The organism is Microcoleus sp. CAWBG640, assembly GCF_020883015.1.
GTDB classification, from domain to species: domain Bacteria; phylum Cyanobacteriota; class Cyanobacteriia; order Cyanobacteriales; family Microcoleaceae; genus Microcoleus; species Microcoleus anatoxicus.
Window position 1 is genome coordinate 42,636 of record NZ_JAHRFC010000022.1, and the last position, 50,367, is coordinate 93,002.

Annotated in this window: 30 protein-coding genes and 1 pseudogene; 6 read left to right on the forward strand and 25 right to left on the reverse strand. The window is 44.1% G+C overall.

What is annotated here, in order from left to right; all coding sequences use genetic code 11:
- Positions 1-214: 214 nt before the first annotated feature.
- Positions 215-805: a phycobiliprotein lyase gene (locus tag AAFP11_RS13735; RefSeq protein WP_341737566.1), complete on the reverse strand. Its 591-nt coding sequence runs from the start codon at positions 803-805 to the stop codon at positions 215-217.
- A 462-nt stretch (positions 806-1,267) separates the two neighbouring features.
- Between AAFP11_RS13735 and AAFP11_RS13740 the strand changes: the two genes are divergently transcribed.
- Positions 1,268-2,089: a pentapeptide repeat-containing protein gene (locus AAFP11_RS13740; protein ID WP_341737567.1), complete on the forward strand. Its 822-nt coding sequence runs from the start codon at positions 1,268-1,270 to the stop codon at positions 2,087-2,089.
- A 164-nt stretch (positions 2,090-2,253) separates the two neighbouring features.
- On the opposite strand, the gene AAFP11_RS13745 is transcribed toward AAFP11_RS13740, so the two are convergent.
- Positions 2,254-2,991 (reverse strand): phycoerythrobilin:ferredoxin oxidoreductase, encoded by a 738-nt coding sequence (locus tag AAFP11_RS13745; RefSeq protein WP_341737568.1) that lies wholly within the window; start codon positions 2,989-2,991, stop codon positions 2,254-2,256.
- Between the two features lie 7 nt (positions 2,992-2,998).
- Entirely contained in the window at positions 2,999-3,733 is a 735-nt protein-coding gene (locus AAFP11_RS13750) for a 15,16-dihydrobiliverdin:ferredoxin oxidoreductase (RefSeq protein WP_341737569.1), read from the reverse strand.
- 326 nt (positions 3,734-4,059) lie between these two features.
- Between AAFP11_RS13750 and AAFP11_RS13755 the strand changes: the two genes are divergently transcribed.
- Positions 4,060-4,638 carry a phycobilisome protein gene (locus AAFP11_RS13755; RefSeq protein ID WP_341737570.1) on the forward strand — a complete coding sequence of 193 codons (579 nt, stop codon included), beginning with the start codon at positions 4,060-4,062 and terminating at the stop codon, positions 4,636-4,638.
- Positions 4,639-4,794: 156 nt separating this feature from the next.
- Here the strand turns inward: AAFP11_RS13755 and AAFP11_RS13760 are convergent, their stop codons facing one another.
- The 18 genes from AAFP11_RS13760 to AAFP11_RS13845 form a co-directional block, all read right to left on the reverse strand.
- Positions 4,795-5,460: a HEAT repeat domain-containing protein gene (locus AAFP11_RS13760; RefSeq protein ID WP_341737571.1), complete on the reverse strand. Its 666-nt coding sequence runs from the start codon at positions 5,458-5,460 to the stop codon at positions 4,795-4,797.
- Between the two features lie 169 nt (positions 5,461-5,629).
- Positions 5,630-5,938 (reverse strand): CpeR family transcriptional regulator, encoded by a 309-nt coding sequence (locus tag AAFP11_RS13765; RefSeq protein ID WP_341737572.1) that lies wholly within the window; start codon positions 5,936-5,938, stop codon positions 5,630-5,632.
- A gap of 513 nt (positions 5,939-6,451) precedes the next feature.
- Positions 6,452-7,219 (reverse strand): phycobilisome rod-core linker polypeptide, encoded by a 768-nt coding sequence (locus AAFP11_RS13770; protein WP_341737573.1) that lies wholly within the window; start codon positions 7,217-7,219, stop codon positions 6,452-6,454.
- A gap of 110 nt (positions 7,220-7,329) precedes the next feature.
- On the reverse strand, positions 7,330-8,214 hold the full coding sequence (locus AAFP11_RS13775; protein ID WP_341737574.1) for a phycobilisome linker polypeptide: 885 nt from the start codon (positions 8,212-8,214) through the stop codon (positions 7,330-7,332).
- A gap of 206 nt (positions 8,215-8,420) precedes the next feature.
- Positions 8,421-9,020, reverse strand: coding sequence for a chromophore lyase CpcT/CpeT (locus tag AAFP11_RS13780; RefSeq protein WP_341737575.1), 600 nt, complete (start codon positions 9,018-9,020; stop codon positions 8,421-8,423).
- Positions 9,021-9,038: 18 nt separating this feature from the next.
- A complete protein-coding gene (locus tag AAFP11_RS13785; RefSeq protein ID WP_341737576.1) occupies positions 9,039-9,572 on the reverse strand; it encodes a phycobiliprotein lyase in 534 nt (177 codons plus the stop codon).
- Between the two features lie 453 nt (positions 9,573-10,025).
- Positions 10,026-10,511 carry a glutathione peroxidase gene (locus tag AAFP11_RS13790; protein ID WP_341737577.1) on the reverse strand — a complete coding sequence of 162 codons (486 nt, stop codon included), beginning with the start codon at positions 10,509-10,511 and terminating at the stop codon, positions 10,026-10,028.
- A gap of 182 nt (positions 10,512-10,693) precedes the next feature.
- A complete protein-coding gene (locus AAFP11_RS13795; protein ID WP_341737578.1) occupies positions 10,694-11,602 on the reverse strand; it encodes a DUF2382 domain-containing protein in 909 nt (302 codons plus the stop codon).
- A gap of 336 nt (positions 11,603-11,938) precedes the next feature.
- A complete protein-coding gene (locus AAFP11_RS13800; protein WP_341737579.1) occupies positions 11,939-12,793 on the reverse strand; it encodes a DUF2382 domain-containing protein in 855 nt (284 codons plus the stop codon).
- 432 nt (positions 12,794-13,225) lie between these two features.
- Positions 13,226-13,741, reverse strand: a complete 516-nt coding sequence (locus AAFP11_RS13805; RefSeq protein ID WP_341737594.1) for a DUF1499 domain-containing protein — start codon at positions 13,739-13,741, stop codon at positions 13,226-13,228.
- 82 nt (positions 13,742-13,823) lie between these two features.
- Positions 13,824-15,473 (reverse strand): adenylate/guanylate cyclase domain-containing protein, encoded by a 1,650-nt coding sequence (locus AAFP11_RS13810; RefSeq protein WP_341737580.1) that lies wholly within the window; start codon positions 15,471-15,473, stop codon positions 13,824-13,826.
- A 1-nt stretch (position 15,474) separates the two neighbouring features.
- Positions 15,475-18,066 (reverse strand): response regulator, encoded by a 2,592-nt coding sequence (locus AAFP11_RS13815; protein WP_341737581.1) that lies wholly within the window; start codon positions 18,064-18,066, stop codon positions 15,475-15,477.
- A complete protein-coding gene (locus AAFP11_RS13820; RefSeq protein WP_341737582.1) occupies positions 18,063-18,455 on the reverse strand; it encodes a response regulator in 393 nt (130 codons plus the stop codon). The genes AAFP11_RS13815 and AAFP11_RS13820 overlap by 4 nt, the downstream gene beginning before the upstream one ends.
- 107 nt (positions 18,456-18,562) lie before the next feature.
- Positions 18,563-19,990, reverse strand: coding sequence for a response regulator (locus AAFP11_RS13825; RefSeq protein WP_341737583.1), 1,428 nt, complete (start codon positions 19,988-19,990; stop codon positions 18,563-18,565).
- A 7-nt stretch (positions 19,991-19,997) separates the two neighbouring features.
- Complete coding sequence (locus tag AAFP11_RS13830; RefSeq protein ID WP_341737584.1) at positions 19,998-23,945, reverse strand: PAS domain S-box protein; 3,948 nt, start codon at positions 23,943-23,945, stop codon at positions 19,998-20,000.
- A gap of 522 nt (positions 23,946-24,467) precedes the next feature.
- Positions 24,468-27,263, reverse strand: coding sequence for a family 10 glycosylhydrolase (locus AAFP11_RS13835; protein ID WP_341737585.1), 2,796 nt, complete (start codon positions 27,261-27,263; stop codon positions 24,468-24,470).
- A 251-nt stretch (positions 27,264-27,514) separates the two neighbouring features.
- Positions 27,515-30,253: a DEAD/DEAH box helicase gene (locus tag AAFP11_RS13840; protein WP_341737586.1), complete on the reverse strand. Its 2,739-nt coding sequence runs from the start codon at positions 30,251-30,253 to the stop codon at positions 27,515-27,517.
- An 81-nt stretch (positions 30,254-30,334) separates the two neighbouring features.
- Positions 30,335-31,546, reverse strand: a complete 1,212-nt coding sequence (locus AAFP11_RS13845) for an RNA-guided endonuclease TnpB family protein (RefSeq protein ID WP_341737587.1) — start codon at positions 31,544-31,546, stop codon at positions 30,335-30,337.
- Between the two features lie 468 nt (positions 31,547-32,014).
- Between AAFP11_RS13845 and AAFP11_RS13850 the strand changes: the two genes are divergently transcribed.
- On the forward strand, positions 32,015-33,148 hold the full coding sequence (locus tag AAFP11_RS13850) for a succinylglutamate desuccinylase/aspartoacylase family protein (RefSeq protein ID WP_341737588.1): 1,134 nt from the start codon (positions 32,015-32,017) through the stop codon (positions 33,146-33,148).
- Positions 33,149-33,191: 43 nt separating this feature from the next.
- On the opposite strand, the pseudogene AAFP11_RS13855 reads toward AAFP11_RS13850, so the two are convergent.
- The 3 genes and pseudogenes from AAFP11_RS13855 to AAFP11_RS13865 form a co-directional block, all read right to left on the reverse strand.
- A pseudogene (locus tag AAFP11_RS13855) lies at positions 33,192-34,385 on the reverse strand (transposase).
- A gap of 305 nt (positions 34,386-34,690) precedes the next feature.
- Entirely contained in the window at positions 34,691-35,263 is a 573-nt protein-coding gene (locus AAFP11_RS13860; protein WP_341737589.1) for a GUN4 domain-containing protein, read from the reverse strand.
- Between the two features lie 601 nt (positions 35,264-35,864).
- Complete coding sequence (locus AAFP11_RS13865; protein ID WP_341737590.1) at positions 35,865-38,144, reverse strand: phosphodiester glycosidase family protein; 2,280 nt, start codon at positions 38,142-38,144, stop codon at positions 35,865-35,867.
- Positions 38,145-38,644: 500 nt separating this feature from the next.
- Between AAFP11_RS13865 and AAFP11_RS13870 the strand changes: the two genes are divergently transcribed.
- Entirely contained in the window at positions 38,645-43,411 is a 4,767-nt protein-coding gene (locus tag AAFP11_RS13870; protein WP_341737591.1) for a glutamate synthase-related protein, read from the forward strand.
- Between the two features lie 246 nt (positions 43,412-43,657).
- Here AAFP11_RS13870 and AAFP11_RS13875 read toward each other — a convergent pair whose 3' ends face one another.
- The gene (locus tag AAFP11_RS13875; RefSeq protein ID WP_340523271.1) at positions 43,658-44,860 is read right to left on the reverse strand and encodes an argininosuccinate synthase; all 1,203 of its coding nucleotides are present in this window, start codon (positions 44,858-44,860) and stop codon (positions 43,658-43,660) included.
- A gap of 307 nt (positions 44,861-45,167) precedes the next feature.
- On the opposite strand from AAFP11_RS13875, the gene AAFP11_RS13880 reads away from it, so the two are divergent.
- The gene (locus AAFP11_RS13880) at positions 45,168-46,106 is read left to right on the forward strand and encodes a glycosyltransferase family 2 protein (protein ID WP_341737592.1); all 939 of its coding nucleotides are present in this window, start codon (positions 45,168-45,170) and stop codon (positions 46,104-46,106) included.
- A gap of 750 nt (positions 46,107-46,856) precedes the next feature.
- The gene (locus AAFP11_RS13885; RefSeq protein WP_341737593.1) at positions 46,857-49,994 is read left to right on the forward strand and encodes a PAS domain-containing protein; all 3,138 of its coding nucleotides are present in this window, start codon (positions 46,857-46,859) and stop codon (positions 49,992-49,994) included.
- The last annotated feature ends 373 nt before the right edge of the window (positions 49,995-50,367 follow it).

A 50,367-nucleotide genomic window follows, 5' to 3' on the forward strand; every position in this document is an offset into this window, starting at 1 on the left:
GGTTTTACAAACAATAATTGCCCAAGACCAATAATCTCATAAACCCGCCCCCGCCAAATTGCCGTAGGGGCGGGTTTTACAAACAATAATTGCCCAAGACCAATAATCTCATAAACCCGCCCCCGCCAAATTGCCGTAGGGGCGGGTTTTACAAACAATAATTGCCCAAGACCAATAATCTCATAAACCCGCCCCCGCCCAACCCTAAATCCCTTTAACATGACACCGCAGCCGCCCCAGAAACCCTCAAGCGATTGTGTTCCAGCATCTCTTCTAAAACAGACTGAGAAATACAACGACGCTCAGAACAGTATGCCATTTGTTTGACGCCATTGCTCATTTGAACAGTCATCACCCGTACCCGAAAATGATCGTTAATAAACCAACAACGTTCCTGTCCTTGATTTGTCTCATATTCCGTCTCAATAGTCAACACCCCATCATCAGCAAAATTATAAATACCAATTACCGGAATCCCTTCCACGTAGCCACGATTTCGCAGAAACTTGCCCATCTTCGGGTTATTAGGATTGGGCACATCGATCAGAATTGCAGCATAATTTTGGTTTGGGGTAGCATCATCCAAATTATCTTGCCACATGAAACTGCATCCTCCACTAACTAAAGCAGGATCCACATTTTGCTGTTGACAAACTTCTAAAACTCTGGGATCATCTATTGACAAGACATCAATCATGACATTAGATTCTCCCGACTCATCAGCAGCAGCAGTATCAAAATTATGCACTGTTCGCTGAGTGAACCAAACGCCCTCACTCTTGCGAAAGAAATCCATCATAGTCATAGGTGGTGTTAGCAGCATTTCTGTGTCAACTTAGCGAGAGGAATCAAGTAATTAGGAGACGGCTCTTGGAGTGTCCCTACAATATTATTTTGGGTAGGGAAACGGCACTGCCCATAGGTGTCAACTTAAGCCGAAAGCCCGCCAGGGACTGAAGTCCCTGTCTAATAGCGAAAGTCCTCTGAAGAGGACTAATGAGTTCTTCAGTCCTCTTTAGAGGACTTTAGCTTTGAGACAGGGGTTTCAACCCCTGTCGGACTATCGGTTTTACCTTAAGTTGACACCAATGGGCACTGCCGTCTCCTCTATATCATTCCTTCCCCTTGTGAAGGGGATGGGAGGAGAATCGGATCGGATTTTGGTTAAGAACAATTAACAAAAGGCGATCGCACAACAGTCAAATCCTAGGATAAATTACACTGGCCAACTTTGAGCAATTCCATCAATAAATCTTCAAAAAATATAATGGCAATTCATCAACACTCATTTTTCCTCTCAGAACCCCTGACTCTCGCAGAAGTCTTACAAGCTCTTGAGCAAAATAAAAGTCTAGCTCAAACAAACCTCCAGGGAATCAACCTCAGCCAGATGGATTTATCCGGGATTGACTTGAGCGGAACCAACTTAATCGGCGCGAACCTCAGCAAAACCAATTTCCAAGGTGCAAATCTCCAGGGAGTTGATTTACGGCGGGCCAGTCTCAGAGATGCTAATTTGAGTGGCGCAAACTTACAAGAAAGCTATTTTTTTCGGGCAGATTTACAAGGTTGTAATCTACTAAATGCTAACCTAGAACTAGCTAAATTCAAATTAGCTTTATATGATAGCAATACCATTTGGCCAGAAGGATTCAATTACCAAAAATCAGAAGCTATTGGACCAAAAGCTAGTCTCAGTGGGGCTTTCTTGAATACAGCAAACCTCCGAGGAGCCGATTTGAGTTACTGTAATCTGCGAGGAGCTTATCTCAGTGGAGCGGATTTAACCGGCGCAAATTTAGAGGGAGCAGCCTTAAGTGGTGCAACTCTTCAAAATGCTTTACTCACTGGTGCTTATTTACGGAATGCGATATTAATTGGTGCTGAATTACAGGGAGCAGATTTACGGGCGGCTGATTTGACAGGCGCGAATTTAGAACAATTAAAAAGTATTGCTGGTGCTGACTTTAGTTTAGTACAAGGATTGACCGAGGAAGCGAGAGCAATGCTTCGCAGTCGTAGTTCAAAGGAGTTAGGTACTTGGAACTCTTTTACTCGTAATAATACGGCTCAAAGTCTGGCTTGTTAGTCGGAATGATTAAACCGCGAAGGCGCAAAGAGCGCGAAGGAAGAACTGCATTTTCTTCTTTCTCTTCCTTCGCGTCCTACCCTTCGGGAACCCCTGCGGGGAACGCGCCTTCGCGGTTCATTACGCCTATTGGTAATTCGGATAAACACGCCTCCAACTAACTATCAATGTTCGAGATGGCGTTCCAAATCGAACAGGAAACCGTGTATGTACTCCTCAGTCCACTCCTCACCATAGAACCGCAAAAACATCCCCCTCGCAGGATCTTTAGCAGCACGATAATTGATATAATTCCGTTGAGCCTGAAGAATCTCTGCCAATCTCTGGCTATCTGTGACTGGTTGGGCCCGATCGACCAAATCGAGATAAGCTTGTAGATAATCCTGAAAAGCTGCAAAAACCGTAGTTTGTACAGCCTCCGTTTCCTTGGGACGAGTCCAGAGAAACGCTGGAGAAAAGAACTGTTTTGCCTCTTCAGGAAAATCCCCACCCCAAGGTAAGTCTTTTTGATACTTGTTGAAAATCGGTAAAATCGGATCGGAGTATTGCTTTTGATAAGCCAGATTATGGAATAGTGGCTGCATATCTAAAGCAATCAAATGTCCCCCCGGCAAAGTTACTAAATCCGCCCCGAAGAAAGGCAAATCATAATTTATTTGGGGGAAAATTACAAAGTTTAGTACCTGGAGAGCGTCACCACCCTGAACATGAGCGGCCCGAATCTGCCGCAGTTTTGAGGATTTGAAAGCATGGCTGGTTGTTACCACCAACTGCTCTTTTTTTCCTTTCCCAGTGATACATTCTTTGCTTTCAAAACCTGCTGGAATCGGATAAGGAGCTAGGTCAAGTCGTTCCGTTAGGAGTGGGATGGCGTAATCTAAAAATGGCTGGTATAAAGTCATGTTTAATTTATTTTGCCCCGGCGGGAATCGCTAAGGGAACAGCATCTTCAAACAAAAACTCGTACAAAAATTTCTCTGACCATTCATGGCCAAAATAGCTGCTGAATAGTCCTGATGCGGGGTCTCTTTCTGCACTATACTGGTCGTAATCTTTTTGTGCTTTCACAATTCGCTGAACTTCTTCGGGACTATTGAGTGGAGAAGCTTGCTCTAGCATTTTCCAATACAACTGGACGTATTCTTGATAGGCGGGAAACAATTGATTGACTACTGTTTCTGCGTCGGTTTTGGCAAACAGCAAATTTTTGGAAAAATACTGGTTGGCATCATAGAACTTCATTTCTAAGTCTTGTACCAAGGCGCTGTATTTACTGCGAATTTCCGTCAATGGTTCGATATACTTGTCTATGTAGGGGCGATCGCGGAATAAGGGCTGAAAATCAATCACTACCAAGATTTTCTTTTTCCCAAACGCTAAAAAATCTATCCCCAGCAAGGGTACATCGTAATTATAGTTAGGATAAATAACGCTGTTGAAAATTTGCGCCGTTTCCCCAGCATCGATGTAGGTGTAACGAATTTTTCGCAATTGAGGGCATTGATAGCACCAACTTTGAATGGTGGCTGGATTTTTGCCTCTTTCACTCACCACCGATTCCAAACCAGAGGGAATGGGACGACTCTCTAGTGCAAAATTCTCAGACAGTTCTTTTTCTAAAAATTGTTGAAATGGCTTAAACATAGATGATAATTTAGCCCCTTAGAGGTTTTCCCTAAATACAGGATGATAGGCGATCGCCCGAAGTCTCGTCTCTCTTTTAGCTAACAAAGTAATATTTCGTTATGAAACCAAACTTTCGCTCGAACTTTTGTAATAGATATTTCCCATAATTCCTGTGGAGTAGCCATGGGGCTTGCCCTTCACAGTTGGGGATAAGTCTAATTAAGACTTTCTACCACATTCCCCGGTGTGAATCTCATATTTTTAATAAAACTTAATAAATATCTTCATAATTCTAGTCTATAACTTGGATTGTCTCCAACTACCTGAATGCAATTTTAATAACTATGCAGTTAAGTGAAAGAGCCAAAGAATTAATTCCCAAAGCCCGAATCGTCAGTTTTGCCGCTTGGAACAATCTCTATTCCGATGAAGTAATCGCCATTTTTCAAACAGCAGACAATCGAGGTCAATATCTCACCGACGAAGATTTAGAACGCATTCAAAATCTGGTTCCAGATAACTCTTTAATGGTAGCCCAAGCTAAATTGCTGCGAGAACAAGCTCCTAATTTGGTTGCCAAGGCCAGAGCAAAGGTATTAGCAGAATTTCCGAATATCGCCGAACCAGGAAATGACCTCTATCCTCCGGCTCGTGCTGAAGCCTGTTGGCGAGATTTTTGGCATTTCTTGCGCTCCGTCACCTATGGAGTTGCTGGGAAAAATCCTGAATTCTTCAGCCAGGAAGGACTCAAAAATATGGAGCTACTTTATCAAGAATTGGGAGTTCCGGTGCCAGCGATGCTCTGTGGATTAGAACAGTTAAAAACAGTCTGTTTACAGCAATTTAGTTCAGAAGAACAGGATTTATTGGGTCTCAATTTTGACCATTTAATCAGTGCCTTAAAACAGTTTAGTCAAGCTTGAGTACCCAGGGGATTCAAGAAACCGGGTTTTTCACCCATATTTTCGCACTCCAGCCTATATTTTCATAAAAACCCGGTTTCTGGCTTAGTATTATTGGAGAAGTCTAGTAGAGATTCAAGAAATTCTTCCTTCTTCCTTCTTCCTTCTTCCTTCTTCTTAACTGTTCTCAAGCAAATTTTCTAAAGCAGCGCCAACTACTTGATGATGGGAGTCTTGGCGAAGTTGACTCAAAACTTCCTTCGCCTGGGGAGTATCAAAATGCTTCAAAGCAGATGCAGTGTGCTGACGAATTCCTTCATACTCAGAATTAGCCAGCGTCAATAATTGAGAAAGTGCGGCCGGTTCCTGAATTGTTCCAGCTAAGGCACCGAGTGCATCCACAGCAGCTTCCTGGGTGGTCATATCTTCGCCAGCTAATGCTTCGAGACAAACTTCAAAAAGTTCGTTGTAGCACTCCATGTCTACCAGGGCTGCTATAATGCTGCGACGCACCAGCCAGTGGTCATCCTGAATAAAAGTCAGCAGTAAATGAGACGCAGCGCATCTCCCGAATAGAGATAGCGAATTCGCGGCTTCGGCCCTGACATTGGGGGTGTTGTCAAGTTTGATGATTTGCAGGAGTGCGGCGAAGGATTCGGCGCTTTGTTGTTGCCCAAATCCCCGACTGACAAAGGAACGTACTAAAAATTCAGGGTCGTTGAGTTTCGATTTTAGTAAGGGAACGGCTATTTCTGGTGTATAGTCTTTGAGAGCTGCGATCGCCTTGAGTCGATACTGAAAGTCAGAATTTTCTAGAGACGCTTCGATTTCGTGAATATCCATAACCACAAAGCACAAGTTTCTTATACTGTAACAGAAATATTCTACCTTCCACCTTCTTTGTACCCTGAGCGTAGTCGAAGGGCTTTCTTCGTACCCTGAGCGTAGTCGAAGGGCTTTCTTCCTTCTTCCTTCTTCCTTCTTCCTTCTTCCTTCTTCCTTCTTCCTTCTACTAAACTCTCTCATCAAATCTAGTCTGAAAACTGCCATATTTAAACCAATATTGTCGCAGTTCATGGTGAGGTGTATGCAAACTACCTTTGGCTTGATAAAGGATAACTTGTCGATGATTTCCCATCCAAACTCGTTTGCTGGGTTCAACAGAAATTAAGCATCCTCCTAGACTGGTGATACATTCCTCAAATCGCTCAACTGTTGGATAGTCTAAAGTTTCAAAAATTAGAAACTGACCGGTGAAAATTAAGTGACGACTTCTAATCCAAGCCTGCATTTTTTTGTCAGCTATGGGAGGTAATACCATTTTAGATTTTAGATTTTAGATTTTAGATTTTAGAAATAATCCTGGAGTATATAAATCAAGTTTGTGGCTTTTTTCACTAGAAAAAGAGCGAATAATTAACTCGCTCTAGATAAACTAAAAAATACCAAACTTAAACGAAAACTAAGGTTGTTTTAAACTGTCAAAAAATGTTACTGTTCCTTGAAAAATATCCACAAATGCGATCGTATTTGTTGCGGAATAACAGTCTCTTAGCACTGGCAAGATGCCAGTGCCACAAAAAGTCAATTTAGTTGCACTGGCAAGATGCCAGTGCCACAAAAAGTCAATTTAGTTGCACTGGCAAGATGCCAGTGCCACAAAAAAGTCAATTTAGTTGCACTGGCAAGATGCCAGTGCCACAAAAAGTCAATTTAGTTGCACTGGCAAGATGCCAGTGCCACAAAAAGTCAATTTAGTTGCACTGGCAAGATGCCAGTGCCACAAAAAAGTCAATTTACTGACTCCGGGATACTTCCCTCATCACTGAATATTTTAAGCAACTTCGGTGATGCTGACAATTTTTCCGCCTGCACGATGAATCCGCTGGATTTGCGGAGTCATTTTTCCGCCGGAAACTAGATATTCAGTGTTACTTAGTCGGCGAGGGCTATCAAATTTAGCGCCTTTAACTAAAATTTTGAACATCTTTTCGGTGGCATCTTTGTAAGCGCTGATCCGACCGCCGGTGCTTGGTAAAGTAATTTTGTTGCCGCTATTACCAGCTACAAAATCCACTAAGCGAGAAGCGGTGAAAGCACTGTCAACACCTGCAAAACCTTGATACAGGGAAAGGGTGCGATTGTAGCCGACTTGCTTTTGTCCGACTTGACTTTTTGCGCCTACATAATAAGGGACTGTATTCTCGCCAAATTTGTCCTGATATTCTTGACTGTCGAGGTAGGAATCTATTTCTGCCTCGTAGCCTTTTTCGATACAGGTGCAGATATGCTCAGATAGTTCTGCTTGGTCTAAGGGAGCGCGACCTAACAAATGTTTAAAGTTGAGTTCGACAAAGCGGTAGGGAGCGCAAGATTCAAAATACCGACTACGATAGAAGTCGGATTTTGCTACAGCACGGACAAATTCCCGTACAGTCATGCCGCCATCGCATAATTGGGATTCGGCGACGGTTAGGCGCTCGCTTTCCATGACGTGAGGATTGCCCAACACTTGCTTGTAAACGGCACGAATTACGGCCTGTTGATCGTCGGAACTGCTAGTAGGCCAAAGTTCTACGGACGCATCTAAAACAACACTCATCGAGTTTCTCCTGGAAATAAATAATGCTTCAAAACTGGGAATTAAGGATTGCCTAAAAACGCTCAGGGAGGTATTTCCCCAAGTCGTTGAGGCATAAGTTTAAACCGTTTTTAGTTGACAGCAGTGATGCTGGCAATTACGCCACCTTGTTTGTGGATGCGTTGATATTCTTGCGAAAGGCGATCGAATGGTACAAGATATACTTGATTGCTACGACGGAATTTAGAGACTTTGTTCATCACAGTCGTTCCTGAAGAGCGATATCCAGTTACTGTAATGCGATAAACTTTGCCTTCTGCTTGTGCACCTAATCCAGCACGGCTACGTGCATTCATAGCGTACTCTTGGAATGCCCAACCGTCTCCAACTGTGCCACCGGAAGGGGGAACGATTGGTAAAGGGGTTTCTTGAATGACGAATTTATTGAGAACAGGGGCTTTTCCAGAAATACTGCCCTTGAAATCGCTGCTGGAAGCGCCACGCAAGAGGGCAAACATATGAGTAAACCCAACCATGTTTTTTCCTGGTTGGGTTTTGTAGCCTCGGTAAAAGGGAACGATATTTTCCCCGTAGGCGTTTTGATATTCATCGCTGTCGAGGTAGGAATCAATTTCTGCCTCGAAGCCTTCAGTATCTAAAATGGTGCTATGTGTTCTCATTTCTTCTAGGCCATCGGGAGCGCGACCGAGAAGATGTTTGAAGTTGAGTTCAATGAACCGATAGCGAGGACAAGTGTCGAAAAAGCGAGAACGATAGGCGTCTGACTTTGCCAGAGCGCGGACGAATTCGCGTACACTGAGTTCACCACGTTTGAATTGCGATTCGGGAATTATGGCTCGTTCACTTTCCATGACGTAGGCATTACCCAAAACGTGGCGATAGACAGCACGAATTACGGTTTCTACTTCTTCTTGTGAATGTCCTGGCATCAGTTCTAAAGATGGTGTTTCTTCAAATAAACTGACTCCAAGTCGAGATGCAGGTCCAAAAACCATTTAAAAAATCTCCACTATTGTGTTATGTGAAAATTTACCATAATTAGATGTTAGATTAGAAAAATTTACATATTGTAATATTACAGTTTATGTTACTGTTTTTTTGTACTACAAAATTGGTGTCTTTTTGCCTGTAAATTTTTGATGGCAAGATGTGTGACTGTAGTATGCTTGGGGTTTTCTGACCGATCGCCCAACCGCGTAAATTAGACCAACGGTACTTCTGCTGCAAAGCTTTGGCGCTTTTCAAACCATAAGGAGCCGGAGTCTGAACCCCAGATCTGTTGATGAGTATTTATATCCATACCGCGATCGAGACTGCTCCAGGTTGTTTCGGTAATTTCCACATCACTGATTAGGTAGGTTGAACAACCTCTTTTTTCGATGAGACATTGGTTTCCTGGCTCTACACTACCTCGAAACATTTCTCCGTCTCGTTTGAACACCATAGAACAATTGTACCGCCTTTGAATGCAATCTGGTTTAATTGTTTTGAGAATGCTTAATTCTCGTGCTGCGCCGGCGTATTGTACTGGATCGTTGAGACTATAATTTTCAATATAAATTTGTTCTCCTTGGTCAATTAATTTGTGAACTCCTTGACGATAGGGAGTCCAAAGGTCATGGTCATATACTTGTTCGGAATAAAAGCCGATCGCATTGAAGAACTCAAAGGGTAAAGGGCGAAATAAGATGTGAATATGGGCAAATTGTTGTGGTTTTTCAAAGGATTGTTTGTAGTTACTAAAATCCCCTGCCATCCACTGAGCTAGGGTGATTAAATCGTTGCTTTTAACTGAATTCATAAGCTGTTTTCTAGTTGCTTATTTCGCTGGGAGTGAACGAATTTCTGAGGAAAATGATGCTGTGACAACTCCACTTCCTTGGCTGGTTTTGATCAGGGAAACACGAAACCGGAGGTTAGGATTGGCAAACCAGATTTTTTCTTCGGCGGCGGCGTTGTCGTAGCTGGTGAGTAGGACAAAGGTGCCATCGTCGGTGAAGTGATAGTCAGCGGCGGCTGGGATGGTTTCGGCATATCCTTGATCTCGCAGTAGTTTTCCGCGATTGGGGATTGTGCGATCGGGGATTGGTACGAGGATGCAACTCCCCTTCATTTCGGCGTTTTCGTCCCAATCTGTGTGTCCTTCCCAGGTCATTTGGAAGGGGCTTACTGCTTGGGTTGGGTCTATGTTGTAGGACTTGCAGAGGTCGATGACGGCTGCATCATCGGGTGAGACTGCCACGATATCAATCACTGATTCTATAGCTTCAAAGTGTCTGAAAGTCAAGTGATGGGCGCTACGTTGCGATCGCCATTGTCCTAGTGAATTTTCAACAAACTGCTCGATGTTCATAAGTAGAAGCAAGAAGGAAGTATAACCCTGTTAAAAACAGGCACGATGCCCGTTCCACAATCTTGATGAGAAAAGTCTATTGCAGCCCATAGATTATCACATTTTCCTAGGATTGCCTAGACTGGCGATCGCAACTCTTAACCTTTGACTAGGTGCAGGCTATTTTCACATCCCCTTAACCTCGAATTATCACCCATTTCCTAAATAACTCAATCCTTTTGACTGCGGTTATATTTTATTTCTCTTTAGGAAATGAGGAGATACCGGAAAACAGCATTAGCAGTCCGCCAGCCAAAATGGCGATCGCCAATAAACCTACAAATAAATCTAACCCAGATGTATTTTCCACTAAATAATTCTCCCATTGTATTTAATCAACCGCGGGAAAAAAGAAGCCAGAAAATGAGAAACCTAAAAAAAGTAACTTCTTTCCTCTTCTTTATTCCCTCTTCTTTATTTAGCCAATTCCTGTTCAATTGCAGCAATCAACTCAGGAGATTCCGGGCCTACACTGCTGCGAAATCTAGCAACCACTTCACATTGTTTGCTGACTAAAAATTTCTCAAAATTCCAAGAAACCTCGCCCTTGGGAGCCACAGAACTGGTAAGCTGAGCATAAAGCGGGTGTTGTTGACTACCTTTAGCGTGTACCTTGTCGAAAAGCTCAAAGCTGACACCGTATTTTGTAGTGCAGAATTCGACAATTTCTGAGTTAGTACCAGGCTCCTGAGCACCGAAGTCGTTGCAGGGAAACCCTAAAACCCGGAGACCCGCATCGCTGTACTTTTGATTCAACTCTTCGAGTCCTTTGTATTGAGGCGTATAGCCACAGTAGGAAGCTAAATTCACGATCAAGAGTACCTTACCAGCATACTCTCCTAGCTGTTTGTCTGCGCCTGCGATCGTTTTTACTGTAATGTCGGAAATGGTGCTGGTCATTTTCTAATACTTTTAGACTTTTCCAACACAATCATACCGCAATTTGGAAAAATTTTTCCAAAAATGCAATTAGTCCATCCGGTTAAACTTTCGGTAAAACCAGATGGGAAGTTGGGTTCTCTCGCTCAACCCAACCTGTAAGCGTTATTTATCAAATTAGCCCCCAGCTCAGATTTCCTAGTTCAATTATCTGAATAGCTGTCCATCAATTTTTGATAAGTTTCCTCCAGATCCTGATTTTCTAGAACTATTTCTATACGGACTTTGACGCAGCCGTGACGCGGCTGGGATTCGATCAAATTTAAAACTTTGCTGGCTTTTTGCACAGAAGTAAATTCAGCGCTGACTGTTGGTACTGACGGTTGGTGATGATTAATTTCGCTCAAATCTATCCCGGTGATTTGTCCCTCGCCCAAATCTATTTCCGCCAGCACCTTCGGATCGTCACCGACTTGTTCCACAATCAACTTTTCTCTTTGGATTGGTACTTGTACCATCCGAGTTTCTATTTCTTTGCGGACGATAACTTCCCCAACTTTGCGCTTGCTGCGATTGATTACCAATCGTTCTTCTAGCAGCCGAATTATTTCTCGATCGACAATATCTAAGTCTTCGCTATCTAAGTCTTGGTGAATTTCCGGGCTTTTCAGATTTTCTATGGGGCGCTCATCGGCATCGGTTTCATTAGACATAATTGCTACGGGAGGAGTTGGGTTGCTGTGACTGAGAACCTTTGGGGATGCTGGGAGTTCTAAATGCTCATGGCTGTCATTAGCTGATTTTAGTGGCAGCATCTCTATTTGCTCTAAGCTAAGTTTAAATAACAGGATTTTTTCCTGATAATCAACTGTGTTGAGTTGCTTAATATTTAATAAAACAAGCCGTGGGTTTTCCCCCTGCTTTCCGGCGACTAAAAAATTGAGTTTTCCACTATTATCGAAATAGACATCTTTGATTTTACCTACTAACTCACCGTCCCGATCTTTGACTATAAAAGTTTTAAGTTTTGTTCTCACTTTTTCGGGAACTCGGTTGAAATGGGTAGTTCCCTTGGCACGTTGGGTTTTTTCAACTGAGGGTTGGTTGTTCATTTTTAAAAGTTTCCTAATTTACTGTTTCATTCTCTTGTAGGGGCCGCCCCCCGTGGCTGCCCCAATCTCTGAAACACTTACAAAATTGTGGATGGGGAGGGTAGGCACGGGGGCACTACCCCTACAAAAGCATCGTTTTCTTGAGAATGAAACAGCCCTGGGGGCAGGGGGGGTTCCCCATTACCTTCTCCTATCCCCCCTTGGGGGGGGCTGGGGGGGGTTCCCCATTACACCCTTTAGGGGTTTTTAGAGGATGACAAATTGGTCTGAAAAAAACCAACTTGGCACTAAATCTATCCCCCTAAAATAGGCAGTGGGCGGTTTAGATTTTGTTATCTACAATTTGTTATCTACAACAGGAGTTCCATCTGTCTGAACATCGAGTTCTTCACGGCGCAAGGTTTCTTCACCATCCACGGTGCTGCGAACTACTTCTTTTCTAACGCTGACTTCTTCGCGCACGTAAGCTTCTTTGTGAATGTCGGCGGTTTCTTCGTAAACTTCCATGCGTGCAACTTCACCGGATTGGAAGTCAACTTCACCGACTGAAACTACTCTACCTGCTTCTACGGGTGTTACTCGCTCGATGACAACTCGTTCTTTTTCGATGGGGACTGAGGCTCGTGCAACTTCGCTTTCTACACGCTTACCGACTGCTACTTCCCCTGTTTTGGCACGGTTTTTGTTGGCAATTAACCGTTCTTCATAAAGTTTGAGGGTTTGATGATTCTGTTCGTTTGTCTCGTACAGAGGACGGTCTAAATCGTAGTTGTAGTTGCTGCGATCGTAGTTAGTAGTAGAAAGGGCTGATGCGGTTTCGGGCGCAGTGGTGCCACGGTATACGTCTCTTACCTGTTCTTCGCGATCGTAATCTACAGGCTCTAATTCATTATAAGCAGGTAATTGTTCTGCTTGCTCTTTGCTGAAAAGACCGGTTGCATAAACACGACGGGCTCCGTAGTCGAAACGAGCAGAGCCGATCGGCAGCAAGACTTTTTTGCCAAAAATCCAGATCCCGGTGTCAATTACTAAATAACGAAAACGACCAGTTTCATCAACTAAAGCGTCGTAAATGCTCCCTATTTTTTCATCGGAGTCACCTGCATAAACATCAAAGCCTTTGATGTCGTCTCCTGCAAAAATTTCTTCCCTATAGTTAGGATAAAATTCTTCTATTCTTTGAAGAGCCATGTCTTTTTCTCCTATGCTTTTAATTACCTTCATCCTAAGAATTTATTAGTAATTTTCCCTCTCTCTAAAGTCGGAAGTGTTGAATCTAAGCTACTTAATACTATAGGAATACAGTGGGGTATGGGAAATACCGCACTCAACTTTATCCAAAACCCCTCATTGGTGAGGTGAGGGGCTGGGGAAAAGTTATATCAAATCCGGTAGCATCTGAATGATTCAGATCTCTATTCTCTCCCTCTGTGTCCTCTGTGTTCTCTGCGGTTAAATCATTCCGATGCAGCCGGAAACGATATTAAAACTTGGGGTGCAGCTCAGTTTTGCAAATATATTCGTAGGGGCGAAGCATGACGGCTGTAAATCTCTGGTTATCACTAATAAATTGTCTGCGGTCATGCTTGGCCTATGCAAAATCTCCCATTAAAACTTGGAATTTCAGAGTTGATTTAGTTGATTTCTGATGGTTTCTATCCGTTTGCGATTGACTCCCAAGTCGGATTGTCCTAGACGTGAAGCCGATCGCACATGAATGACTTTTGCTGATTCATCTAGCAAGAATTCTACATCATCCACGAACCCCATCAAGGAACTGGTAAATTCTGCATAGAGGTAATTATCTGTTTGTTCGATAATTTTAGTTTTGTCCAAGGAGGCGATCGCGCCTTTGAGATTTGCCATGGCGACTGCGGGTGTCGAATTGTATGTCAAAGGGTCAATTTTGTGTTCGGGATCTTGACTAAAGCTGCTGACACAGTTGGGGGAAGTGGGACAAGGTGCGAGTTTTCCTGACTGAATACCGATATTGGTAGGTCTTTTTCCAGCAAACATGGTTTTTTCTCCGGGAATGGCTATAAAAAGGGCGATCGACAGTATTGCTACTCCTAGCAATGACATTAAAATAACTAGCACTTTTTTTAATGCTGTCGGTGATTTTGTGTCAACACTTTGCAAATTATTAGGCCTCATCAAGCGGAAGTTCAATCTAATCTTAATATTAATAGATATTTACTTAAAAAAATTAACCACTTATATTTTAACACTTGTCTAGCAGCCAGTAAGTCAACATTTTCCCTTTGCCTTTAAAGTCAGTCATCCCCCTTTCTTCTAAAACAAATTTATCTTTCAAAAGCTCACGAGTTGTCGCCGTCACTTGAATTTTTCCCGACATTCCATTGGACTCCATCCGCGAAGCAACATTAACAGTGTCACCCCACAAATCATAGCTAAACTTGCTAATTCCAATAATTCCTGCTACCACCGAACCGCTGTGTATGCCGATGCGTAACTCAAAATTTTCTCCGGTTTTGAGATTAAACTGAGTCAAAGCCGCTTGCATCTCTAGGGCTAAAAGGGCGATCGCCTCCCCATGATCCTCTCGCGGTGTTGGTAAACCGCCCACCACCATGTAAGCATCCCCAATAGTCTTAATCTTTTCCAATCCGCGTGACTCAGACAACCTATCAAACTCACAAAAAATTCCATTCAAAATTTCTACCAACTGCGTCGGACTTTTGTGGGCAGAAAACTCCGTAAAACCCACTAAATCCGCAAACAAAACGCTCACTTCATCAAAATGATCGGCAATCAGTTTTTGTTCCTTTTGCAAACGGAGGGCGATGGGTTTTGGCAAAATATTCAGCAGCAATCTCTCTGTTTGTTTTTGCTCCAATCTCAGCGCTTCCTCAGCTTGCTTGCGCTTAATCAACGCACCTAGCTGAGTCGCAACCGCACTAAATAATTCCCACAATCGCGGCTGACATTCAAGACTCTTGTCACAATAAAAAATTATCACCGCTAACACTTGATCGTCAGCCAAAATGGGGAAACCGAAGGCAGCTTTTAAACCAACATTTGCTGCAATTTGAAAACGCAGAAAAACTTCTGATTCAACTTGAGAAACATCCTCAATCCATTCCGGCTGCTGGGATAGGAAAATCCGACCAGGCATTCCCACACCAGGGGCAAAAGTTAAAGGAAAACTCGTTTTTCGGAATTCCGCAAAACTCAAATCACTAGCATACATACCTCTAGCACATTTTAAAATTTGACCATCATTGTCTGGAATCCACGCTTCCGCCAAATTCCAGTTGATTGTTTCGCAAATTAACCTTAAAATTACATCAATCGCCGATTCAAAATCCTCGGCTTTGCTAATAGCTTGAGTAGCTTTCAATAACAAAAAAGTTTCTGTCTCAACCCGTTTTCGTTCGATAATTTCCTCTTGCAATTGGTCGTTTTGTTCGGTCAATTTATGATTTTTTGCTTGCAACTGCATCTGCAAGGAACGGACAATCAGTTGATTGTTAACTCGCGCCAATACTTCTTTGACCTGGAAAGGTTTGGTAATATAGTCAGAACCACCAATTTCAAAAGCTTTTGCTTTATTTAATCCATCTTCCAATGCACTGAGAAAAATGATAGGAATTTCCTTGAAATCCGGGCTAGATTTCAATTTTTGACATATTTCATAACCGCTAATATCCGGCATCATAATATCTAACAAAATCAAATCTGGCTGGCTAGATTCAATAGCCTCTAAAGCAGAAAAACCGTTAGTTACAGGTCTAACTTTGTACCCCTGTTTTTGCAAAATTCTAATCAACAAACGCAGGTTATCTGGCGTATCGTCAACTACTAAAATATCTGCTTGATCCTGGTCAGTTTTGTCCTGCTTCATCTGCATTTTATGATTCCTCTACCTCAGTAATTAAATTAAAAATTTTCTGGTAATCAAAATTATCTAGATGATGTTGAAGAAGATCGGCAAATTCAGGACGAGTTATCCTAATTTCCTCGATGGTGGTAGCAATTAAATCAAAGTCGGCACTGCGGATGACCTGCTTCATATTATCTATCCATTCAGCAGGCAGTTTCGGTGCAGAAGCAGGGGCAAAACGACCTGCTGAATCAGAGAGAATATTTCCCTCGCCGATTTCATCATTTCCACTTACACTCGAACCAGTTGAGCGATAAATATACTCTATCCCCAAATGTTGGTTGAGGCTATCCAATATATCTACTTTACGGAAAGGTTTGTTGATAAAGTCATCACAGCCAACCAATAAAGCAAAGGAGCGTCTTTCTTCTATTGTACTAGCTGTTAAGGCAATAATCTTCGGAATGGGTAATTCTGGAGTCAAAATATTGCTCTCCACATTTATCTCCACCGTCCCTGGTAGTCCTTCTCTTCTTTGCTGGATTCTGGCTCTAATTTCTCTCGTAGCTTCATAACCGTCCATCACCGGCATTCGCAAATCGATGAAAATCAAATGTGGTTGCCAAGTTTCCCAGATTTCTAATGCTTCCATGCCATGACTGGCTTCTTGCAGTGCAAAACCCAAGGGAGAAAGCATTTTGATTAATAGTTGACGATTGTCCTCCCCATCGTCCACAATTAAAATCCGATATTGAGGTTGATTGGGCTGCAAGCCAATAATTTCATAGTTGATTTTCGCAGCCGGCATCGCTGAGGCTTCAACTTGATGGACTGGAATCTCGAATTTAAAAAGAGAACCTCGTTCCAGTTCACTTTCTACGGTAATGTCGCCACCCATAAGTCGTACAAATTGGCGGCTAATAGTTAATCCTAAGCCGGTGCCTTTTTGGGTTTTCTGACCTGATGCGGTTTGTACAAAAGCTGTAAAAATATTGCCTAAGTCTTCGGGAGAAATTCCCACTCCTGTATCTTCTACCTCAAACAGAAGAAAACAAATAGAATTATTTCTAGTCTCACTAGCTGCTAGAGTCTGCTTTGGATTTTTATCCGGGGCATTCTGAGGAAATATACTATCATTATTTATTGAATTTAATTCAGGAATAATTTCATTTTCTCCAACCCTGTCACTTGCATATTTTATTTGACTTGGTTGTCCTTCTTCCAGTCGCTTAACTCTGACTACAACGCGACCAATTTGGGTGAATTTAATTGCATTACTCAGAAGATTAATCAGGACCTGCCTCAATTTTATTTGATCGGTTTGTATGTACTGTGGCACCGGGGAAGAGCGTTCAAAAATTAAGTTCACTTCTTGATTTTCGGCTCGGAGTTGGAACATATCTTCCAACTCTTCTAGGAGTCTGTAGATGTCAAAACTTGTAGCTTCGAGCGACATCCTCCCGGCTTCAATTTTTGATAAGTCTAAGGCTTGGTTGATCAGAGTCAGTAAATGTTCGCCACTGCGATGAATAATTCTGAGATTGTCTCGGTTTTCGCGGGTGAGATTGGGACTTGGTTCCATGATTTGGGCGAATCCAAGTATAGCATTTAGCGGAGTTCGTAACTCGTGGCTCATGTTGGCTAAAAAGGTACTTTTAGCTCTGTTTGCTGCTTCGGCTGCTTCTTTTGCTTGTTGTAGTTCTTCTGTCCGTTCCTGAATTTGTGATTCTAAGGTGCGCTGGTAATCTACTACGACTTTTTCTGCTTGTTTGCGATCGCTAATATCTTGAAAAGTCGCGATCGCATAGGAAACATTGCCGTTGATGTCAAAAATTGGCGTAGTGCTGATTTCCAGCGCCACACTCTTGCCATTTTGGCGGAGTTCTACGTCATCAACCCTGACAAATTCTCCTCCCAGAGCCCGCAAAATTGGGAGATTATCAGGGGGATATAGCTCATCACTATTGGCCACATACAGTTGATAAGTTGCTGCTAATTGTTCCGCCCTACTTTCCGGGATAGCCTCTGCACCCAGCAATTCCCTCGCCGTGCGATTAAAATAGGCACTCGATCCATCGGAATTGTAAACCGATACCCCCACTGGCAAAGCTTCTAAAAATTGATTGAGTTGGCTTTCACTAGCAGATAAAGCCTCATTTACTCTCTTTAACTCGATGTTTGCTTCTTGCCGCTTGATAATTTCATCAGTTAATTTTTGGTCTTGCAAGTAACTGTGAACTGCTTCTACCACTGTCAACTTCAAATCTTCATTTAGCCAAGGCTTAGGGATATAGCGATACAATTTAGCATACTTAATCGCATTGCTAAGAGCTTCCAAATCAGCTTGACCAGTCAGCATAATTGTCAGGGTATCAGGGGAGCGTTCGTGAATTCGCTTCAGCAGTTCATCTCCCTTAATATCCGGCATGATATAATCAGAAAGCACTAAAGCTATTTCATACTCATCTGCTTGCAAATCTGCCAGCAATTCTAAAGCATCTTCACCCCCTTCCGCCGTTTCAATAATACATCGATCGCCGATCGCCTTTCTCAGTTCTATTTTTAAACTGTTCAAAACATCAGGTTCGTCATCAATACAAACAATCACAGGTTTTTTCATAACTTAGCCAGCCCTGATTTGATAGTTTTTATCAAATCTTCCCCCTTCCAAGGTTTGTATAAACAGCAATATAAATCAGCGTGTTCAACAGCGCGTTGAACTGCTGCTGGGTCTGCTTGTCCAGTCAACATCACCTTCACAATTTTAGGATGTTTTTCGTGAATTTTAATTAAAAGTTCGTCCCCTTTAATTCCCGGCATCAACCAATCAGAAACCACCACGATCACGAGATCCTCTCCCTGACAAGCCTCAATTACCTCTAAAGCTTCATCACCACTTTCAGCGAGTTCATAAAAATAATTATCTTTAAATTCATTTTTAAGCTGCATCTTCAGAGTATTCAAGATATCAGCCTCATCGTCAACACAAACAATTACAGGTTTACTCATCTTTTTCTCTCCTCTGTGCTTTCATTTTAGTCGATATATTCCTGCTTAATTTCAATGTACCTGATTCATTCCCCATCGGCAGCAGCCTAGGCCTCGTCCCTCTTATTTTAATATATTGGTAACGATACTGTAAATATAGTCTCCCCCGGTACGGACTCTACACTAACCTCTCCCTGATGTTTTTGAATAATTTTTATGACAATATCTAATCCCAAACCGCTACCTTCCCCCGCCGCTTTAGTTGTAAAAAAAGGCTGAAAAATTTTGGGAATAATTTCCGGTGGAATACCTTTGCCATTATCAATAAATTTTATCAAAATGCAATCATCTCGACACATAGTTTCAATAGTCAAAGTCCCTTTATAATTCATGGCTTGGAGAGCATTGTGAACTAGATTTGTCCAGACTTGATTTAACTCATCTGGATAGCCAACGATTTTGGGTAAATCGCCATATTTTCTCACAACTTCTATCCCCTGTTTGAGTTGATTTTGATAAAGAGTTAAAACCGTTTCAATTCCCTCATGTAAATTGGCTTCAATTTTTTCTTGCTTAATATCAAAATGAGCATAACTTTTCAAAGCAAATACTACTTTTCCCGACTTCGCTGTCGCTCTTTGGATTAAACTAATACTTTTTTTAAAAGTGGTAAATTGATAGGCAGTGTTTAAAACTCTTTCCCAATCGGGCAGTTGAAAAAGTGGTAATAACTGTTCGATATCATCGTAGATTTCCATATCTACTAAGGTGTCAGCAATTTCCTCTGGCTTTTTTACTTCTTTTTCCATCAAATAAACTACTAAATTGTGCTTAAATTTTCTTTTTTCTTTGCTAGTAAATATAGTTTCTCTATCTATGGAAGACCTGTAGAGCAGGTTTAAAAAATAAACTTGGCTTTGGGAAGAAATTTCTTGGAAAAATTTTGGTAAATGTTCTAAATTTGCTTCCCAAAAATTAGCAATGTTATCAATAGAAGAACCGATAATTCCAAGGGGTGTATTGATTTCGTGGGCAATGCCAGCAATCAGTTGTCCGAGGGCGGCCATCTTTTCCGATTGAATCAAATGCTCTTGGGTTGCTTGCAATTGTTGAATGGCAGTTGCTAAATCTTCATTTCTTTCTTGCAAACTGTTTTGTAGAGAACAAATTTTTAAATGAGTTTCAATGCGGGCTAAAACTTCTTCCAGTTGAAAGGGTTTAGTGATAAAGTCTACTCCCCCCACGGCAAAAGCTTTAACTTTATCCATCACGTCGTTAATCGCACTGATGAAAATAACCGGAATGTCTTTTGTTGCCTCCTCAGCTTTCAGTTGCTGACACACTTCATAGCCGTCCATCTCTGGCATCATAATATCCAGCAACACCAAATCTGGGGGGATTCTCTGAGCGGCCGAAAGTGCGAGTTTTCCGCTGGGAACGGGGCGAACTTGATAGCCTTTTTTGGTTAAGATTCCTGACAAAAGATGTAAGTTTTCTGGGGTGTCGTCAACTACTAAAATATTACCTTGATGGTTTTTTTTGGGATTTGCAATCATGTCCACTTTAGTTTTCCTCGCTGTTAGCAATTGCGTTTAAAATGCTTTCGTATTCAAAATTATTAATGCTATCTTGCAGCCTGTCAGCTAGAGAGGAGTTGACAGTGCGGATTTGTTCTATGGAAAAGGCGATCGCCTCCATATCCACACTCAAAATATTTTGCTTGAATGCAGCTACCCATTCGGCGGGTAGAGAGGCGATCGCCCCTGATGTCATCACTTCCTGACGGTCGTCCCCGGAACCCACCACACTTGCTGCTGCTGGATCTTCATAAATATAGCGTACTCCTAGGTGTTTGCTAATTGCCATAAATATATCTTCCTCTCGGAACGGTTTCCGCATAAAATCATCACAACCCGCCGAAAGAATCACAGCCCGTTCTTCCTCCAAAACACTAGCAGTCAGAGCGATAATCGCCGCTGCTTGCCCTTGAGTAGTAGTTTTTATCTGTTTTGTAGCCTCGTACCCATCCATCACGGGCATTCTCATATCCATCCAAATCAAGTGCGGCTCCCACAGCGCGCAAATATCCACCGCTTCTTGACCATTATTTGCTTCTCTCAATTCAAACCCCAGAGGGCTGAGAAGTTTGATCAACAATTGACGATTCAGGGGTTTATCGTCCACAATCAGCAAGCGGTAGCGGGGCTGATTTGGTTCGAGAGCCACAACACGAAGTTGGTTTTTTTTGCTTTCAATATCAGCAGATTCCACCAGATGAACTTGGATATCAAACTGAAATACTGCCCCCTTTCCGACTTCACTACTAACGGTAATGTCACCTCCCATCAATTGTACAAACTGACGACTGATAGCTAAACCCAAACCAGTTCCTTCTTGAGAATCTTTACCAGTTTTTGTCTGTATAAATGCTTCAAACAACTGATTGATTTCGTCAGGCTCGATCCCAGCACCAGTATCTTGAACTTCAAAATGTATTGAGTACCGACCAGGCTGTTTTTCACTATTATTATAGGCTTTTTGACCGCCTTTGACTTGCAGCGACACTCCCCCTTGAGAAGTGAATTTAATTGCATTGTTGAGTAAGTTAATTAAAACTTGTCGCAACTTAACTTCATCGGTACAGATATAGTGGGGAACTTTCGAGTCGCGATCGAATAATAACTGCAAGCTTTTTTCTTCGGCTTTGAGGGCAAACATATCTTCCAAATCGTCTAACAAGCGGAACAAGTCAAAGTTTTTTTCATTGATGGTAGTGCGTCCCGCTTCAATTTTTGACAAGTCTAAAACTTGGTTAATTAAACTCAGTAAATGTTCGCCACTCCGCAGGATAATCCCCACATCTTCTTGATTTTCTGGAGACAGGGTTTTGCTGCGAATCATGACTTGAGCAAAGCCGATCACAGCATTGAGGGGAGAGCGCAATTCGTGGCTCATATTTGCGAGGAAAATACTTTTAGCTTTGTTAGCTGCTTCCGCTGCTTCTTTTGCCCGCTGCATTTCGATTTCCGATTGCTTACTAGCAGTAATATCTTTGATAAAACCTTCATAGTAGAGTAAATTATTTTGGTCATCGTAAACAGCGCGGGAATTTTCTGATATCCAAATAATACTGCCATCTTTTTTGTGAATTTGCGATTCAAAGTTTGATATTATGCCATACTTATTTATCAATTCTACAAATTCATCGTGACGCTTAGGATTGACGTAAAGCTGATTATGCAAATTAGGCTGGCCTGCTATGAGTTCGGCGGTGGATTCGTAGCCGTAGATATGGGCTAAAGCTGGATTGGCGCTAATGTATTTTCCATCCCTAGTGGTCTGAAAAATACCACTTAAGGCATTTTCATAAATGTTGCGGTATTTTTCTTCGGCTTCCCGCAGGGCTGCTTCTGCTTGTTGGCGATCGGTAATGTCGCTAGAAATCGATAAAAAACAAGCTTCTCCCTCAATATCGATGGTTTCTATGGAGAGCAATGCAGCTCTTTCCGTACCGCTTTTATTACGAAATTTCAACTCATAATTATGTATAGCTGTTTTATTTTTTAACATTTGAATCATGCGATCGCGTTCTGCCAAAGTCGCCCAAAAGTTTAGTTCTACCGCTGTTTTGCCAATAATTTCTGCGTGACTGTAGCCCATCATCCGACAAAAACTTTCATTAACTTCTATGTGGCGACCATCGCTGATTCTGGTGAGGGTAATCGCATTAGGACTTAAACGAAAAGCTTTAGAAAACTTTTCTTCGGCTTTAGCAAGTTCTGCCGTGCGTTCGGCAACTTTTGTTTCTAAGTTTTGATTGTATTTGATTAAAATTTTCTCGGCTTGTTTGCGTTCCGTAATATCTTGAAAAGCGCAAATTCCGTAGATGATATTCCCTTGACTTCCGTAAATAGGAGTTCCCCACATTTGTAAAGGAACTGTTTTGTCACCTAGGGAAACTTCTATGTCATCCACCGTGACTGTTTTGCCCTGCAAAGCATTTAATATCGGATCGCGTTCGGCTGGATAAAGTTGCTCAGTTCCAGCTAAATAAATGCGGTAAGATTGACGTAAATTTTCGGCATTGGATGCGATAATTCCTTGACCTATTAGTTTTTTACCTATCGGGTTAATATAATAAGGATTTCCCAGGTCGTCTACAATGAAAACCCCCAAAGGTATGGCATCTAAAAATTGTTTGACTCTATTTTCACTTTCGCCTAGGGATGTAAATGACTGTTGCAATTGCTCCGCCATACTGTTAAAAGAATCGGCAAGTTCACCCAATTCATCTTGTCTATTGTTAATTAATTTTGTATCATCCCATTCATTCTTAGCCAAAGCTTTTGCAGCCTCATTCAACCTAAAAATCGGCCGTACCACCCATTTAGCAGTCAGAATTCCCAGAATGGCAGCCAAGAGCAAAGCTGCTAACGACAATAACACAGTGATGTGAGTATTGGCATCTATTTGCTCCATAAAGTCGGACTCTGGAACTACCACGACAATCAGCCAATCCAAACCTCGATTGTCTTTAAACGGAGTTACTTGAATAAAATTTCGATGGTGATCGACATCAAAACTAAGCTGTTGAGAATTTTGAATTTTAGCTAAATTACCATAGAATTTTTCTAAATGCTGTGCCGTTTGGCGAATTACTAAATTTTCGCTTTCCGCAGCTTTGATCCGCTTGGTTTTTTTATTTTCTATGACAAATTCAGGAGTATCTGTGGAAGTTGCGATTAACATTCCCGATCGTTCCATCACAAAAGTTTGACCCGACTTGCCAATTTTCAGGCTGACCAGAAATTCTTTAATTCTCGAAAATAATAAATCGCTGCCAGCTACTCCTAATAACTTGTCATTTTTATCGTAGATTGGTAAAGCCGCGGTAATTGCTAATTCTTTAGTTAAAAAATCGGTATAAATCGTACTCCAAATTGGTTTTTTAGCAGCGGCTGCGGCTATGTACCAAGGCCGAATTCGGGGGTCATAAACCTGGGATGAAATTTCCACTAACTTGACACGGTTGCCTTTAGAGTCAGCAGTGTATCGAGACAATTTATTGCCTGTCGAACTATCAGCGGCGGAGATGAGAGTCCGATCTTGTGTACGGATGGCTCCTGAGTGTTCGCCATTTTCTTTGCCTACATAAATGATGCTAATCGAATCAAAATATTGAATTTGTTCTAGAAAATGAAGTTCGAGTTTTTGTTTGTCTTCTAGATTCAACTGGCCTAATTTTATGCCTTGAACGTTGAGGTGATTCACAATATGAGGAATTGACATATAATTTTCAATGCGGTCTTTAATGCGATCGGTAATTTCTCGTCGCAACTGAGTAGCCACATCATTAACGGCGCGCTGTCCGTTTTGAAATGACAGCCAACCGACAACTCCGACAGTGCCGACAATTTGCACTAAAAAAGGAACCACCAGGACTGTTTGTAAGGGAGCTTTGCCGATTATTTTAGTAACTAACCGATTGAGTTGTTTAGGAAACATATTCATCCTAAATTTTATTGGTATTTAGTAAGTGAAAATAAACTAGGTGATTAAACATGAAGCATTCAGGAAAAAAACTGAAGGAAGATGGAAGATGGAAAAGTAGCTATAGTCATAGTTTCCGCGATCGAAAATCTCCTAAGCATCTTGGCTGTTACTATATTTGCTGTGGGTGGTTGGTAAAAATTGCACCTTACTGGTTATTGTAAATGGTATCAACTTTAAGGGCAATAGCGTATTTATACGGATAATCTTTTCGCAACTACTGAGATAGATGGTTACGTAAAATCTGCCTGAGTCCGGTAAAAACTTGTGAGTGACAGTAAGCCCACCTACAACAAACCCAATAACCATATCCCTCCAGCACTTTAAGTAAGAAGCTGGGGTTCTAACAGAAGAGTCAAGTCAGCAAGGCTAAGCTGTACTTGAGCGTCTACAACCTATGCTAGCGCCTCAAGTATGTGTATAGGGCATTTTTTGAATAAATTAAGATCGATCGCCCACACCCTTTCGCCAAACCACTGAGATTTACCCGCGATTCAACTCTACCCTTTCGCCATAACGCAATAACATATCCAAACTATCCAAACGATTTTGCCAAGTTTGAACTTGATAGTTATTTTCGGCAGAATGCAGGCGCATGGAAGATTGAAATTGAGAGGAAAAACTCGCCAGCAATCTTTTAGCAATCGTTAAATTTTCGGGAGTGGGAGTGGCGGCTAGTTTGTTCAAAGCTTCGGCTAATTCTGTCGATCGACTTTGCAACACTTTCAATTCCGATTCCGACACCCGCAACTGATTGTTAGCCAACAAAAAACTCCATTCTTGTTTGAGCGCAGTATACCGCGAAACCGCTGCGGCAAAAGGCTGGCGATAAGGAATCGGTTCCGCAGCCGAAGTCGTTAGCGCCGCCCTAGTAGACGATCGCCCTCCCCGCCCTTGAGTACGATTAAAAAACGCCTGCATCCCGCTGCTAATACTTTCGGCAGCAAAAATAGCATAACCCCCAGTGGGCAAATCCCGCAAAGCCTGAATTTGGTCGATCGCCACCACTTCCGGGAGAGTCAACAACTTAACCGACGGAGAAATCAAAGCCGAACCGAGCATTTGTTCCTTAGCCAAAGGTTCAGTAATGCGTTGAAGTCGATTAGTATCCAAAGCATAAGTCATGGGCACAATCAAATCCACAATCCCCTGACGAGCCCAAACTTCCCAATTCTGCTGAATTTTGTAAATCCGTTGACTAGGAGGGTGCGGAAACACAGCCACCGACAAAATTGTCCGCGGATAATTGCGTCGCAACAACTGAGAAACTTCGCCAACAAAACTATTAATTTGATTAGTTTTAAACTCAACCCACTGCCGCCATAAATTACCATCATTGGGCGAAATTCTCATCGGATCTACCCCTGTTAATTGCTGAAACTGCTGCCTCGCCGCCGCACCATAACCATAGGTAAAACCGGCATTATCATCTTGAAAAGGATAGCGAATGTAGTCAAGTTGCAGTCCATCAACTTTGTAGCGGCTGGCAATTTCGTTAATTATTCGCAGCAAATAACTACGGGCTTCTGGATTAGCAGGATCGAGATAAAATTTACCATCATTAATATGTTGTATGCGTCCTTTGTTGTCAATATTTGCCCAATTTGGATAAGCAGAAAGCACCGGGCCCGGATAGGAACTTGGCTTACCAATCAGAGTATTGTGGCGTTTATTGCCCGTGGCAAAAGTCCAAATCCAAGCGTGCAATTCCATACCTCGCTCGTGGGCTAACTTCACCCCAGATTCCAGGGGGTCCCAGCCCACGGTGAGGGGGTTTTGTTGGGGTGCAACTTGACTGGGATAAATCGGATATCCGGCATTTAAAGTTTCAAAGAAAACGGTATTGATACCAGCGGCGGCGAGGCGATCGAACACTGCTGCTAAACCTTGTTCGGATCGAGCAGCCACAATCGTACCGCGATCGAGCCAAACAGCCCGAATTTCCGAACCCACCCGCTGTCCTTCCTGGGGATAATTTTGCCACAGCAACTGTCGGGCTTCCACCCACTGCTTTCTAGCCTCCGCGTACTTTTGCTCAGCCAGGAGTCCATCGAAACTTTGCAACACCTGTCGTGCACTGGCGATCGCCCTGGCTGTTCCCGCTAGCATCATCGGCGGGCGACTAGCAGCCTGGACTCCACCACTATTGCTTCCGGCCACCAGTTGAGCAGTATTGGCTGCATTCAGATTCACAGCAGTATTCGCTGAATTAGCTGCTGTCAAGGCACTTTCAAACCTACCGAGGAGGTTAGTCAATTCTTGGCGCATTAAGTAGGCTTCAATGCTGACGATCGGCGCTGAGGAATTTATCTGCACATCCAAGCCCGCCGGTGCCGACTGATCCGAAGGGTCAGTAAAAGTTGTAGGTACGGGTTCGGGAAGGGGGAGAGAGGGAGAAAGTCTACTCAGTGGGGTATTGCGCGGACTTGGAGGGGTGTTTCTAGGAGTTCTGGAGGGGGGATTTGGGGATGTGGGTCTGGGGGGTGCGATCGCCGTTTGCGGTGGTATGGGGGAACCGACAGTGCCTCCCCAGCGGGCGATGGAGGCCCGCAGCCAAGCCGTGTCTACCTTTGCCGAACCGTCGCTACCCCAGCGCCAGCCGAGATAGGTAGCGCGATCGGTAGCGATCGCGGCCGAAGAACCAGAACTATCCTTCCAGGTAGCAATAGTTTGACTGTTAGCATCAGCCGGAATCAAGACACCGCCTTGAACCAAGATATTTTTCTGTTCCACCGGCACCCAATTGCTAGAAGTAGTGCAAGCGAGATCTCGACAGCGGTTGCGGGGTTGAGGAGTCGCCGGCTGGGTTAACGGAAAAGCCCAATAGGCCCCAAGGAGCGATCGTAAAGATTGGCGCACCAACGCCTGGGAACTGCGTCCCACAGGCCCGGAAGCAATCAATCTACCACCTTGTTTCGCCCAAGATTCTAAAACTTTAAGTTGGGCTGGACTCACCGTTTCAATATTGGGTAAAAACAGGACATTAACCCCGGCCAAATCTCCGACACTTTTGATTTCTTCGAGATTAATTGGTTTGTAAGCAATACCACTGTCCCAGAGTCGCGTGGTAATCTTGAGCCAGTCCGGGGAATTTTCGGAACTGCGAACTACACCCAACAGCACTTGGGCAAAACTGGGAGAGGGAAACCAGAGCGAGAGATTGAATAAACTAATCGCGAGAGTCCCAATTAATACCCTTTGCAAGAAAGTGAAAAAGCGAATTGTTTGAGCCTGAGAGCAGGCTACAGGAATTAGATCGGGCTTTTTGATTTGTTGCATTAATCTTCTGAACTACCCACCACACCAGTCGATCGATTTGAGATTTGAGATTGTAGATTTTAGATTAAAACCTGCGTTCCACTGTCCTATCGTTTCCGGTTGTATTGGAATGATTTAACCGGACCTAGAACACAGAGGACACAGAGTCCGAGAATAGAGATCTGAATAATTCAGATGCTACCGGATGTCAACAGCCAACTGCCTACCCCCTCGCGAAGTCGAAGGAGCGACAGCCCACTGTCAACTATTCTTCAATTAGCAGCTTCATTCACCGGGAAACGATCGATTAACTGCATCGCCCGACAAGCATTCCGTCGCAAAGCATCAGATAGGTGAGGAACATGAGGAATCTGAGACAAGAAATCCAAAGTGCGGCGCAAAATCCGCACCACATCCCCCTCATCCAAACTCGTATGACTGACCAATTCCAGCCATTCCACGCCCAGGGCCCACTGCTCAACCAAAGTCACCATATCTCGTTCCAGCCAAATCGGAATCGCAGCTTCATGTCGGTACTGCACTTGAAACAGCCTGCGTCGTAAACCTTTTTGGAGATTATCCAAAGGTGCCAAAACCTCTGGCGATAGGGAATAGTGAGTCCAACTATCGGGCCGGGAAACCTCCGTCACCAAAGCCGCGCAAGCAGCCGCCAGGTGGTGGGGGTCTAGTTCATCAAATTCCGCCGACATCAGGGATAAACCCAACCAGAGTTCATTATCCCCACGAATGGCGGCGCAAGCTTGACCTAATTCCGTAGGAACTAATCTTTCCCAGGTATCAGCCCCCTCAACATTGAGAGAAACTACCCTTTCCAAGCACCCGAAATTGAGCAAAATGTCAATTAAGTTGATAAATTCTTCCCAGTAGCGAGCTCGTTGTTTTTCTAAGTCCTGCAAGCCTCTGCGTATTTCCTTTTGCAACTCTATCCTGCGTCGCTGGCGTTTGAGCAAAGTACCCGGATTGCCCCATTCTAAAACAGGGTGAATTTCTAGCTTAGCTTCAATGGCTGCGATTTTTTGTAGTTGGTCTTGAGCCTCGGTAGTCGGTTCCAGTGCCGGCAATTCTGGGATTGATTGGGCGATAGGAAGAGTTTCCTCAGTGCCCAAACGACACTGGCCCAGTCTCAGGGGCATTTCCGAGGGCGGGTTCATGGTATCGGCAACGCTCAAACGGGGTAATTGAGCATGGAGGCTAGCTACATCGCTAATGGCGACGACATACCACCGGTTATCTTTGCCCAAACAGACTAAATTTGGAGCTTGGCCCGAACCTGGGATTTTGGCAACGAGTACAGCGGGTACGGGAGATGTGTGCGATCGTTTAGCAGTAGGAACGTGTTTACCTTTAAGGCTGACAACAGTTCCGAGCACCGCAAAAGCCACAGCCACGGACATCTCCTTCATCCGAGCTTCTTCAGCTTGCTGCAACAAAGTTTTGAGTAGGCGTTTCTCTTCCTTGAGTCTGCCCTGCAACTTTTCATAATGGGCGAGTTGTTTTTCCAAGTTAGCCACATCGCCACCAGCAGCCAGAGACTCCTCCAACACCGCCAATTCCGCTTGCAGCCGGTCTACCTCCGCTTGCTGCGGCTGCAAGTACAAGGTAGAAAGATATTGACCAAAACTACGCTCTACGAGTTCTTGAGCTTCTTTGAGAGTGTGAGTTTGCAATAAATTCAGCACCATGCCGTAGCTGGGCGTAAACTGACTGGCGAGGGCGTCGGCTTTGGCTGTGGCCAAATAGGAGGCTTCCTTTGCCCCTTCAAACCGCGTCTGAACTGCCACTACGTGCCCCAGCTCGTCCATGCCACGCCTGCCTGCTCTACCGGCCATTTGGAGGAATTCCGAAGCATTTAGGAGTCGGTGTCCCTTGTCGGTGCGCTTGGAAAGGGTAGAAATGACTGTGGTACGGGCGGGCATATTAATCCCAGCCGCGAGGGTTTCGGTGGCAAATACGACTTTAATTAAACCTCTGCCGAAGAGTTCTTCTACTAAGCCTTTCCAAGCGGGTAAAATGCCCGCATGGTGGGCTGCAATGCCTTTTAAAAGTGCTTCTTTTTGACCAAAGCGTTCTGCTTCGGGATTCCGTTGTAAAAAGTCGTCAATGATGCGTTTGAGTTCGGCGGTTTCGGCTTCGTTGACTAGGGAGAAATTGCCAACTTCTGCCACTGCTTGGTCGCACCCACGGCGACTGAAGATGAAGTAGATTGCTGGTAGCATATCGCGATCGTCCAACCGAGACAAAACATCCCCCAAAGTGGGAACGGGGATACTACCTCTTTCTAGTTTTTGCTGTTTCTTTTTGGGGACTAAACGGATGTTAGGTTTTTTGCCACTCTCGTCTAGCAGAGGAAATATCCCTTTTTGATTGGCGAAGTGAAATTGCAGGGGCACGGGGCGAAAGTCGGAGTAAACTAACTCTGTTGGTCCGTGGACTTTGTTAATCCAGTCTGTCAGTTGGGCGCTGTTAGCAACGGTGGCTGAGAGGGCGAGTAATTGAATTTCGCTCGAACAGTAGATAATCGACTCTTCCCAAACAGTACCCCGCTGTTTGTCGTTCATGTAGTGACACTCATCGAGAACAACTGTTTCAACTCCGGTTAAGGAAGTACCCACAGCCCCGATCGGCGTACCATAGAGCATATTGCGAAAAATTTCGGTAGTCATCACCAAAATAGGAGCATCCCGATTAACGGAGATGTCCCCCGTCAGTAAGCCCACCATCTCAGTCCCAAATTGCTGGCGGAAGTCGCGCAGCTTTTGGTTGGAAAGGGCTTTGAGGGGAGTGGTGTAGAAGACGCGACGCCCCCGTGAGAGGGCTTGGTGGATGGCGTATTCGCCGATTAAAGTTTTCCCGGAGCCTGTAGGGGCGCAAACGACAACGGATTTGCCTGCATCGAGGGCGGCGATCGCCTCTCTCTGAAAGTTATCTAGCTCGAAGGGGAATATGGTCTTCAGATCCAGCTCTGGGCGGTTCTGGGAGGTATCTGGCACTGGGATTATTATAAGGTTTTACAGTAGGTGTGCTTCAATCTTGCTTACAGCAAGGCAGCAGAGGACTATGTTGATTGTGAACTACCCACCTGCCCGCGCGAGTACGCTATGACGGGGGCTTCCAACTTCAACCGGAATAGCATCTAGCAAGACCGAAGTCTTACCAGGTTGACTTACATTCCGTCCATTGGCAGCAGCACTAGTTCCTAATGCAAGAATCCGCAAGGCTTCATCCCTGATATTCCTGGCCGCATTGATATCTCTATCATTGCGACTATGACACTCAGGGCAATCCCAATGACGCAGGTTCAAGGGCATTTCCGATACTTTGTAGAGACAATTATTACAAGTCTTGGAGCTAGGGAAAAAGCGGTCTATCTCAATGTAGATTTTTCCTAATTTCTCAGCTTTATACTTGAGCATTGTCCCAAACATCCCCCATCCAGCATCACTAATCGCTTTAGCTAGACAAGGATTACGTACCATGCCTTTGACATTCAGATTTTCTACGGCAATGACTTGGTTTTCGTCCACTATCTTGCGGGATAGTTTGTGTAGAAAATCGACCCGGACTCTTTGGATTTTTGAATGAACTCTGGCTAATAATCGTTTAGCCTTATATCTTGTATTACTCCCTTTTTGTTTACGACTTAGTTTTTGTTGCTTACGCTTTAGATTGCGGCTATGCTTCTTGAGGTGCTTAGGATTCGCATACTTATTACCATCACTGGTTACAACCAAGTCTATCAGACCAACATCTAAACCAATAGCCTTGCCATTAGTATCACTTTCCGGTGTTTTTCGTCCATCATCAACCAAGAGCGAGGCATAGTATTTACCATCAGTATTTTGGGAAATAGTAACGGTTTTGACAGTGCCATCTAATGTTCTGTGGATTATGCAATGCACCTCGCCAATGATAGGTAATTTGATAGAACTTGTACCTACTTTGACATTCTGAGGATAACTAATAGACTGTCTACCATGCTTCGACTTGAAGCTAGGAAAACCACCGCGTTTGTCGAAGAAGTTCTTGTAAGCACTAGACAGGTTTAGTGCGACTACTTGGAGTGATTGAGAATAAGCATTTGTCAACCAAGGGTACTCTTTTTTGAGATTTGGGAGTAATCCTTGAATTACACTTCTGCTTAACCCTTTGCCCGTATCTTTATAGGTTTGCTGACACAGATTCAAACTATAATTCCAGAACCAACGACAACAACCGAAAGCACCCGCAAAATACGTCTGCTGCTCGGTGGTCGGATAGATTCGGAACTTATAGGCTTGATACATTATTGGCGATCGGCTTCTCTGGTAAGATTGTATCAAGGATCATATAAAAATGCAAAGAATTTGTTCGCTTCCTCATGCACCGCTCATCTACTGCTGGCTGCGCATCACATATAGTGAGCGGCGCAATCGTCTTCTCACGAGCCGCCCGTCCCACCGAAGACAGTGAGTACACCTATAGCGGGGGAATTCCCGTCTGTCTAGTTAAACCTTCTCTAGCAAATCGGCTATGTAAACTACCCGACGCTCATCGCTAGCCGATAGAGCGCTTGCTTCCAGTGTCTATTTAAACAAGGAAGAAGTCACCCACCCCTGCCCCCCGCTGCACGCTACCCCCCCCTGCCCCCCAAGGGGGGATGAAGGATGGCGGTAAATTCTGGAAGCAGGAAGTCAGGAATAAACTATGCCCAATTCCCAATTCCCAATTCCCGATTCCCGATTCCCGATTCCCGATTCCCACTTTCCTCCTCTATGATTCCTATTATTTCGACTATTCCTGTGGTGCAGCTTGCTTCGGGCGATCAACTTTCGCTGCAAGTCTATCAGTTCCAAGGTGCGATTCCCGGCAAAAAGGCTTATCTTCAATCTAACCTCCACGGCGCTGAGATTAGCGGTAATGCCGTTATTTACCAATTGATTGAGTTTTTAAGGTGTTTGGACTCCACTGAGTTAATCGGGGAAATTTGGCTAGTTCCTGTTTGTAATCCTTTGGGTGTCAACCAGCGATCGCACCATTTTTCCCCTGGTCGCTACAATCTTTATGATGGGGTAAATTGGAACCGAATTTTCTGGGATTTTGAAAAGCAAGGGGAAGATATTCTGGGTTTTGCTCAGTCTCAGATAAATCTGGATGCCGATACGGTTAAAGTTAATTACAGAAAAGCAATGGCTTTGAGTTTTGCCAAAGAGTTGGCAAAAATTAACGCTCCTAGTTGTCGCCCCTACAGGGAACTTTTCCGATACCAGCTACAATCTTTATGTTTGGATGCTGACTATGTGTTGGACTTGCACACTTCCACAAATCAAAGTTTAGATTACCTTTATTGTTTTAGTTCTCGCGAGGAGAGTGCCAAAGCTTTTTTGCTCGATCGCGCCATCTGGATGAACGAGTATGATGGGGATGCTTTTGATGAGGCATTTCTCAAACCTTGGCTGGCTTTGGAAAGGATTTTAGCAGAGTTGGGGAGTCCGATTTCCTTTGATATTGAATCTTGGACTCTAGAATTGGGTTCGGGGATGGAAATCAATCCTGAATCGGTGGCGAAGGGGTTACGGGGAATCAAAAATTACTTAGCCAGTAAGGGTTTATTGAAAATAGATGGATTTCCGCTTCCCGAAACTGCGAATCATCAAGTCATTTTTACCCCCAAGAATTTGGTAAAAGAATATTACGCGCCTGGGGGCGGGATGATTCAAAATCGAGTGAAATTGGGGAGTTTTGTCAAAAAGGGCGATCGGCTTTATCAAATTCTGTGCTTTCACAAACATGGAGATTTTCCCACTTTAGTCGATGTTTGTGCTGAGTCGGATCTTTTTATTTTTGATGTTTCGACCAATCAGTCAGTAAATCAAGGAGAATATGTGTTATCTGTGATGACGGATTGATTTGTTTGACACTCCTCGGCCTGAAGGCACGAGGATTCTTGGATCAGCCAGTCGATTTGCTCGTTGATGTCACCACCTGCGAGTAGAGATCGGTCTGTCCACAAGCGTGAATTTCGGTGTGTCCCACCGTATTTAAATTAATTTTTGCCTGTTTCAACCCTTTGATTAAAATGTTTTTTGCAGCATTGTGATCGCGATCTAATACCGTACCACACCCACAAATATGGGTTCGGGTTGACAGGGTTTTCTTGACTAGATTGCCACAATTTGAACACTCTTGCGACGTGTATTGAGGGGTGACAGCACTTATTATTTTACCGTATATTTTCCCAAAATACTCCAACCACTGAGCAAATTGTGACCAAGCTGCATCGCTAATTGATTTAGCAAGCTTGTGGTTTTTCACCATATTCCGCACTTGAAGGTCGACCTAGGCTACAAAATCGCTAGATTTCACCGCGCACAACGCCGTCTTTATGGCGAAGTCTTTACGCTGCCGACTAACCTTCAGGTGCTTTCTTCCTAATTTGTTGATCGCTTTCTTTCGGTTTTTAGAACTTTTCTTTTTCCGGGAAACTCGCTTCTGCAATCTCTTCAGAGCTTTTTCGCTTTTGCGGAGATACCGAGGGTTAGCAATCGTTTCACCATCGCTATCAGTATAGAAGTGGTTTAGCCCGACATCTAGTCCAATAACTTTACCAGTAGAAATGGCTTCCTCTTTCCGCTCCACGTTGATACAGAATTGTGCGTAGTAGCCATCGGCACGACGCACAATTCTGATTCGCTTTATCTCCTGGGGTGCATAAAAATGCAAGTCCCGACTACCGATTAGTTTGAATTTTCCAGCAGCAAAGCCATCTCTAAATGTCAAGCACCTTTTGTCGGTAGAAAGTTCCCATCCCGAAGTCTTGTACTCAACAGAACGGGTATGCTTCTTGAACTGTGGGTAGCCCTTTTTTCCTAGTTTTTTAGCTTTACAATTAGCAAAAAAACGTTGGATAGCAAAAATGGCACGTTGGGCCATCGCTTGACGCGCCGTTGAATTAAGTTTGCCCGCCCATTCAAACTCTTTTGCCATAACGGCACACTGTTTGTACAGGTCTACTAATTTAATTCCTTGATTGTCTATCCAATGCCTAAGAGTTTTGTTTCGGACAAATTGAGCCGTCCGAATCATATCGTCAATGATCCGATATTGCTCTGCTTTGCCTTTCAATTTAAACTCTAATACTATCATTGGAATAGTTTATAATTTTTACTAGAACTTTTACTTGCAAATCTGTGTATTTAATAATTCTTCATATTCCTATAATTAAAGCCGTCCTATAAGGACGGGGCTTTAGACCCAATTTCTTGGTAAACACCATCGTAAAACCCAGACTTATTTGGTGAATAAGTCTGGGTTTAGCCATGATATACTAGGCAATAATTACTGACAAAAGTCGGTCTACCCTGAAAAATACAATTCTAAAAATCGATTCAAGCCACCACAATACTTCAGGGAAAATTTCAGTTTTTTGACTCACTGTCAACAGTCAATAATCACTCTGGTAAAACTGGAACAGATTGGTTACAGTTCAAGAGTATTGATGCGAGAGCATCAAAAACAACCCCCCCCAAACCGGCCATAAGCGCACACTGTCCATCGAAAGAGTCCGCCTTAATTCCCTTTCCCACAAAGCCCACAAACAATCCCACAACTGGGAGGTGAGCTGCTGGTGCTTTTTCACTAAAAGTGAGGTCGTTGTAGTAGAGCCTTTCGCCCTTTTTTAGCCAGCCCACTATGTAACGAAAAGTCTCCCAAACATCGCTATCATATTCATTGCTTCCCCCCAGACTTTGATAAATACGATTTTGTACGCTAAAGCCAAAGTGACCGTTGGAATATTCTTCCCAAAGTTGGTCGATGGTATGCAAGTCCTCGCAGGGAAATTCTTCAATACTTTGTCTATCCAGCCATCCTCTTTCTTCGCATTTGACAGCCCGCAGCATCAATTTAGTAGTTTCTTCGTCTGCCTGTTGCCACTTTTTAGCCTCTAACAAATTACGCAAATTGCTATAATCGATACCCACTGCTGATACTAACTTAACGTCATTAATTTGCAGTTTAAACATTACTAACTCCTACTTTTTTTGTGTTTGTTTGTGGACATTTATCAATATCAAATATATCCTGTTAGTCATCAGTTAATTGACCAGGATAATCCGATAATATTACTGTGGCGTAGCGATCTAGTCCCTAGGCGTTCAGCATTGATTGGGTCTGTGAAAGAGAAATTTGTTGATAGTGTCTACTATAGTTTATGTAACTCCAAATTTCATCAGTCTTTTAGGGTAATTCTGGTGATAGTTCCTTGACTAAAGCATGAGATGTTAGTTGTTAGAAAAACATCTTTTTCAGTAACCAGGGCTACTAAAAGTCGCTATTACACTGACGAAATATGACTACATAAGTTATAAAAGTCACAGTCAATTTGGGCAAAGCTAAGTCACTGATACATAGAGAAAATATTCTACACATCTTATACGCTCGCAGTTTATTGTCAACAGGATCGTATTGGGTGTAGTATCATTTTTAACCAGTAAGTAATCTTGCTCAAAAAATTTTTACTTGAGATTGGGCGATCGCCAGAACAAGAGTTGTGACGGAGATGATTGGGGGTAGGTTCCGGGGGTTCTGATTGGTGTCAAATTAATGACATATTTTTCTCCCAAACTAGGGTTGAATGAATATTCCGATCGCATTATGAACTCTCGCCGCCGTAGACAAAGGTCGATCGACTAAATTCCCTCCCAAATACAAACTCGTCGAACTTCCCCCATCCAAATTTAAAGCCTCCACAGCCCCCATTTGCTGCAAAATCTGCGCGAGTTCGGCGAAATTTGGTCCCGCCCCCCCCGCCCGATTGTGCACGGTTACAATCAGCAAATTACCCGCTGCATTGTGTCCGATCGCACTCCTAATCGCCGTCTGTCTTACATAGGCATCGCTAAACCCTTCCGCCTGCGGATTCAGCACAACTCTACTGTTTTTTACCAACAATGGCCCACCACCTACAATGTAAGGAAAAGCACTGAATTCTGACGGAATTGTCTGAGTTTCCAGACGTAATAAAGTGCCTGGTGTCAGTTGAGAGGCGATCGACAAATTGGAACGCAATGCTAAAATATAACCGTTGGCTGGTACTGGAAACGCTGTTTTTCCCGTCCCACCAGAGGGAACTTGCCCCACAACGCGATCGCCAACCACAGTCACAACTATCTCATTGTCAGAAAACGGAGTATAAGTCGTTCCCCAATCGGGATTGTAGCGGCCGATTCCAGCTTGCACGTAGGCACTATTGAGGTGAGAAATAGATAAACGTTGGTTTGTCGGAGTAATCAAGGTTTCTTGCAAAGTCAAACGGGCGATCGAGATTTCACCACCATCGTTCCAGGCGATCGCCCCTCGGTTCAAAATTGGGCCAGCCAGCCATTTGTTGTCGCGCCTAATTGCCCCTAAAGCTAACCGATTGATCCGATTGAAAAATCCCCCATTAATCGCAGCCGCCGTTCCCGAAAGTTCCGCTGTTTCCCTCAGAGGTGCAGTGCCTTTATCTGTGGGGGGATTGCTCAAAATTGGTCGGATTTTGACACCTGTTTGACGCGGATTAACTTCTAAGGAAACAACGGGAAAACGTGCGGTTCCTAAGTTTTGATACTGTTGTCGCCACCGGACTCCCCGCGCCCAAACAATGTCTTTTTCTACTAGGGAATCTGGCCGGATATCAATCACTAATCGATGGGGATTTCCGAGGCTGAATACTTGCGGACGCCAACCCAAAGGTATGGTGACTTTGACTCTGGTTTGAGTGTCGGTTGGTTCGATTTTTAGTGCTAGTAATTGTTTGCTGGTTTGAACGGCGCGCTGAATTATGGCGGGTGCGATTTTGGCATCGAGGTCGATCGACCATTGTTGACCGATAATTGGCGCAGATGGTGCTACCGGGAGCGGGAGGGCTGGTTTGCTGGGGTCGTCTGGTGTTTCGAGGTTTGGCGCTGGGGGGGTTTTAGTCTGGGGAAGAGTGGGCTTTGTGGGGTCGTCTGGAGTGTCTCTAGGTGTGGGTGTTGGGGATGGGCTTGGGGTATCGACAATGTTAACTTGCCACGGAGCACTGCGATCGAGGTCTACCACGATGCGATCGCCCCATTCTTTCTCTGCTTGCCGCACTCCTGTAACATTTGCCACTGGAGATGTGATGCTCAAAGTATTACCATCGGCAGATATCCGCCAACCCGCAAGTCTGGCAAAATCTGTGATATCTAAGTAACGATATTGTCCCTGCGATCGCGCTGTTATACTTTGAGCTGCCGTTAAAGATACTGAAAACCACTGTACGGGCTGTTTAGTATTGTCGGCGGTGTTGAGCAAATCGACTCCGGCAGATTGCATTAAGCCAATGTCGGCAATCCAAGTTCGGATATTCGGCGATATGCTATTTGCGGGCTGTTGTGTCCAAGCTAGGGGAAGGATGCGCCCGTTGAGAGAGATTTGGCGGCCTTGTTTGATTGTGGCAGCGGGTGGTGGGGATTGAGTCAAAAAGCGAGAGTCCGAGTCCGACAGGGGTTGAAACCCCTGTCTCATAGCTGAAGTCCTCTCAAGAGGACTATTGAGGGGTATTTCAGTCGGTTTTAACCGACTTTCCCTATTAGCCAGGGAATTCATGCCTTGGGGGGCTGTGGAAGCATCCATCAGCCCAGCCTTCTCCCACTCAAAGCGAGAGTCCGACAGGGGTTGAAACCCCTGTCTCATAGCTGAAGTCCTCTGAAGAGGACTATTGAGGGGTATTTCAGTCGGTTTTAACCGACTTTCCCTATTAGCCAGGGAATTCATTCCCTGGCGGGCTGTGGAAGCATCCATCAGCCCAGCCTTCTCATTCTCTGCTTTCCCCACAAGATTCCAGACTAAACATAGTGCGATCGCCAGTATGGGCGCAATCGAAACTCTACTGTGCATTTTTTTACCTCTGATAACTTAAAACTCTTCACCGTCAAACACGCTATACAGCACAAAGGTGAAAATTTCTAATTTTATTGATAAACTTAATTTTTTGGGCTGTGTAGTTGGCTGTAGTTAGCTGCATAATATTAAGACATGGTTTCATTGGTGGTGCAGCGCACTGCAAGACTGATGGAGGGGATTAATTAAAAAAAAACACAAAACTCGATGGCCTGCAATTTACCTGGTTGCGAGGCGGCGATTTTCCAGAGAATAACTGTGTTTTTTAACAGCAGGGTATTCTATGAGACATCTCGGAGGCGATTCGATCGAGATAATTAAGAATCTGCAAACAGAGTTTCAGGGCTAGGTACTGGCAGTATCAATGTAATTTTTTTGATCAAATCTGCTGGCTTTGGCTGTTTGAAGGCTTTCCCGACTCCCACAGATGGGTAGCCTTCTGTTTTTCAAGTTATAACGAATCAACCACACAATCACCGAAATAGTATTCAATCAACATGGGCAACACGAGCGATCGAAATCAAAATCAAAATCAGGGTCATCGAGGAATTCCTTATGCCGGTCAAAGCTGGCTAATCGAAGAAAGAGATGCTTGCGGTGTGGGCTTCATTGCTAACCAAAGCGGCCAAGCTACTCACTCCTTAATTCAAAAAGCTTTACCAGCCTTAACTTGTCTGGAACATCGCGGCGGTTGTAGCGCTGACTCCGATTCCGGTGACGGTGCTGGTTTGATGACCGGAATTCCCTGGGAATTGTTGAATGCTTGGTTCGCAGAACAGGGAATAATCCCTCCCAGACAGGAAAATTGCGGCGTGGGAATGCTGTTTTTGTCTCAAGATGAACACCAAGCAACTATCGCGCGACACGTAGTTGAGGAAAACGTGCAAGCGCGCGGGCTGACACTGTTGGGATGGCGAAAAGTTCCTGTTGACCCGAAAGTTTTGGGTCCCCAAGCGCTAGAAAATCAACCTCAAATCGAACAAGTAATCGTTAGTTCACCGCAATTAAAGGGCGACGAACTCGATCGCCAGTTATTTCTAACCCGTCGCGCCATCGGACACACCCTGTCCAATCTCGCGGACTTCACTCGCCAAGACTTTTACTCTTGCTCTTTTTCCTGCCGCACGATCGTATATAAAGGTATGGTGCGATCGGCCGTACTGGGAGAATTTTACCTCGACCTGAAAAATCCCGCCTACAAAAGCGCCTTTGCAGTATATCATCGACGCTTCAGCACCAACACCATGCCCCGCTGGCACTTAGCTCAACCGATGCGCTTGCTGGGACACAACGGCGAAATCAACACGCTGTTGGGCAACATTACCTGGATGAAGGCGCGACAAGCCAATTTAGCTCACCCCAATTGGAGTGAAGCTGATATCGACACATTCAACCCCATTGTCAATTCAGAAAGCAGCGATTCGGCAAACTTGGACAACGTGATGGAACTGCTGGTTCACTCCGGCCGTTCTCCCCTGGAATCCCTGACAATTCTGGTGCCGGAAGCATACAAAAATCAGCCGGATTTGGCTTCCTATCCCGAAATTGTCGATTTTTATGAGTATTACAGCGCTATTCAAGAACCTTGGGATGGTCCGGCCCTCCTGGTGTTTAGCGACGGGAAACAAGTAGGTGCTACTCTCGATCGCAACGGTTTACGGCCAGCCCGCTACTGCATTACTAAAGACGGTTTGGTAATTGTCGCCTCCGAAGCCGGTGTCGTCGATATTCCAGAAGCAGATATTGTCGAAAAAGGCCGTTTAGGGCCAGGACAAATGATCGCAGTCGATTTACAAAGTCAGGAAATTCTTAAAAATTGGGAACTCAAACAGCGGATAGCCAAGCGACATCCCTACGGTGAATGGTTGCAACAACACCGCGAAACCTTGGAACCACAACCTTTTGCCGAAACTGCAACCCTCGACTCTCAAACACTGTTAGCCAGTCAAATAGCTTTTGGCTACACCGCCGAAGATTTGGACATGGTGATCGTCGAGATGGCGAGCTCCGGGAAAGAACCGACTTTCTGCATGGGAGACGATATTCCCTTGGCTGTGTTGTCCCAAAAGCCTCAGTTACTGTACAACTATTTCAAACAGAGGTTTGCTCAAGTCACAAATCCACCTATCGACCCCCTGCGCGAGGGGATGGTGATGTCTCTGACGGTGAATATAGGGCTGCGGGGTAATTTATTGCAAGCAGTACCGGAAAATGCCAAGCTACTGAAAATCGATTCTCCTGTACTCAACGACGCTGAACTGTCTTTCTTGAAGGAGCAAAAGTCTTTCGCCGCACAGGTTCTATCCACGCTTTACAAAATTGTGGCAGGCCCGGAAGGTTTGAAGTTGGCTGTCGAGCAACTTTGTCAACAGGCAGCCGATGCGGTGCGATCGGGCGCTAAGATTTTGATTCTGAGCGATCGCACATCGAAGCAAACCCCCCCCAACCCCCCCCAAGGGGGGAATGAAGAAGGAGGTGTGAGTGCAGAATGCACTTATATTCCACCTTTCCTAGCAATTGGCGCCGTTCACCACCACTTGATCCAGGAAGGGCTGCGGATGCAAACTTCCCTAATAGTCGATACCGCCCAGTGCTGGAGCACTCACCATTTTGCTTGTTTAATCGGTTACGGTGCGGCCGCGGTTTGCCCCTATTTAGCCCTGGAAAGCGTGCGCGGCTGGTGGGCTGACAGCAAGACTCAAAACTTGATGAAACATGGCAAAGTGCCCAATATTACCGTGACTGCGGCTCAAGCTCAATACCGCAAAGCGGTGGAAAATGGGCTGTTGAAGATTATGTCAAAAATGGGGATTTCCCTGTTGTCCAGCTATCAAGCGGCCCAAATCTTTGAGGCGATCGGGATTGGCGGCGATTTGCTAGATTTGGGTTTCAAAGGCACTGTGTCTCGCATCGGCGGTTTGACGGTGGCGGAACTAGCCCACGAGGTGATGTCTTTCCACTCCCAGGCTTTCCCGGAATTGAACGCTAAAAAGCTGGAAAATTACGGCTTTGTTCAATATCGCCGCGGTGGCGAATATCACATGAATAGCCCGGAAATGGCCAAGGCTTTACACAAGGCTGTGACTAGCTTTAAGGAAGGAACAAGGAAGAAGGAAGAAGGAAGCAACGGTAACGGTAATTCAGTCCTTCGCGGGAGCGGGGACGATCGCACTGAGGCAAAAACTGCCTACGATCACTACGAGGTTTACAAGCAACAGCTTGAAAATCGCCCGATGACAGCTTTGCGGGATTTGCTGGACTTTGCGAGCGATCGCCCTTCGATTCCCATAGAAGAAGTAGAATCTGTAGCAGATGTTGTCAAGCGGTTCGCCACGGGCGGAATGTCCCTCGGTGCTCTATCCCCGGAAGCCCACGAAACTTTGGCGATCGCGATGAACCGTATCGGTGGCAAATCCAACTCCGGCGAAGGCGGCGAAGACCCAAAACGATACAATGTGCTAAACGATGTGAGTGAGGCTGGTTTCTCACAAACGCTACCTCACTTGAAGGGTTTGCAAAATGGAGATACCGCCTCAAGTGCCATCAAACAGGTAGCTTCTGGGCGTTTCGGCGTGACTCCAGAGTACCTGATGAGCGCCCAACAGATCGAAATCAAAGTGGCCCAAGGTGCGAAACCGGGTGAAGGCGGCCAATTGCCAGGGCCCAAAGTGAGCCAGTATATTGCCTTTTTGCGCCGCTCGAAACCTGGTGTCACCTTGATTTCCCCCCCTCCTCACCACGATATTTATTCGATCGAGGATTTGGCACAGTTGATTTTTGACTTGCATCAAATCAATCCGAAAGCCGGAGTTTCCGTCAAGTTGGTGTCGGAAGTTGGCATTGGTACTGTCGCTGCTGGTGTTGCCAAAGCCAATGCTGATGTGATTCAAATTTCCGGCCACGATGGTGGCACTGGTGCTTCTCCACTTAGTTCGATTAAGCACGCAGGTTCTCCGTGGGAACTCGGATTGACGGAAGTTCATCGAGTGCTGATGGAAAACAAGCTGCGCGATCGCGTTTTACTCCGCGTTGATGGTGGCTTCAAAACAGGCTGGGATGTGATTGTAGGCGCTTTGATGGGCGCCGAAGAGTATGGGTTTGGCACCGTGGCAATGATTGCTGAAGGCTGCATTATGGCCCGCGTGTGCCACATGAATACTTGTCCCGTCGGTGTTACTACCCAGAAGGAAGAGTTGCGGAAGCGTTTCCCTGGTACGCCGGAACACGTAGTCAATTTCTTCTACTTTGTGGCCCAAGAAGTACGCAGTTTGTTGGCAAAATTGGGTTATAAGTCGATCGCAGATATTATTGGCCGCGGTGATTTGCTGACAATGCGGGGTGGGGTGAAGTTGACCAAAACTCAAGAGATTAATTTGGATTGTTTGACCAAATTACCGGATACTAAGGTCGATCGCTCTTTCTTGATCCACGGCGACGTACATACCAACGGGCCAGTGTTAGATGATGATTTGTTGGCGGATGCTGAAATTCAAAGCGCGATCGCCAATCAAACCAGTGTTACTAAGAGTGTAAAATTGGTGAATACCGATCGCACTGTGGGCGCAAGAATCAGTGGTGCGATCGCCAAGCAATACGGTAACACCGGTTTTACTGGACAAATCACCCTCAACTTTACTGGTACGGCTGGTCAAAGTTTCGGCGCATTCAATTTACCGGGGATGACTTTGGTACTGGATGGCCAAGCCAATGACTACGTTGGTAAAGGAATGCACGGTGGTGAAATTGTCATCAAACCGCCCATGGATGCGACTTATGATGCTTCCGAAAATGCGATCGTTGGTAACACTTGCTTGTACGGCGCAACGGGGGGAACTCTGTTGGCGGCGGGTAAAGCAGGGGAAAGGTTTGCAGTGCGTAACTCCATGGCGAAAGCTGTCATTGAAGGTGCCGGAGATCACTGCTGCGAGTACATGACTGGCGGCGTTATCGTTGTGTTAGGAAAAGTCGGCCGCAACGTCGGCGCTGGAATGACTGGCGGCTTGGGTTATTTCCTCGATGAAGATGGCAATTTCCCAGCTCATGTCAACGGGGAGATTGTGAAGATGCAGCGCGTTTGTACGGCTGCTGGGGAAGCGCAATTGAAAGAGTTGATTCAGGCTCAACGCGATCGGACTAACAGCAAAAAAGCCACTAAGATTTTGGCAAATTGGCCCGAATATTTGCCAAAATTCTGGCAAGTTGTGCCACCGAGTGAAGCGAAATCGCCAGAGGCTTCGGAACCAAAGATTGCTGTGGAAGCCTAATTTTGCAGCTAGTTAATTAGATAGTTCTGATGAAGAGAGGAATTGATATAATATAAAAACCTCTCTTCATCGTCCTGTATTAAACTCTCTCTTCTCTTCCTTCGCGTACTTCGCGCCTTCGCGGTTAAATCATTCCGATCCAACCGGAATTAATATAATTCGATATTACTGATGCTCGTTGCATCCAGGATTGTGAGATTAATGACCTATAGCAACCGCATTAGCGGTTGCTATAATTAACACTTTCTAACCGCGATTCTTGTCCGACCAAATACGAGTTGGCAATCCCCAAACATAGACAAATCCTTCCGCTGCCTTGTGGTCAAATTCGTCTTCAGCACCGTAGGTTGCTAAGTCGAAACTGTACAGGGAATTTTCGGATTTGCGGCCGACAATGGTGGCGTTTCCTTTGAACATTTTAATCCGCACAGTTCCAGTTACTCGCTTTTGCGTGTCCAGAATGAATGCGTCTAAAGCTGTTTTTAAAGGATTGTACCAAAGGCCGTTATAAATCATTTGGCTGTAGGTTTCTTCGATGCCGCGCTTGTATCGCGTCACATCTGCTGTCAGCGTCAAACTTTCTAAGTCTCGGTGGGCGTGCATCAATACTAAAATCGCTGGAGTTTCGTAAATTTCCCGCGATTTAATCCCCACTACCCGGTTTTCAATCATGTCAATCCGGCCGACTCCGTGGTTTCCAACTATTTCGTTGAGTTGGGAAATTAAGGCAACTGGTGATACAGTTTCGCCGTTGAGAGTGACAGGATTACCTTTGTCAAAACCGATTTCAATATATTCGGGTTTGTCGGGAGTTTGCTCGATCGCCTTTGTCATCAAATAAACTTCCTCTGGCGGTTCCGCCCAAGGATCTTCGAGAATGCCGGCTTCAATAGCCATTCCTAGTAAGTTGCGATCGATACTGTAAGGCGAAGACTTTTTCACCGGGGATGGAATGCCACATCTTTCCCCGTAGGCGATGGTTTCTTCCCGGCTCATTTTCCATTCCCGCGCCGGTGCTAAGATTTTAATCTTGGGATTTAATGCGCCGATCGACACATCGAACCGTACTTGATCGTTTCCTTTACCTGTGCAACCATGGGCGATCGCATCGGCACCATATTTTTCAGCAGCTTCCACTAACAGTTTAGCAATCAACGGGCGAGCCAGAGCAGTCGAAAGTGGATAGCGATTTTCGTAAAGTGCGTTGGCTTGAATTGCTGGAAACGCATAATCTTTGACAAATTCTTCAGTAGCATCAATCACTAAGGATTCCGAAGCACCCGATGCTAAAGCTTTTTTGCGGATCGGTTCTAATTCATCTCCCTGTCCCAAATCCGCAGCCAGAGTAATTACTTCTTCTACACCCCACTCATTTTTGAGGTAGGGAATGCAGACGGAGGTATCGACTCCGCCGGAATATGCTAGGACAACTTTTTTAGCGCGACTCATCGGTATTTAGATCCTGTATTTTACTCACATCTTGCACCATTATCACTAAGTTTTTTAGGGCGCGCCAGATGCTCACCCCACAACAAAATTTAATTTTTGTGGAACAAGCATCTTGCCTGTTCTGGAAAATAGTGCAAGATCTCAGATTTAACCAACTTTGTATTATGCACCTAATTGACATCGATTCTTGTCAGGAATGGTACAGATTTAGATATTATTTTTTGATCTAGCTGACTGTTTATCAGTATAATTGCTGCGAAAAATCTGCTACCGTGGGAGACGGTAGCTGTGGCAGTGGGGAAAATCCGTGTTTTTTAGTGTCGTGATTCCGACGTACAATCGTAAACAAATTTTGGCGAAATGTCTACGAGCTCTGGAAAACCAGCAGTTTGGTAACACGATCGCACAGTATGAAGTCATTGTAGTAGACGACGGCTCCACAGATGGTACGCTGGAGTGGTTAGCCGCTCATGGGGATGAGTTGTCTCATGTGCGATCGATCGTACAGTCTCACCAAGGCCCAGCCGCTGCGAGGAATCTGGGGGTGGAAAATGCCAAGGGCGATACGATTATTTTTATTGATAGCGATTTAGTTGTGACGGAGCATTTTTTGCAAGCTCACGCAGAAGCTTTGTTACAAGGATACAAGGAGAGCGATCGGGTTTTTACTTACGGCAGCGTGATCAATACCTGCAATTTTGACAATCCTACCTCGGAACCCTACAAAATCACAGATTTTTCCGCCGCTTATTTTGCGACGGGAAATGTGGCCATCGCCCGTCACTGGTTGATGGATGCTGGATTATTCGATACTCGCTTTCAACTGTATGGATGGGAAGATTTAGAGTTGGGAGTCAGGTTAAAAAAATTAGGCTTAAAATTGATTAAATGTCCGGCCGCCGTCGGTTATCATTGGCATCCGCCCTTTAGTTTAGACCAAATCCCCGGTATGATCGATCGAGAAATTCAGCGGGGAAGAATGGGAGTTTTGTTTTATCAAAAACACCCTAGTTGGGAAGTGCGGCTGATGATTCAAATGACTTGGTTGCACAAAATACTGTGGGGAGTTTTATCTGTGGGTGGGCTGCTGAATGAGCGGAGGATGTCACCTTTGTTACAATGGTTAATCGATCGAGGTGATTCCCAGTTGGCTTTGGAAATAGCTCGGATTTTTCTGAATTGGTATAATGTGAAAGCGGTATATGCTGCTTACGATGAACTGGAGGCGACTACCAGTATAAAATAGTTTAGTAAATTCCTCTGATTCTATGTATAGCCTTTCTCAGTTAGGTGAGGTGAGCGTGTAATGGGTAATGGGGCATGGGGCATGGGGCATTACTAATTACCAATTACCAATTACCAATTCTCGCTCTTACCTCATCTTTCACTCCAAAGGCTATAAGATTATCTTCTGTTAGATGCCCACAGCACTTAAAGTGCTCCGGGGTATCTACCTATAGTGTTTTTTAGCCGTTGCTGGGTGAAGAAATGCTTGACATAAGTAAATGTACTGACAAAAAGTAGTTCAAAATCCTCAAACCATCAGAATGCGACAAGCAACAGTAAGAATTGTAGTGGAAAGTAATTTTGAGGAAGCTCGATCGACTGTGATGACTCACTGAAAAATGCAAATATTTTTGATACAATTAATTAGTATATATCGGTGTCATCTATTTGCCATCTGCCCCATACTCCCAGTGGCTCCAACCAAAAGTAAGTCGAAGTTGTCAGTAACTCAAGTCTAAAGACACGCTAGCTTGCCAGAAAAGCAGTTATGGCTGGTGCACTATGGGGTTTAAGAGTTTTAAATTTACCTCCTTTTATGCAAACAAAACAAGATGCAAAGTTGATGGCAAGTTGCACATTTAACTTGCCCTGCTTCAATCCAATTATACAAATATTTGACCTACCATCAAAAATAATTACCACCCCAAAGCTTGTGCAATATTAAACAATTTACCTACCTAAAGAAATCCTATTAAAAAGGGGTTATTTAATGAATAGAATCGATCAAAAAAAAATTGCTATAAAAAAGATTACAACAGTAAACAATTCCTTGAAACCAAACATTTTACTGGTAGATGACAGCCCAGAAATATTGCATCTTTTTTCAACACTATTGTCTAAGCTGGGGTACAAAGTCCGACCAACCAGAGATGCTAATTTGGCTCTGAAATTTGCGCTCAGAAATCCGCCAGACTTGATATTGCTGGACATTATGATGCCGGAAATGGATGGCTATGAAGTCTGCGAAAAACTCAAAGCTTGCGAGCAAACAAAAGATATACCTGTGATTTTTATCAGCGCTTTAAATGAAGTATTTGATAAAGTCAAAGCTTTTTCCCTGGGGGCTGTAGACTATATTACCAAACCGTTTCAGCTAGAAGAAGTGGTAGCTCGCATCGAAAATCAACTGAACCTTCGTCGTCTTTCTCAACAAGTATTAGTCCAAAATGCGCGACTCCAAGCAGAAATTGAAGAACACAAACGCACCGAAGACGAACTGCGAGAAAGCCAGCGGTGGTTGTCTGCAATAATTCAAACTAATCCTAATTTGTTGTACGTTTACGATTTAATAGAAGACCGAAATCTTTATCTCAACCGCGAAGTTTCTACCGAGCTAGGTTATACCTTGGAAGAAATACAGCAGATGCCAGGAGCCTTAATTTCTCAACTAATCCACCCTGATGATACCGCTGCATGGTCAGCACACCTAGACCAACTTGAGCAAGCAAAAGACGGGGAAAGCTTTGAATTTGAGTATCGACTCCAGCACAAAAACGGTGAATATTGGTGGTTTTTCAGTCGAGATACCGTATTTGCTAGAACTGAAGATGGCAAACCTTGTAAAATTTTGGGAACTGCAACTGAAATTAGCAGTCGCAAACAAGCAGAACTGGAACGTAAAACAGCATTGACTGCTTTAGAAAGGCTGATTAAGCAAAGATTTTTGCTAGAAACCATTACTCTAGAAATTCGCTATAACTTAAACCCGGATCAAGTCTTTCAGACAGCCGCCGCCCAAATTGGTAGAGTTTTTAACGCTGATTGCTGTTTAATTCACACTTACATAGTAGACCCTCCTTGTATTCCTTGTGTTGCTCAGTATCAAAAATTAGGAGTAGAATCCGTAGCCCTGATAGATGTAGAAATTCCCATTTATGACAATCCTCATGCTGAATTTGTATTATCTCAAGATAAAGCTGTAGTGTCTGAGGATGTTTTTACGGAACCGTTGCTAGAATCTACCAGGCATTTAGTCGAACAAATAAATTTAAAATCTATGATGGCAATTCGTACCTCCTATCAAGGAAAAGCGAATGGAATCATGGCATTACATCAGTACGATGGTCCTCGAAGTTGGACGCAAGATGAAGTCAGATTATTTGAGTCCGTGGCGGCACAAATGGGAATAGCCATCGCTCAATCTCATCTTTTGCAACAAGATAAACAGCAACGAATTCAACTTCAAAAAAGTGAATCTAGTCTAGCAGCAGCCCAAAAACTTGCGAGGCTAGGGAGTTGGAAATTTGATCCCTTAGCCCAGAAATGTAGTTGGTCTGAAGAAGTATTCCGTATTTTTGGTTTCGATCCCGCTCAACCGGAACCGTCCTATGACCAAATCTGCCAGATGTATCATCCCGATGACAAAGAGTGTTTTCTCCAAACTGTAAACCTGGCTATTTCAGACAGAAAACCCTACAAACACGAGTTGCGAATTTTGCATGATGATGGTCAAGTCCGATATATAGAAGTGAGAGGAGAAGGTGTTTTTAATGAAACGGGGGAATCGATTGAACTCTTAGGCACGGTAATGGATATTACTGAACGTAAACAAGCCGAATTAGCTCTCAAAATTAGTGAAGAACGTTTTTATTTAGCCTTTGAAGCTAGTGCCATGGGATTGTTTGATTGGAATATTGCAACCGGAGAAGTATATTTCAATCAGCAGTGGAAGACTATGTTGGGCTATGAAGTAGACGATATTAAAAATACTCTTAAATCCTGGGAGGAACTGATACATCCAGAGGATTTTCCGTTGACTCAAGAGGCATTGGCATCTCACATTTCTGGGAACAGTCCACTTTACGAAGTAGAATTTAGGATGCTGGCCAAATCCGGTGAATGGAAGTGGATTTTGGCTCAAGCTAAGGTAATGGAACGGGATTATGCGGGGAATCCGCTGCGGATGACTGGCACTCATATCGATATTAGCGATCGCAAACAAGGAGAAGTGGCTTTGCGAAGCAGCGAACAGCGAGAAAGGGAAAAAGCCCAACAGTTAGAACAAACTTTAGAAAAATTAAAACGCACTCAATCTCAACTCATTCAAGCAGAAAAAATGTCAGGTATCGGGCAAATGGTGGCGGGAGTAGCCCACGAAATTAATAACCCAATTAGCTTTATATATGGTAATATTAATCCAGCTACAAGATATGCGGGAGATTTGCTAAGCTTAATAAAATTATATGAGAAATATTATCCTGAACCCGCTCTAGAAATTACCGATAAATTAGAAGAAATAGATGCAGAATTTATTGCTGAGGACTTTCCGAAAATATTGGGTTCTATGCAGGAAGGTGCTAACAGAATTAAGGAAATTGTGTTGTCTTTGCGAAATTTTTCGAGACTTGATGAAAGAGACCGCAAATTAGTAGATATTCATGAAGGGATTGAGAGCACTTTAGTAATTTTGCAGCACCGATTGAAGGAGCAGCCAAAACGTGGGGAAATTGCAATTATTAAAAAGTACGGAAAACTGCCCCAAATTCAGTGCTATCCAGCTCAACTCAATCAGGTTTTTATGAATATAATTTCAAATGCGATCGATGCTTTGACAGACTTAGCAACCAATAGCAACGATGAAATATGTATGGAGATTAGCATTACTACGGAAGTCAGTGGCGAAAATCAAGTATGCGTGCGTATTGCTGACAATGGACCCGGAATTAGTGAGGAAATTCAGTCGAGAATATTTGACCCATTTTTTACTACTAAACCAGTGGGTAGTGGTACTGGTTTGGGATTGTCGATTAGTTACCAAATTGTCAAAGACAGACACTGCGGTGAATTGAGATGTTATTCTGAACTTGGTAAGGGTACGGAATTTGCGATCGCAGTCCCAATTGTTTGAAGCAAGGAAGAAAGCAGAGGGAAGAATTTGGTGAGTACCTGGATGCTTTGTCAAGGTTTCATTACTTGTCTGCCTTGAAAATTTTAATCTAAATAGGTTTTTATGTGATATAATTAAAAGTTACTTTTTTCGCCGTGAGATGTTGCACTCTTTCTGCGACGAGCCAAGATAGTAGTTTTTCTCTAGGAAACTCTGTCAACTTAAGTCTGTAGCATCTACAACATTTTAACTGAATTATGACTGACTCAATTCGCTTTCTGATGTGCGCTCCCGACCACTACGATGTGGACTACGTGATTAATCCGTGGATGGAGGGCAATGTCCACAAATCATCGCGCGATCGCGCCGTCGAACAGTGGGAAAAACTGTACCA

What these genes read in the sequence shown, in the direction of transcription:
- AAFP11_RS13785 (WP_341737576.1), bottom strand. Translation starts at nt 9,572, where the DNA reads ATGAACATCGAGCAGTTTGTTGAAAATTCACTAGGACAATGGCGATCG.
- AAFP11_RS13870 (WP_341737591.1), top strand. Translation starts at nt 38,645, where the DNA reads ATGGGCAACACGAGCGATCGAAATCAAAATCAAAATCAGGGTCATCGA.
- AAFP11_RS13765 (WP_341737572.1), bottom strand. Translation starts at nt 5,938, where the DNA reads ATGGTATTACCTCCCATAGCTGACAAAAAAATGCAGGCTTGGATTAGA.
- AAFP11_RS13885 (WP_341737593.1), top strand. Translation starts at nt 46,857, where the DNA reads ATGAATAGAATCGATCAAAAAAAAATTGCTATAAAAAAGATTACAACA.
- AAFP11_RS13850 (WP_341737588.1), top strand. Translation starts at nt 32,015, where the DNA reads ATGATTCCTATTATTTCGACTATTCCTGTGGTGCAGCTTGCTTCGGGC.
- AAFP11_RS13775 (WP_341737574.1), bottom strand. Translation starts at nt 8,214, where the DNA reads ATGGTTTTTGGACCTGCATCTCGACTTGGAGTCAGTTTATTTGAAGAA.
- AAFP11_RS13810 (WP_341737580.1), bottom strand. Translation starts at nt 15,473, where the DNA reads ATGCAGATGAAGCAGGACAAAACTGACCAGGATCAAGCAGATATTTTA.
- AAFP11_RS13735 (WP_341737566.1), bottom strand. Translation starts at nt 805, where the DNA reads ATGACTATGATGGATTTCTTTCGCAAGAGTGAGGGCGTTTGGTTCACT.
- AAFP11_RS13845 (WP_341737587.1), bottom strand. Translation starts at nt 31,546, where the DNA reads ATGTATCAAGCCTATAAGTTCCGAATCTATCCGACCACCGAGCAGCAG.
- AAFP11_RS13825 (WP_341737583.1), bottom strand. Translation starts at nt 19,990, where the DNA reads ATGATTGCAAATCCCAAAAAAAACCATCAAGGTAATATTTTAGTAGTT.
- AAFP11_RS13790 (WP_341737577.1), bottom strand. Translation starts at nt 10,511, where the DNA reads ATGACCAGCACCATTTCCGACATTACAGTAAAAACGATCGCAGGCGCA.
- AAFP11_RS13820 (WP_341737582.1), bottom strand. Translation starts at nt 18,455, where the DNA reads ATGAGTAAACCTGTAATTGTTTGTGTTGACGATGAGGCTGATATCTTG.
- AAFP11_RS13815 (WP_341737581.1), bottom strand. Translation starts at nt 18,066, where the DNA reads ATGAAAAAACCTGTGATTGTTTGTATTGATGACGAACCTGATGTTTTG.
- AAFP11_RS13875 (WP_340523271.1), bottom strand. Translation starts at nt 44,860, where the DNA reads ATGAGTCGCGCTAAAAAAGTTGTCCTAGCATATTCCGGCGGAGTCGAT.
- AAFP11_RS13760 (WP_341737571.1), bottom strand. Translation starts at nt 5,460, where the DNA reads ATGGATATTCACGAAATCGAAGCGTCTCTAGAAAATTCTGACTTTCAG.
- AAFP11_RS13740 (WP_341737567.1), top strand. Translation starts at nt 1,268, where the DNA reads ATGGCAATTCATCAACACTCATTTTTCCTCTCAGAACCCCTGACTCTC.
- AAFP11_RS13770 (WP_341737573.1), bottom strand. Translation starts at nt 7,219, where the DNA reads ATGAGTGTTGTTTTAGATGCGTCCGTAGAACTTTGGCCTACTAGCAGT.
- AAFP11_RS13860 (WP_341737589.1), bottom strand. Translation starts at nt 35,263, where the DNA reads ATGTTTAAACTGCAAATTAATGACGTTAAGTTAGTATCAGCAGTGGGT.
- AAFP11_RS13800 (WP_341737579.1), bottom strand. Translation starts at nt 12,793, where the DNA reads ATGGCTCTTCAAAGAATAGAAGAATTTTATCCTAACTATAGGGAAGAA.
- AAFP11_RS13835 (WP_341737585.1), bottom strand. Translation starts at nt 27,263, where the DNA reads ATGCAACAAATCAAAAAGCCCGATCTAATTCCTGTAGCCTGCTCTCAG.
- AAFP11_RS13750 (WP_341737569.1), bottom strand. Translation starts at nt 3,733, where the DNA reads ATGTTTAAGCCATTTCAACAATTTTTAGAAAAAGAACTGTCTGAGAAT.
- AAFP11_RS13865 (WP_341737590.1), bottom strand. Translation starts at nt 38,144, where the DNA reads ATGCACAGTAGAGTTTCGATTGCGCCCATACTGGCGATCGCACTATGT.
- AAFP11_RS13830 (WP_341737584.1), bottom strand. Translation starts at nt 23,945, where the DNA reads ATGAATATGTTTCCTAAACAACTCAATCGGTTAGTTACTAAAATAATC.
- AAFP11_RS13745 (WP_341737568.1), bottom strand. Translation starts at nt 2,991, where the DNA reads ATGACTTTATACCAGCCATTTTTAGATTACGCCATCCCACTCCTAACG.
- AAFP11_RS13795 (WP_341737578.1), bottom strand. Translation starts at nt 11,602, where the DNA reads ATGAACAACCAACCCTCAGTTGAAAAAACCCAACGTGCCAAGGGAACT.
- AAFP11_RS13780 (WP_341737575.1), bottom strand. Translation starts at nt 9,020, where the DNA reads ATGAATTCAGTTAAAAGCAACGATTTAATCACCCTAGCTCAGTGGATG.
- AAFP11_RS13755 (WP_341737570.1), top strand. Translation starts at nt 4,060, where the DNA reads ATGCAGTTAAGTGAAAGAGCCAAAGAATTAATTCCCAAAGCCCGAATC.